The 57,671-nt window shown below is 37.8% G+C and carries 60 protein-coding genes (2 of these 60 only partly in view); all 60 read left to right on the forward strand.

Features of this window, described 5'->3' with window-relative positions; all coding sequences use genetic code 11:
• Positions 1–737: the 3' portion of a type I DNA topoisomerase gene (gene topA / locus L6W14_RS04775; RefSeq protein ID WP_131521905.1), read on the forward strand. 1,342 nt of this gene lie to the left of the window's left edge; 737 of the gene's 2,079 nt are visible here — the last part of the coding sequence; its start codon lies off the left edge, out of view; it ends in the stop codon at positions 735–737.
• A 19-nt stretch (positions 738–756) separates the two neighbouring features.
• A complete protein-coding gene (trmFO, locus tag L6W14_RS04780; RefSeq protein WP_016994086.1) occupies positions 757–2,070 on the forward strand; it encodes an FADH(2)-oxidizing methylenetetrahydrofolate--tRNA-(uracil(54)-C(5))-methyltransferase TrmFO in 1,314 nt (437 codons plus the stop codon).
• A 287-nt stretch (positions 2,071–2,357) separates the two neighbouring features.
• Positions 2,358–3,257: a tyrosine recombinase XerC gene (gene xerC / locus L6W14_RS04785; protein WP_004229272.1), complete on the forward strand. Its 900-nt coding sequence runs from the start codon at positions 2,358–2,360 to the stop codon at positions 3,255–3,257.
• Positions 3,258–3,278: 21 nt separating this feature from the next.
• A complete protein-coding gene (gene hslV, locus L6W14_RS04790; protein WP_004229270.1) occupies positions 3,279–3,824 on the forward strand; it encodes an ATP-dependent protease subunit HslV in 546 nt (181 codons plus the stop codon).
• Positions 3,824–5,224, forward strand: coding sequence for an ATP-dependent protease ATPase subunit HslU (gene hslU, locus L6W14_RS04795; RefSeq protein WP_004229268.1), 1,401 nt, complete (start codon positions 3,824–3,826; stop codon positions 5,222–5,224). Before hslV ends, hslU begins: the two co-directional genes overlap by 1 nt.
• A gap of 90 nt (positions 5,225–5,314) precedes the next feature.
• A complete protein-coding gene (gene codY, locus L6W14_RS04800) occupies positions 5,315–6,094 on the forward strand; it encodes a GTP-sensing pleiotropic transcriptional regulator CodY (protein ID WP_004229266.1) in 780 nt (259 codons plus the stop codon).
• Positions 6,095–7,004: 910 nt separating this feature from the next.
• Positions 7,005–7,397 (forward strand): flagellar basal body rod protein FlgB, encoded by a 393-nt coding sequence (flgB, locus tag L6W14_RS04805; protein WP_237899661.1) that lies wholly within the window; start codon positions 7,005–7,007, stop codon positions 7,395–7,397.
• Between the two features lie 3 nt (positions 7,398–7,400).
• Positions 7,401–7,862, forward strand: coding sequence for a flagellar basal body rod protein FlgC (flgC, locus tag L6W14_RS04810; RefSeq protein ID WP_054550512.1), 462 nt, complete (start codon positions 7,401–7,403; stop codon positions 7,860–7,862).
• Between the two features lie 26 nt (positions 7,863–7,888).
• Positions 7,889–8,194, forward strand: coding sequence for a flagellar hook-basal body complex protein FliE (gene fliE, locus L6W14_RS04815; RefSeq protein WP_004269303.1), 306 nt, complete (start codon positions 7,889–7,891; stop codon positions 8,192–8,194).
• A 120-nt stretch (positions 8,195–8,314) separates the two neighbouring features.
• Positions 8,315–9,910: a flagellar basal-body MS-ring/collar protein FliF gene (gene fliF, locus L6W14_RS04820; protein ID WP_131521904.1), complete on the forward strand. Its 1,596-nt coding sequence runs from the start codon at positions 8,315–8,317 to the stop codon at positions 9,908–9,910.
• Between the two features lie 15 nt (positions 9,911–9,925).
• The gene (gene fliG / locus L6W14_RS04825) at positions 9,926–10,939 is read left to right on the forward strand and encodes a flagellar motor switch protein FliG (protein WP_008180783.1); all 1,014 of its coding nucleotides are present in this window, start codon (positions 9,926–9,928) and stop codon (positions 10,937–10,939) included.
• A complete protein-coding gene (fliH, locus tag L6W14_RS04830; protein WP_131521903.1) occupies positions 10,932–11,720 on the forward strand; it encodes a flagellar assembly protein FliH in 789 nt (262 codons plus the stop codon). The genes fliG and fliH overlap by 8 nt, the downstream gene beginning before the upstream one ends.
• Before the next feature lie 5 nt (positions 11,721–11,725).
• Positions 11,726–13,051 carry a flagellar protein export ATPase FliI gene (gene fliI / locus L6W14_RS04835; RefSeq protein ID WP_066037836.1) on the forward strand — a complete coding sequence of 442 codons (1,326 nt, stop codon included), beginning with the start codon at positions 11,726–11,728 and terminating at the stop codon, positions 13,049–13,051.
• Positions 13,052–13,501: a flagellar export protein FliJ gene (gene fliJ, locus L6W14_RS04840; RefSeq protein WP_131521902.1), complete on the forward strand. Its 450-nt coding sequence runs from the start codon at positions 13,052–13,054 to the stop codon at positions 13,499–13,501.
• A 4-nt stretch (positions 13,502–13,505) separates the two neighbouring features.
• Positions 13,506–14,114 carry a MotE family protein gene (locus tag L6W14_RS04845; protein ID WP_237899663.1) on the forward strand — a complete coding sequence of 203 codons (609 nt, stop codon included), beginning with the start codon at positions 13,506–13,508 and terminating at the stop codon, positions 14,112–14,114.
• A gap of 25 nt (positions 14,115–14,139) precedes the next feature.
• Positions 14,140–15,417: a flagellar hook-length control protein FliK gene (locus L6W14_RS04850; RefSeq protein ID WP_237899666.1), complete on the forward strand. Its 1,278-nt coding sequence runs from the start codon at positions 14,140–14,142 to the stop codon at positions 15,415–15,417.
• Between the two features lie 2 nt (positions 15,418–15,419).
• The gene (gene flgD / locus L6W14_RS04855) at positions 15,420–16,112 is read left to right on the forward strand and encodes a flagellar hook assembly protein FlgD (RefSeq protein WP_131521900.1); all 693 of its coding nucleotides are present in this window, start codon (positions 15,420–15,422) and stop codon (positions 16,110–16,112) included.
• A 15-nt stretch (positions 16,113–16,127) separates the two neighbouring features.
• Complete coding sequence (locus L6W14_RS04860; RefSeq protein ID WP_131521899.1) at positions 16,128–16,496, forward strand: TIGR02530 family flagellar biosynthesis protein; 369 nt, start codon at positions 16,128–16,130, stop codon at positions 16,494–16,496.
• A gap of 86 nt (positions 16,497–16,582) precedes the next feature.
• Positions 16,583–17,524: a flagellar basal body rod protein FlgG gene (gene flgG / locus L6W14_RS04865; protein WP_131521898.1), complete on the forward strand. Its 942-nt coding sequence runs from the start codon at positions 16,583–16,585 to the stop codon at positions 17,522–17,524.
• Positions 17,525–17,617: 93 nt separating this feature from the next.
• Entirely contained in the window at positions 17,618–17,839 is a 222-nt protein-coding gene (locus tag L6W14_RS04870) for a flagellar FlbD family protein (protein WP_016994570.1), read from the forward strand.
• The gene (fliL, locus tag L6W14_RS04875; RefSeq protein ID WP_237899668.1) at positions 17,829–18,257 is read left to right on the forward strand and encodes a flagellar basal body-associated protein FliL; all 429 of its coding nucleotides are present in this window, start codon (positions 17,829–17,831) and stop codon (positions 18,255–18,257) included. The genes L6W14_RS04870 and fliL overlap by 11 nt, the downstream gene beginning before the upstream one ends.
• A 31-nt stretch (positions 18,258–18,288) precedes the next feature.
• The gene (fliM, locus tag L6W14_RS04880) at positions 18,289–19,284 is read left to right on the forward strand and encodes a flagellar motor switch protein FliM (RefSeq protein ID WP_004269290.1); all 996 of its coding nucleotides are present in this window, start codon (positions 18,289–18,291) and stop codon (positions 19,282–19,284) included.
• The gene (gene fliY, locus L6W14_RS04885) at positions 19,277–20,500 is read left to right on the forward strand and encodes a flagellar motor switch phosphatase FliY (RefSeq protein WP_131521896.1); all 1,224 of its coding nucleotides are present in this window, start codon (positions 19,277–19,279) and stop codon (positions 20,498–20,500) included. Before fliM ends, fliY begins: the two co-directional genes overlap by 8 nt.
• Before the next feature lie 21 nt (positions 20,501–20,521).
• Positions 20,522–20,884 (forward strand): response regulator, encoded by a 363-nt coding sequence (locus L6W14_RS04890; RefSeq protein WP_004269288.1) that lies wholly within the window; start codon positions 20,522–20,524, stop codon positions 20,882–20,884.
• Positions 20,885–20,894: 10 nt separating this feature from the next.
• Positions 20,895–21,572 (forward strand): flagellar biosynthetic protein FliO, encoded by a 678-nt coding sequence (locus L6W14_RS04895; protein WP_004269287.1) that lies wholly within the window; start codon positions 20,895–20,897, stop codon positions 21,570–21,572.
• Complete coding sequence (fliP, locus tag L6W14_RS04900; protein ID WP_048391597.1) at positions 21,569–22,234, forward strand: flagellar type III secretion system pore protein FliP; 666 nt, start codon at positions 21,569–21,571, stop codon at positions 22,232–22,234. Before L6W14_RS04895 ends, fliP begins: the two co-directional genes overlap by 4 nt.
• A gap of 13 nt (positions 22,235–22,247) precedes the next feature.
• Positions 22,248–22,517, forward strand: a complete 270-nt coding sequence (gene fliQ, locus L6W14_RS04905; RefSeq protein WP_004269285.1) for a flagellar biosynthesis protein FliQ — start codon at positions 22,248–22,250, stop codon at positions 22,515–22,517.
• Positions 22,518–22,521: 4 nt separating this feature from the next.
• Positions 22,522–23,295: a flagellar biosynthetic protein FliR gene (gene fliR, locus L6W14_RS04910; protein WP_004269284.1), complete on the forward strand. Its 774-nt coding sequence runs from the start codon at positions 22,522–22,524 to the stop codon at positions 23,293–23,295.
• Between the two features lies 1 nt (position 23,296).
• Positions 23,297–24,385, forward strand: a complete 1,089-nt coding sequence (gene flhB / locus L6W14_RS04915) for a flagellar biosynthesis protein FlhB (RefSeq protein WP_048391594.1) — start codon at positions 23,297–23,299, stop codon at positions 24,383–24,385.
• A gap of 23 nt (positions 24,386–24,408) precedes the next feature.
• Positions 24,409–26,439, forward strand: a complete 2,031-nt coding sequence (flhA, locus tag L6W14_RS04920; RefSeq protein ID WP_131521895.1) for a flagellar biosynthesis protein FlhA — start codon at positions 24,409–24,411, stop codon at positions 26,437–26,439.
• A complete protein-coding gene (gene flhF / locus L6W14_RS04925; protein ID WP_131521894.1) occupies positions 26,439–27,638 on the forward strand; it encodes a flagellar biosynthesis GTPase FlhF in 1,200 nt (399 codons plus the stop codon). The genes flhA and flhF overlap by 1 nt, the downstream gene beginning before the upstream one ends.
• Complete coding sequence (locus L6W14_RS04930) at positions 27,635–28,510, forward strand: MinD/ParA family protein (protein WP_131521893.1); 876 nt, start codon at positions 27,635–27,637, stop codon at positions 28,508–28,510. The genes flhF and L6W14_RS04930 overlap by 4 nt, the downstream gene beginning before the upstream one ends.
• A complete protein-coding gene (locus L6W14_RS04935) occupies positions 28,511–29,665 on the forward strand; it encodes a protein-glutamate methylesterase/protein-glutamine glutaminase (RefSeq protein WP_256451367.1) in 1,155 nt (384 codons plus the stop codon).
• A gap of 15 nt (positions 29,666–29,680) precedes the next feature.
• Positions 29,681–31,756 (forward strand): chemotaxis protein CheA, encoded by a 2,076-nt coding sequence (locus L6W14_RS04940; RefSeq protein WP_131521891.1) that lies wholly within the window; start codon positions 29,681–29,683, stop codon positions 31,754–31,756.
• Positions 31,757–31,783: 27 nt separating this feature from the next.
• Positions 31,784–32,230: a chemotaxis protein CheW gene (locus tag L6W14_RS04945; RefSeq protein WP_004269272.1), complete on the forward strand. Its 447-nt coding sequence runs from the start codon at positions 31,784–31,786 to the stop codon at positions 32,228–32,230.
• A 9-nt stretch (positions 32,231–32,239) separates the two neighbouring features.
• Entirely contained in the window at positions 32,240–32,872 is a 633-nt protein-coding gene (locus L6W14_RS04950; protein ID WP_131521890.1) for a chemotaxis protein CheC, read from the forward strand.
• 1 nt (position 32,873) lies between these two features.
• Positions 32,874–33,377 carry a chemotaxis protein CheD gene (locus tag L6W14_RS04955; RefSeq protein WP_004269269.1) on the forward strand — a complete coding sequence of 168 codons (504 nt, stop codon included), beginning with the start codon at positions 32,874–32,876 and terminating at the stop codon, positions 33,375–33,377.
• The gene (locus L6W14_RS04960; RefSeq protein WP_131521889.1) at positions 33,377–33,748 is read left to right on the forward strand and encodes a hypothetical protein; all 372 of its coding nucleotides are present in this window, start codon (positions 33,377–33,379) and stop codon (positions 33,746–33,748) included. Before L6W14_RS04955 ends, L6W14_RS04960 begins: the two co-directional genes overlap by 1 nt.
• 986 nt (positions 33,749–34,734) lie before the next feature.
• The gene (locus L6W14_RS04970; protein WP_036080567.1) at positions 34,735–35,505 is read left to right on the forward strand and encodes a FliA/WhiG family RNA polymerase sigma factor; all 771 of its coding nucleotides are present in this window, start codon (positions 34,735–34,737) and stop codon (positions 35,503–35,505) included.
• A gap of 23 nt (positions 35,506–35,528) precedes the next feature.
• Complete coding sequence (locus L6W14_RS04975; RefSeq protein ID WP_131521888.1) at positions 35,529–35,831, forward strand: RNA polymerase subunit sigma; 303 nt, start codon at positions 35,529–35,531, stop codon at positions 35,829–35,831.
• Between the two features lie 9 nt (positions 35,832–35,840).
• Positions 35,841–36,419 carry a hypothetical protein gene (locus L6W14_RS04980; protein WP_131521887.1) on the forward strand — a complete coding sequence of 193 codons (579 nt, stop codon included), beginning with the start codon at positions 35,841–35,843 and terminating at the stop codon, positions 36,417–36,419.
• A gap of 156 nt (positions 36,420–36,575) precedes the next feature.
• Complete coding sequence (gene rpsB / locus L6W14_RS04985) at positions 36,576–37,295, forward strand: 30S ribosomal protein S2 (RefSeq protein WP_004269262.1); 720 nt, start codon at positions 36,576–36,578, stop codon at positions 37,293–37,295.
• Positions 37,296–37,396: 101 nt separating this feature from the next.
• Positions 37,397–38,284, forward strand: a complete 888-nt coding sequence (tsf, locus tag L6W14_RS04990; RefSeq protein ID WP_131521886.1) for a translation elongation factor Ts — start codon at positions 37,397–37,399, stop codon at positions 38,282–38,284.
• A gap of 218 nt (positions 38,285–38,502) precedes the next feature.
• On the forward strand, positions 38,503–39,228 hold the full coding sequence (gene pyrH / locus L6W14_RS04995) for a UMP kinase (protein ID WP_004269260.1): 726 nt from the start codon (positions 38,503–38,505) through the stop codon (positions 39,226–39,228).
• Positions 39,228–39,785 carry a ribosome recycling factor gene (frr, locus tag L6W14_RS05000; RefSeq protein ID WP_004269259.1) on the forward strand — a complete coding sequence of 186 codons (558 nt, stop codon included), beginning with the start codon at positions 39,228–39,230 and terminating at the stop codon, positions 39,783–39,785. The genes pyrH and frr overlap by 1 nt, the downstream gene beginning before the upstream one ends.
• Before the next feature lie 309 nt (positions 39,786–40,094).
• Positions 40,095–40,889, forward strand: coding sequence for an undecaprenyl pyrophosphate synthase (locus L6W14_RS05005; protein WP_004269258.1), 795 nt, complete (start codon positions 40,095–40,097; stop codon positions 40,887–40,889).
• The gene (locus L6W14_RS05010; RefSeq protein WP_237899670.1) at positions 40,886–41,686 is read left to right on the forward strand and encodes a phosphatidate cytidylyltransferase; all 801 of its coding nucleotides are present in this window, start codon (positions 40,886–40,888) and stop codon (positions 41,684–41,686) included. The genes L6W14_RS05005 and L6W14_RS05010 overlap by 4 nt, the downstream gene beginning before the upstream one ends.
• A gap of 61 nt (positions 41,687–41,747) precedes the next feature.
• A complete protein-coding gene (dxr, locus tag L6W14_RS05015; protein WP_237899672.1) occupies positions 41,748–42,893 on the forward strand; it encodes a 1-deoxy-D-xylulose-5-phosphate reductoisomerase in 1,146 nt (381 codons plus the stop codon).
• A gap of 46 nt (positions 42,894–42,939) precedes the next feature.
• A complete protein-coding gene (rseP, locus tag L6W14_RS05020) occupies positions 42,940–44,202 on the forward strand; it encodes an RIP metalloprotease RseP (RefSeq protein WP_054550529.1) in 1,263 nt (420 codons plus the stop codon).
• A gap of 131 nt (positions 44,203–44,333) precedes the next feature.
• Entirely contained in the window at positions 44,334–46,040 is a 1,707-nt protein-coding gene (locus L6W14_RS05025) for a proline--tRNA ligase (protein WP_131521883.1), read from the forward strand.
• A gap of 268 nt (positions 46,041–46,308) precedes the next feature.
• On the forward strand, positions 46,309–50,640 hold the full coding sequence (locus L6W14_RS05030) for a PolC-type DNA polymerase III (RefSeq protein WP_131521882.1): 4,332 nt from the start codon (positions 46,309–46,311) through the stop codon (positions 50,638–50,640).
• Between the two features lie 335 nt (positions 50,641–50,975).
• Complete coding sequence (gene rimP / locus L6W14_RS05035; RefSeq protein WP_004269252.1) at positions 50,976–51,452, forward strand: ribosome maturation factor RimP; 477 nt, start codon at positions 50,976–50,978, stop codon at positions 51,450–51,452.
• Positions 51,453–51,476: 24 nt separating this feature from the next.
• Positions 51,477–52,616 carry a transcription termination factor NusA gene (nusA, locus tag L6W14_RS05040; protein WP_131521881.1) on the forward strand — a complete coding sequence of 380 codons (1,140 nt, stop codon included), beginning with the start codon at positions 51,477–51,479 and terminating at the stop codon, positions 52,614–52,616.
• 136 nt (positions 52,617–52,752) lie between these two features.
• Positions 52,753–53,031 carry an RNase P modulator RnpM gene (gene rnpM, locus L6W14_RS05045; RefSeq protein ID WP_131521880.1) on the forward strand — a complete coding sequence of 93 codons (279 nt, stop codon included), beginning with the start codon at positions 52,753–52,755 and terminating at the stop codon, positions 53,029–53,031.
• The gene (locus tag L6W14_RS05050) at positions 53,028–53,336 is read left to right on the forward strand and encodes a YlxQ family RNA-binding protein (RefSeq protein ID WP_004225011.1); all 309 of its coding nucleotides are present in this window, start codon (positions 53,028–53,030) and stop codon (positions 53,334–53,336) included. Before rnpM ends, L6W14_RS05050 begins: the two co-directional genes overlap by 4 nt.
• A 14-nt stretch (positions 53,337–53,350) precedes the next feature.
• Positions 53,351–55,633 (forward strand): translation initiation factor IF-2, encoded by a 2,283-nt coding sequence (gene infB, locus L6W14_RS05055; RefSeq protein WP_131521879.1) that lies wholly within the window; start codon positions 53,351–53,353, stop codon positions 55,631–55,633.
• Entirely contained in the window at positions 55,633–55,911 is a 279-nt protein-coding gene (locus L6W14_RS05060; protein ID WP_008178987.1) for a DUF503 domain-containing protein, read from the forward strand. The genes infB and L6W14_RS05060 overlap by 1 nt, the downstream gene beginning before the upstream one ends.
• 77 nt (positions 55,912–55,988) lie before the next feature.
• The gene (rbfA, locus tag L6W14_RS05065; RefSeq protein ID WP_004225003.1) at positions 55,989–56,330 is read left to right on the forward strand and encodes a 30S ribosome-binding factor RbfA; all 342 of its coding nucleotides are present in this window, start codon (positions 55,989–55,991) and stop codon (positions 56,328–56,330) included.
• Positions 56,331–56,445: 115 nt separating this feature from the next.
• A complete protein-coding gene (gene truB / locus L6W14_RS05070) occupies positions 56,446–57,357 on the forward strand; it encodes a tRNA pseudouridine(55) synthase TruB (protein WP_237899674.1) in 912 nt (303 codons plus the stop codon).
• A gap of 12 nt (positions 57,358–57,369) precedes the next feature.
• Positions 57,370–57,671 carry the 5' portion of a riboflavin biosynthesis protein RibF gene (ribF, locus tag L6W14_RS05075; RefSeq protein WP_004224996.1) on the forward strand. It continues 646 nt past the right edge of the window, so the window shows 302 of its 948 coding nt (coding positions 1–302); its start codon is at positions 57,370–57,372; its stop codon lies off the right edge, out of view.

Consider the following 57,671-nt stretch of genomic DNA (forward strand, 5'->3'; position numbering starts at 1 on the left):
TTGAGCCTAAACAACATTTTACACAGCCACCACCACGTTATTCTGAGGCGCGACTTGTTAAAACAATGGAAGAACTAGGAATTGGGCGCCCGTCCACATATGCACCGACCCTCGATACAATTCAGCGCCGTGGCTATGTTGTATTAGATGCTAAACGCTTTATGCCAACAGAGCTAGGAGAGATCGTACACCAACTCGTACTAGAATTTTTCCCAGATATCATAAATATCGAATTCACAGCACAAATGGAACAAGATTTAGATGATATTGAAGAAGGCAATCGACAATGGAAAAAAGTCGTGGAGGAATTTTACAAAGACTTTGAAGTCCATGTAAAACATGCGGATGAAGCTATGGAAAAGGTTGTCATTAAAGATGAGCCTGCAGGGGAAGACTGTGAGCTTTGTGGATCTCCAATGGTCTATAAGCTTGGACGATATGGCAAATTTATGGCTTGTTCTAATTTCCCTGATTGTAGAAATACAAAAGCGATTATGAAGCCTATTGGTGTGAAATGCCCTTCCTGTGAAACGGGCGAGATAGTGGAGCGAAAAAGTAAAACAAAGCGTCTATTCTATGGTTGCAATCAGTATCCTGAATGTGAATTTGTCTCATGGGACAAGCCGATTAATAGACCATGTCCAAAATGTAGTGCATTATTAGTAGAGAAAAAGATAAAAAAAGGTGTGCAAATTCAATGTACGAAGTGTGACTATGAAGAAGCACCAACTCAATGATAGGAAGATGGTAAGAAACATGACTGAACAAGTAGTAAATGTAATTGGAGCAGGGCTGGCAGGTAGTGAGGCAGCTTGGCAAATTGCTAAGCGTGGTATAAAAGTTAAACTTTATGAAATGCGTCCAGTAAAGCAGACACCAGCGCACCATACGGATAAATTTGCAGAACTTGTTTGTTCTAACTCATTGCGAGCAAACGGGTTAACAAATGCTGTAGGCGTTATAAAAGAAGAAATGCGTATGTTAGATTCTGTTATCTTAAAGGCAGCAGACCAATGTTCAGTACCTGCTGGAGGTGCCTTAGCAGTAGATCGTCACGAATTTGCAGGGTATGTAACTGAAACTGTGAAAAACCATCCACTTGTGGAGGTTATTCATGAAGAAGTCACAGAAATTCCAGAAGGTATTACAGTTATTGCAACAGGACCATTAACTTCAAAAGCTTTAGCTGAAAAAATTCAAGGTTTAACGGGTTTAGATTATTTATACTTTTACGATGCAGCAGCTCCTATTATCGAAAAAGATAGTATTGATATGAATAAAGTTTATTTAAAATCTCGTTATGATAAAGGGGAAGCGGCTTATTTAAACTGTCCTATGACAAAGGAAGAATTCGATCGTTTCCGCCAAGCATTAATCGAAGCTGAAGTTGTACCATTGAAGGAATTTGAAAAAGAAATTTACTTTGAAGGTTGTATGCCAATTGAAGTCATGGCAGCCCGTGGAGAGAAAACTATGTTATTTGGTCCGATGAAGCCAGTAGGTCTTGAGGATCCAAAAACAGGAAAACGTCCATATGCAGTTGTTCAACTTCGTCAAGACGATGCAGCAGGCACGCTTTACAACATTGTAGGCTTCCAAACGCATTTAAAATGGGGGCCACAAAAGGAAGTGCTACAGCTCATTCCTGGGTTAGAGAATGTAGAAATTGTTCGCTATGGCGTCATGCACAGAAACACCTTCATTAATTCACCGAAAGTTTTAGAAAAAACATATCAACTTCGTGAGCAAAAGAATATTTTCTTTGCAGGTCAGATGACTGGTGTAGAAGGCTATGTTGAATCAGCAGGTAGTGGATTAATTGCAGGAATAAATGCAGCTCGTTTAGCCTTAGGACAAGAGCCGATTATTTTCCCATTCGAAACGGCATTAGGAAGCATGGCGCGTTATATAACAGAAGCACAGTCGAAAAACTTCCAGCCTATGAATGTAAACTTCGGCATCTTCCCTGACTTACCACCTGGTCGTCGTTCGAAGCCAGAGCGTGCGGAAATGCATGCAACACGCGCAATAAGCACAATTCGAAATTTTGTGAATTCACAAACAATTTAATTGCCAAAAGCCTCTAAAAGTTGTTATACTCTTAGAGGCTTTTTCTTTTTGTAGACAAAATGCTTAATTAGACGTATTTTATTATTTTGTATGAAGTTTTTCTCAAAATATAACTATTTACACTTGCTATATTATGAAGATAGGTTTAGTGTCAATATGTATGTTTATTAATGATCAGGAAAACGATACAAACTTGTAAGAGATGACAAAGGATTGTATATCCGTTATATTACAAGTGTCAGTCATTTAAGAAAATTATTAATAAATTATTGGTGGTGAATCTTTCTGTGTTAGTTTCGTCCCAAGATGCACTCGAACAGTTCATGCTTTACATCCAAGTTGAAAAGAACTTCTCTGTTCATACAGTGCGAGAATATGAATCAGACCTGCTAGATTTTTTAACCTTTTTACAAACGGAGGGAATCGATGATTTAGCAAGTGTTGAATATATACATGCACGTCTTTATGTAACAAAGTTGTACGATGAGAAAAGGGCAAGGGCTTCTATTTCAAGGAAAATTTCCTCAATACGCTCCTTTTTTCGCTTTCTAAATAGACAGTACGGATTAGATGACGGAGCCTTTCGTTCGCTTTATCATCCGAAAAAAGAATCACGTTTACCTAATTTTTTCTACGAAGAGGAATTGAAACAGTTATTTGATGCGAATACTGGTGATGATTTGAAATCATTAAGAAATATAGCTATATTAGAGCTGTTATATGCAACAGGTATTCGTGTGAGTGAACTGACTTCAATTCAAGTAGAGGATGTAGATTTTCATTATTCGATTATACGAGTAATGGGCAAAGGTCGAAAAGAACGAATCATTCCATTTGGTCAATTTGCGAGTTTAGCAATGCAGGACTACATAGAGCAAGCTCGTCCACGATTGATGAAAAAAACGAATCATCTGCAGTTGTTTGTCAATATGCGTGGTGGGGAACTTACTCCTAGAGGGGTACGTCATATTTTAAACGAAATGATTGACAAGGCCTCACTCCATACAAAAATTTACCCACACATGCTTCGCCATACTTTTGCTACTCATTTATTGAATAATGGCGCAGATTTACGGACGGTGCAGGAGTTATTAGGTCACTCACATTTATCTTCTACACAAGTTTACACACATGTAACAAAAGAGCATCTTCGTCAAACATATATGAATGCTCATCCAAGGGCATAATAGAGCTAAGGAGGAAGGCAGATGGGACAAATTCATGCAACAACGATATTTGCGGTTCATCATAACGGAGGCTGTGCTATGGCTGGTGATGGCCAAGTAACATTGGGAAATGCAGTTGTGATGAAGGGTACAGCAAGGAAGGTCAGACGTCTGTTTAATGGGCAGGTCCTCGCTGGTTTTGCAGGTTCAGTTGCGGATGCCTTTACACTTTTTGAAATGTTTGAAGGCAAATTAAATGAATATAATGGTAATTTGCAACGTGCAGCCGTTGAGGTAGCGAAGCAATGGCGTGGTGATAAAATGCTGCGTCAGCTCGAAGCGATGCTACTAGTAATGGATAAAACGACTTTATTACTCGTTTCGGGTACAGGAGAAGTGATTGAACCTGATGATGGTATTTTGGCCATTGGCTCTGGGGGCAATTATGCATTGTCTGCGGGTAGAGCATTAAAAAAATATGCAGGTGAAACAATGACTGCTCGTGAAATTGCTGAAGCGGCACTAGAAACAGCTGCTGAGATCTGTGTATTTACAAATCATAATATTATCGTGGAGGCGCTGAACTAATGACACAAAAAAATTTAACGCCAAGACAAATTACTGAGCATTTAGATCGTTACATTGTTGGGCAGAATGAAGCTAAGCGAGCAGTAGCTATTGCGTTACGAAACCGCTATCGTCGTTCGTTGTTAAATGAAGATATGAAGGCTGAAGTTATTCCAAAAAATATTTTGATGATTGGGCCTACTGGTGTCGGTAAAACAGAAATAGCCAGAAGGATTGCAAAGCTTACCAATGCACCTTTTGTAAAAGTTGAAGCGACAAAGTTTACCGAAGTAGGCTATGTGGGTAGAGATGTTGAATCAATGGTTCGTGACTTGGTAGAAGCTTCTCACCGTCTAGTTAAAGAAGAAATGATGGAGTCTGTCAAGGAACAAGCAGAAGAATTAGCAAATGAAGCAATCGTGAAACTTTTGGTGCCTTCTTTACGTAAAAAACAGGCGATGCAAAATCCGTTTGAAATGCTATTTGGTGGGAAAGAACAACCGACAAATGATGATTCATCAGCAGATGATGGAGAAGTTCGCTCGAAGCGTGCTCAAATTGCCATTGATTTACGCAATGGTAAGTTAGAAAATGAGTGGGTTACTGTAGAGGTAACAGAACAAAATCCATCCATTTTTGATGCGTTACAAGGAACTGGGATGGATATGTCTGCGAATAGTGGTATGCAGGATATGCTCTCTAGTTTAATGCCTAAAAAACAGAAAAAACGCCGTGTGCAAGTAAAAGACGCGCGTCGTATTTTAACAATAGAAGAAGCAAATAAGCTGATAGATGCTGATGAAGTAGCACAGGAAGCCATTAATAGAGCTGAGCAAACGGGTATCATTTTTATTGACGAAATCGATAAAATTGCTAGTAAAGAAGGAAATACTTCGGCGAATGTCTCCCGTGAAGGAGTTCAACGTGACATTTTACCAATTGTAGAAGGTTCTACGGTTACAACAAAGTATGGTGCAGTGAAAACGGATTATATGCTGTTTGTTGCTGCTGGGGCATTTCATATGTCAAAACCATCAGACCTAATTCCCGAGTTACAAGGCCGTTTCCCAATTCGAGTAGAGCTAGAAAAATTAACAAAACAGGATTTTGTCCGTATTTTACAAGAACCAGATCAATCATTAATTTTGCAATATAAAGCACTTTTAGAGACAGAAGGCGTAGAAATTCATTTCACGACAGATGCTATTGAACGAATTGCTGAGATAGCAACTGAAGTGAATCAGGAAACAGACAATATCGGAGCTCGTCGTTTACACACGATATTAGAACGTTTACTGGAAGAACTATCGTTTGAGGCATCTGAAATTGCGCCTGCCAGTATCCCAATCAATGCGGCGTATGTGGATCAAAAACTTGCGGGAATAGTAAAAAACAAAGATTTGTCACAGTTTATACTGTAAGATAAAGCTGATTAGTATCATTCAATAGTAAAAAAAACCTTTAGAATATTTAGTAAATACTCTTCGGATTATTTATAGGAGGAACATATAATGAATTTATTAGAAAAAACACGTAAAATTAACTCGATGCTTCAAGCTTCTGCTGGTAAGCCAGTAAACTTTAAGGAAATGGCCGATACATTAGGCGATATTATCGATAGTAATGTCTATATTTTAAGTCGTAAAGGTAAATTATTAGGTATTTCAATTCACCAACAAATTGAAAATGAACGTATGAAAAAAATGTTCGAAGAGAGACAGTTCCCAGAAGAATACACACATAGCTTATTTACGATCTCTGAAACATCATCAAATTTAGATATTAATAATGAACATACTGCTTTCCCGGTAGAAAATAAAGATTTATTCCAAAATGCTTTAACAACAATTGTACCAATCGTTGGTGGTGGTGAGCGTTTAGGAACATTAATCCTTGCTCGTTTATCTTCACAATTTGAAGATGATGATCTAATTTTAGCTGAGTATGGTGCAACAGTGGTTGGTATGGAAATTTTACGTGAAAAGTCGGAAGAAATTGAAGAAGAAGCTCGTAGCAAAGCTGTCGTGCAAATGGCTATTAATTCACTTTCGTACAGTGAGTTAGAGGCAATTGAACACATTTTCGAAGAACTTGATGGTAATGAAGGCTTACTAGTTGCTTCTAAAATTGCTGATCGAGTGGGTATTACACGCTCAGTGATCGTAAACGCATTACGTAAACTTGAATCAGCAGGTGTCATTGAATCTCGCTCTTTAGGCATGAAAGGTACTTATATTAAAGTACTAAACGATAAATTCTTAAATGCTTTAGCAGAAATTAAAATGAAATAAATACTTCTTTTAAGAAGCTAATGAAAGCGTCTATGGTAAACATAGACGCTTTTTATGTTGTTGAAAAAGACCTTTTCGAAAGGTGAGAGGCCTTTAGTTTTCGTTATCGTCCCTTCCAGAGGAGCGTACAATGAATCCGTTAGTCGAACATGAGGAAAAGTTTTCTGACTAGTGATTTAATTTTTGCTTAATGTAGAACGGTGGATTAGAAGGCTAATTGATTCCCTCGTGTGAAAGAGTGGTAGTTCTGTACTTTAAACACCTCCTTAAGAAGTTTAAACTGAGTGAGAAAAAAGTATAGTGGCAAGCCGGTAGGGTGGAATGAAAGCTGATTTCATCTTTCGTATAATGTATTGTTTTTCAAAATAATGGTGGTGTCTATGGTAAATATAGACGCTTTTTTGTGTATTTTCGAAATTTTAGGGCACTTATTTTGTAGAGAATTAATATAAAAACATGGATATCGTTGCTTTTATCCTAAAAATGTTCGATAATTTGTCACTACAATTAGCATATAAAAAATGCTGATATGTTACTTTTGAAGAATGGTGAATAAACTTATAGTCACTGTATAAAAAATATCCCCTTAGTGGTCAATCTAGTAAAAAGGGACCTTTATTTAAAAGGGTTAAAAAAGGCGATTAACCTCATAAAAAGGCATTTTTCACAATAAAATCGTAAACACTGTCGAAATGGTGTAAAATAACTAGATGATTAATAATCTTTACTGAAGCCTAGAGACACAAAGGATGGGGAAGTTTTGTCATGGTTAAGAGGGAGAAAAAATAGGGCGTATAGACTATTAAAAAGTGACAAAAGACAATAGACACTAGGTATCATCTTAATTACAATTGTATTATTGGATAAATTAACAAGTACATAGATTTTAAATAAAATGAGGTGAACAGTTTTGAATTTATTTGGAGGAACTATTAGTAGCCTGGAAAATGGACTTTCCTATGCCACTTTAAATCATAAAACAATCGCAAATAATATCGCGAATGTCGATACACCTAATTATAAGGCGAAAAATGTTAGTTTTAAGGATATGTTGGAAGAGCAGAAGAGCATAACTATTTCTGCATACCGCACTGATAATAGACATTATGATTTCACGTTTCGACAATCTACACCAGGTGTCAATATTGTTGAGAACTTGCGATATAGAAACAATGGGAATGCTGTAGATATGGATGCTGAGCAAGCGAAATTAGCAGAGAATCAAATTTATTATAATGCGCTAATCGATCGTGTTAATGGGAAATTAAACACATTGAATACCGTTATTAAAGGAGGTAAGTAATAGATGTCTATTTTTCATGGGATGAATACCACTGCCTCCGCATTAACAGCGCAGCGTTTACGTATGGACGTTATTTCTTCTAATATGGCTAACATGGATACAACTCGCGCTCGTCAAGTGAATGGGGAATGGGAACCATATCGACGTAAGTCCGTGACGCTGTCAGCACAAGAAGGACAATTTTCTAATTTTTTGAATATAGCACTAGGTAAAAATGCAAAAAGTGGTGTTGGTAATGGTGTGAAAATTACTCGAATCTCAGAAGATCAAGAAACACCTTTCAAACTTGTATATGACCCAACTCATCCAGATGCAAATGCAGATGGTTATGTAAACATGCCTAACGTCGATCCATTAAAAGAAATGGTTGATTTAATGTCGGCTACTCGTTCTTATGAGGCTAATATAACTGTATTTAATGCGAATAAATCCATGCTTACAAAGGCTTTAGAGATTGGTAAATAAATTTAAGTAGAAAGGAAGATACATACATGGCCATTTCGTCCATTTCGCTAATGACACCTACTCAGGTTGTAAATAACACGAATAAACTGAATGCTACACCTTATGAAGCGCAACAAAGCTTCGCGAACTCGTTAAAAGAAGCAATTGCAAAAGTAAATGATCAACAAATAACTTCTGATAAATTTACTCAGAAGCTAATTAAAGGTGAAGATGTGGAGTTGCATGAAGTGATGATTGCTTCGCAAAAGGCAAGCATTACCCTAAACGCAACAATTGAAGTTCGCAATAAGGTGATTGAAGCTTACCAAGAAATAATGCGCATGAGTGTTTAATTATATTGTAAAGATAAGAAACCTCTTTTCAATATATATTAACAACCACAATTCAGAGTGGCTCATTATGTTCGCAAATTATTGATGGCTAGGTTATTCACTATAACCGGAGGATTCATAATGAATGAACGATTGACAAAAATAAAAAACGACACCAGTCAATTTTGGACAAGTCGAAGTAAAAAGCAAAAAATAGTTATGATTGGCTCCGTGGTAGTTGTAATCGCAATAGCAGCAATTGTGACATTTTTTGCTTCCAAAACTACATATGTTCCACTTTATAAAGATTTATCAACACGGGAAATTGGACAGGTAAAGGAAGCGCTAGATTCCCAAGGTGTGACTTATCAAATTGCTCCAGGTGGAACATCTATTTTAGTGCCAGAAGAACAAGTTGACTCCTTATTAGTGCAATTAGCTTCAGAGGGATATCCACAAACAGGTTCAATCGATTACTCATTTGCTAATAGTTCAGGTTTTGGTATGACTGATAATGAATTTAACCTATTAAAAAAAGCAGCTACTGAAACTGAAATTGCTAAACTTTTCAAAAATCTGGAAGGTGTAAAAGATGCAAAAGTGATGATTACTGTTCCTGAGGAAGGTGTATTCGTAACTGATGTTCAGGGAGAGGCAACAGCATCTATCGTTTTAAATACTGATCCTGGCTATAAATTTACGGAACAGCAAATAACTACAATGTACAATTTAGTGTCAAAAAGTATTCCGAATTTAAAGACTGAAAATATCGTGATCTCTAACCAATTTTCAGAGTACTTTGATCTGAATGCAGCAACAGCTGATGGTACTTCCACAACAACAGCTGAAGGCCAGTTACAAATGAAGAAATTGGTAGAACGAGATCTACAACGTCAAGTGCAAAATATGCTTGGAACGTTGATGGGACAAGATAAAGTAATGGTTTCTGTCACAACGGATATTGATTTCAAGAAAGAAAATCGTGAAGAAAATCTTGTGACACCAGTTGACGAAGAAAATATGGAAGGTATTGCCATAAGTGCTCAGCGAATTACAGAGCAATATTCTGGTACAGGCGCAGCTGCCGCTGCTGGAACACCTGAAGCTGAAACAACTACTGATAACTTCACAACTTATAATGAAGGTACAGCAGGAAATGGTGATTACGAGCGTACGGAAGAAACGATTAATAATGATGTGAACCGTATACGTAAGGATATTCAAGAAGCTCCTTATAAAATTCAGGATATTGGGATTCAAGTAATTGTTGAACCACCGACAGCAACTGATGCAGCGTCATTACCAGACGGTGTTCGAGAAGATATTGAGAAAATTTTAAGTACAATTGTACGTACAACAATTTCCAAAGACGTAGCAGCAGAACTTACTCAAGAGCAGATCGATGAAAAAGTGGCGGTATCTGTACAACCATTATACGGTAAGGCAACAGAGGTAGCTGATGAAAAACCAATCATTCCATGGTGGGTTTGGGTTATCGGAGGTATCTTGTTAGCTGTTATCTTATTACTAGCATTCTTCATTATCCGTTCACGTAAACGTGCGAAGGAAGAAGAAGAGTTAAGTATCCTAGAAGAACAAGAAGAATTAATGGTTGATGATATTAATGAAGAAATTGAAACGGAAGCTACAATGCGTCGTAAGCAGCTAGAAAAAATGGCCAAAGATAAGCCAGACGATTTTGCAAAGTTACTGCGTAGTTGGATTGCTGAAGACTAACTAGGAGGTTCGGCTGTGTCCAAGAAAGATAAAGAATTAACCGGAAAACAAAAGGCCGCTCTCTTGTTAATTTCATTAGGGCCTGAAGTTTCAGCTTCTGTCTATAAGCATTTAACAGAGGAAGAAATTGAACGTTTAACATTAGAGATTTCAAGTGTTAAAAAAGTAGAATCAAATGTAAAAGAAGAAATTATTGAAGAATTTCACAATATTGCACTTGCGCAGGACTATATCACACAAGGTGGTATTGGCTATGCAAAAACAGTATTAGAAAAAGCACTTGGCGTAGAACAAGCACAAACAATCATCAATCGACTAACATCTTCTTTACAAGTACGCCCGTTTGATTTTGCTAGAAGAGCTGATCCAGCGCAAATTTTTAACTTTATCCAAAATGAACATCCTCAAACAATTGCCCTAATCCTCTCTTATTTAGAGGCAGGGCAAGCAGGGGTTATTTTATCTTCTTTACCACAGGAAGTACAAGCTGACATTGCTAAACGTATAGCGGTCATGGAATCGACTTCACCAGAAGTGATTAGCGAAATTGAATCTGTGTTAGAGCGTAAATTATCATCAACCGTTACGCAGGATTATACAGAAACCGGCGGTATTGATGCAGTCGTTGAAGTTTTAAATGGAGTAGATCGACAAACAGAAAAAACAATACTCGATGCACTGGAAATACAAGACCCAGAACTTGCAGAGGAAATCAAAAAACGTATGTTTGTGTTCGAGGATATTGTTACACTCGACAATCGTTCCATTCAGCGTGTTATTCGTGATTGCGAAAACGAAGACTTACTGCTTTCAATGAAGGTATCAAGTGAAGAGGTAAAAGATATTATATTCCGTAATATGTCACAACGTATGGCTGAAACATTTAAAGAAGAAATGGAAATTATGGGACCTGTACGTTTACGTGACGTAGAGGAGGCACAATCTCGAATTGTTGCTGTTATTCGTCGTCTAGAGGATGCTGGAGAGATTATTATTGCTCGTGGTGGAGGAGATGACGTCATTGTCTAGAATCATCCGTTCTATTTACACTAAATCTGATAGCGATAATGTCAAAGAAATTCAAATCCGCGATATGTTTGAAGCGATGGAAGAATACCAAGAAGAAGAGCCTCCTCAGCATCAATTAACGTTGGATGAAGTCGTGGCAGAGCGAGATCGTTTACTTACTGAAGCAAGAACTGCTTTGCAAGCTGAACGAGAGATGTTTGAACAGGAAAAGCATAGGCACTTTCAAGAGATTGAACATTTAAAGCTAAGTTGGGAGGAAGAGAGACCCAATCGTGTTCAAGAAGCTTATGATGAGGGATTTGGACAAGGCTATGAAGATGGCGTGAATAAGGCCACCGAAGCAATGGCTCAGTCACTTCAAACAGCGAACGAAATAATGATGTTAGCGAAAGAAAATGCTCAAAAATATATTGAGGATCAAGAAGCGGTAATTTTAGAGTTAGGTTTAACTGCGGCAGAAAGAATTATTGGTACTTCTTTAGAACAGGATAACGAACTATTTGTATCGATTGTGCGTAGAGGGCTGAAAGAAGCAAGAGAAATGAAGGAAATTAAAATTTATGTTTCGCCAGCTTATTATGCTTTAATTACGACCAACCGAGATGAATTAGCAGAAATGTTCCCAATAGACGTACCATTTATGATTTTTGTTAATGAAGATTTAGATAATGAGACAGATTGCTATATTGAAACAAATCATGGGCGAATTATGGTTAGCATCGATGAGCAATTAAATGCACTGAGATTAAAGTTACATGAAATATTAGAGAGTAAGGAATGATCTTGATGAAAGCGGCTCAATTAATTGAACAAATTCCGCATATCCCAACTTTTAAAAAGTTCGGTAGGGTTACTAGAGTTGTTGGCTTAATGATTGAGTCGCAAGGTCCAGATAGTTCTATAGGTGATGTCTGTAAAATTCATGTGGAAACTGTAAATCATGGACACCAGATTATTTTAGCAGAGGTCGTTGGCTTTAAAGATGAAATAGTCGTCTTGATGCCTTTTACCTCTTTACGTGAAATATCTATTGGCTGCCTTGTCGAAGGAACGGGAGCCCCACTGGAAGTAAAAGTGGGTCCTGAGTTAATCGGCAAAGTATTAGATTCTATGGGAAATCCAATTGATGGCACTCTATTACCTAAAGGTCTCATGACAGTCCCTACAGAGCAAGATCCACCAAACCCACTAACTCGTCCACCAATTAATGAAAGGCTTGAAGTGGGAGTCAAGGCAATTGACGGTATGCTAACAGTTGGAAATGGACAACGTGTTGGTATTTTCGCGGGTTCAGGGGTAGGTAAAAGTACTTTACTTGGTATGATCGCAAGAAATACACAAGCAGATTTGAATGTCATTGCGCTAATAGGTGAGCGTGGTCGTGAGGTTCGGGAATTCATCGAACGTGATTTGGGTGCTGAGGGCTTAAGTCGATCGATTGTTGTTGCAGCTACCTCTGATCAACCGGCATTAATGCGGATTAAAGGGGCATTTACAGCTACAGCAATCGCCGAATATTTTAGAAATCGAGGCTTAAATGTCATGCTGATGATGGATTCCGTGACACGTGTGGCTATGGCACAACGTGAAATTGGACTTGCCACAGGAGAACCACCAGCACAAAAAGGTTATACGCCTTCTGTTTTTGCGATATTGCCTAAATTACTAGAACGTACAGGCACTAATGAAAAGGGTTCTATAACAGCATTCTATACTGTTTTAGTAGATGGTGACGATATGAATGAGCCCATTGCGGATACTGTGCGAGGGATATTAGATGGTCATATTGTATTGGATCGAAATCTTGCCAACAAAGGGCAATATCCAGCCATAAACGTCTTGAAAAGTGTGAGTCGTTTGATGAATCATGTTGCAGAGCCAACTCATAAGAAAGCTGCTGAACGATTAAGAGAACTCTATTATACTTACGACAAATCAGAGGATTTGATCAATATTGGTGCTTATAAAAGAGGAACCTCTAAAGAAATTGATGAAGCAATTCATTATGAACCGCTCATTACTGCTTATCTTAAACAGGGTTACTTAGATAAAGTGACACTTGAAGAAAGTGTCAATGAGTTAATAACATTATCGAACGGTGGTGCGAAATAGATGGTCAGTTATGTGTATCGTTTTGAAAAAGTATTAACAATTCGCGAACAAGAAAAAAACGAAACCGAAATGGCTTATAAGGAATCTGTCCGTTCTTTTGAAGAAATAGCAACGAAATTATATGAATTGCTAAAAAAGAAAGAAGATTTAATTGCATTCCAGCAGGAGCGTTTAATGGTTGGTTCATCCATAAATGAAATCCATCATTATAGTCGTTTTATTGATAGTCTCGAAAAAACAATTGCAGATGTACAACAGAAAGTGATACAAGCTCGTGCAAAGATGAATTGGCACGAAGAAAAACTATTAGAAAAAAACTTGGAAGTACGTAAATTTGAAAAAATGAGAGAAAAGGATTTTAAGCATTTCCAACAAGAGCAAGATCGTATAGAAAGCCTTTTTTTAGATGAAATTTCATTACAAACGTATAACAAGAAAGAAATCAGGTGATTTCATGGCAAAGAAAGACAATCGATTAGCAACAGAGTTAGTAGAAGAGCAACCAAAGAAAAAATCTGGGGGCTTTCTTAAGTTTTTTACTTGGATTGTACTGCCGATTATGTTTGTAGTAGCGGTTTTGCTTGTTGTGGCAACTTTAATGAATACAAATGTCTTTGATTTAGGAAAAAAGGCAATTGGTAGTATACCTTTTATCCCCTCAGAAGAACAACAAGCAAAGGATGCTGTCGTTAATAACGACTCTAAAATAGTGAGTTTACAGGCAGAGGTACAAGAAAAAGAAGCAGAGATTACCCAGCTTCAAAAAAAATTAGATTCAACAATAACTGAAAAAGAGAAGCTGCTGACAGAAAAGGAACAGCTTCAATTTGAAATTGAAAAATTAAATCGTGAACAAGATGATGTGAAGCGTGATTTTAACGATATTTTATCAACATTTGATAAGATGTCGCCGAAAGCTGCGGCACCTGTCTTAATCAATATGAGTGATACAGAAGCACTGAGGATTTTAACGAATTTAAAGCCAGATAAATTAGCAGCTATTTTAGAGAAAATGGATGCAAAAGATGCAGCAAAATATACGGAGCTTATGGCTAAACAGTAGGATAATTGAAAGGAGGTGAAAAATAGTGGATGTAGCAATGATGCAAATGATTAATAAAACAGTACCTACTAAAACTGCAGCAACAAAGTCAACAACAGTTGGAAACGCTGAAGGAAAAATAGACAGTACACCGAAGAAAGAAAATTTATCAAATTTTGGTTCTGTTTTTGGGCAAGTATTAACTTCTTCAACCCAAACAACTCAAACAACCCAGTCAACACAGACGTTCTCAACAAATGAACTCGAGGATTTACAAGCGTTATTAAATGCTGACTCAATGGAGGAAGTACTAGATTTACTAGGGATTACTCACGATGATGGCTTATTAATGCTTCAGCTTGGTGAAGACGGAAAAGCAGTGGCGATGGATGAAATGCTTAATTTAGACAATATATTAAACGCATTAGGCATTAATGAAGAGCAGCTGCAAAAAATAGTTCAACAGCTACTAGGAGAAGAAAAGGAAGCAAGTGATGTTTGGGAGCTCTTAACATTAGTAGATGCTCAAGCGCCGGTACTACAGGCGAATATAAGCACGGCTTTACAAGGTGAAGGTCATGTGACACCAAAAGAGGCATCACAACTTCTCCAAGTGTTGAAATTAGCGCAATTAGTAGGGCAAAAGACAGACTTAACAGCATCCCAAGAAGATCTGTTAACGACTGTGAAGAGCCTATTAACGTCATTACAAACGCAGGTAGGAACTTTGCAGGTAACAACAAAAACAACTGTTACATTGCCATTACAAGGCTTCCAGCAAGTAGTTCATCAAGTCCAAGTGATCAAACAAAGTGAAACAACTACAAATGACATGGTTACGCCACAAACTGTACAAACGAAACCAGACACATTCCATGTAACGTTACCAACGGCGAAGCCTGCTCAATCAGAAGCTTTACTAAAAGAAATGCAAGCTATTATCAATCGAGCACAGATTTCGAATGCTCAAGGTATTACACGTTTAACCATAAAATTGTATCCAGAAAATCTAGGGACGGTTCGTATTGAACTTGTACAAAATGATGGTGTCCTTACAGCCCGTTTGCTGGCTTCTACAGCTCATGGACGTGAATTACTTGATAGTCAAGCACACCAGCTAAAACAGGCATTTACTCAGCAAAATATACAAGTAGATCGCCTTGATATTGCACAATCTCTGCAAGATGCCGATCGTCAACAACGTGATCAAAGCTTCTTCAATAATTTCTTTAAACAACAGCAGGAAGAAGAACAGGATCAAAAAAGTGATGATGAAGATGAAGGAATGTCCTTTAGTGACTATTTAATAAGTGAGGAGGTGTAAAAATGGCAGATACAACTACGAAAGTGACAAATCCGGCTATAACTGATGATCTTTATTACTCAAATTATCAGAAGCCAGTGAAGCAAACAGGCAATAGTGAGCTTGGCAAAGATGCCTTTCTACAATTGTTAATTACACAATTACAGCATCAGGATCCAACGAATCCAATGGATGATCGAGAATTTATTTCTCAAATGGCGCAGTTCTCTTCTTTAGAGCAAATGCAAAATATGACAAAGGCAATGGAATCTTTACTAGCATCTCAGCAACAAACACAGATGATGAGTTATACAACTTTTATAGGCAAAGAAGTCAAATGGCATGAGATTACAGAGGGGAAAGATGAAAAAGGAAATCCTGTGGTTAATGAAGGAACAGGCGTAATTGAATCTCTTAAATTTGTAGATGGTAATGTTGTGTTCAAATTAGCTGATGGGAAAGAGATTGCTCCTGGTAATATATCTGGTATTTTAGGTGGAGCTAGCGACTCTAGTTCAAATGGCAATAATAATGTACCAGAATCTCCATTAGTGAAGGCTAGCCAATTGATTGGTAAAAATGTAACGTATAAAGACGGTGATCAAGAACTAAAAGGACGAATCGTCTCTGTTTCCAATAAAGATGGGGTCATTAATTACGTACTAGATAATGATAAAAGACTAACAGATAGAGATTTTACAGTGATTAGCGAATAAAGGTGGAGAAAAGTGATGGATAAATTTTCAATTCATCGTGTACCCTTGCATCCATCTATTCGTACCACACAACCTAAGCCAGTCAATACACAACAATCATTTAAAGCTCATTTACAGGAAGCTTCTAAACAAGAGCTAAAGGTGAGTAAGCATGCGAATGAACGTATTATTGAGCGTAAAATTAATATCACTGAACAAGAATGGCAGGTTGTATCGGATAAGGTATTTGAAGCACACTCAAAAGGTGTCAAACAACCATTAGTCTTGATGGATCAAGCAGCTTTAATTGTCAGTGCTAAAAACGCTACTGTCATTACAGCAATGGATCGCACGGAAGCAAAACAGCAGTTATTTACAAATATTGATGGCACGATTGTGCTTTAAAGGCTGGACCTTCTTACGTAAGGAAGCCTTGGTGATGCTGAGTGATAGAAGCTCACCTATATAAAACGAAGGGAGAACGAAAACATATGTTACGTTCTATGTATTCAGGTATTTCAGGTCTTAAAAACTTCCAAACAAAGCTAGATGTGATTGGTAATAATATTGCCAACGTGAACACTTATGGCTTTAAAAAAGGGCGAGTAATTTTCAAAGATTTAATGTCGCAAACACAGGCAGGTGCCTCTGGTCCGAGTTTGACAGCAGGTGGTACGAATCCTCAACAGGTAGGATTAGGTTCAAGCTTAGCAACAATTGATACTATTCATGGATCTGGATCACGCCAAACTACTGGTCGTGTTTTGGATATTGCTGTTGAGGGTGAAGGCTTCTTTATGGTTGCGAAATACAATCCAGATGGTGACGGAGAATCAGTTGCGGGAGAAAACTTTGACAGTGTAGCTTACACACGCGCTGGAAACTTCTATATGGATGAGCAAGGTTTCTTAGTAGATGCATCAGGGAACTATGTAGTTGGTATCCAAGGTTGGGAAGGAACAGCTGAAGACGATGTGGATTTACCACTTGTTGAAGATGCTGGCACGGCACTAGAATACGATTCGGAAGATTGGGACGAATTACAAACTGAAGTAACAGGGACCCGAATCCGAATCCCGACAGATGCACAATCAATGTCTATAAGTACGGATGGTAAAGTTACATTCGTAGATAGTGAAGGGCTTAAATTTGCTGGTCAAATTGTAATGGCTAAATTTCCGAATGCTGAAGGTTTAACAAAAGAAGGGAATAACTACTTCCAAGAAAGTGCAAACTCTGGAGCAGTTCAAATAGGTGTAGGTAATACATTTGGTATCGGTAAAGCTGTTTCAGGTGCTCTTGAAATGTCGAACGTAGACCTTTCAGAGGAATTTACTGAGATGATTGTGGCACAACGTGGTTTCCAAGCAAATACGCGTATCATCACAACATCTGATGAAATATTACAAGAGCTAGTAAACTTAAAACGATAATAATATAGTCCTTTCAAAACGGACGTTTTAACAAACATATTTTCATATGAGGGAGGGTCGGGCCGGCTCTCATGCTAGACCCGGCCCTAATTCATGATTGAACTAACACGTCTAAATGGCAAAGCATTTACATTAAATGCTTTATACATAGAAACAGTCGAATCATTTCCAGATACGACTATTACATTAACAACTGGAACAAAATTAATTGTTTTAGAGAGTGAAGAAGAGGTGCGACAAAAGGTAACTGCCTTTTATAACAATATACAAATACTATCCAACCCGCATCTACGAGGTGAAGAAGATGAAGAATAATAAAATGCTAACAATGATTATTATTTTACTAGTAGCAGTCATTTTGATTGGGGTTATTTTGTTTGTATTGCTTACGCAATTTAATAAACCCACAGGAGCTGTTGAGCCGTCCATTGATGAGATTGTAGAGGCAACAGTGGAGATACCAGAGATCACGACAAATCTTGCAGATAAAAGAGTTGTTCGCTTGTCATTGAAAATTCAAACGACAAGCAAGGAAGCGGGTGCAGAGTTAACAAAGCGCGTTTTCCAAGTGCAAAATATCGCCATTCAAGAGCTTTCTGAAATGGAGCAAAAGGACTTAGAAGGTAAGCAAGGGAAACAAATTTTCCAAAAATCATTAAAAACAAGATTAAATGAGTTGATGCAAGAGGGAGAAGTCCAGGAAGTATATTTTACCTCCTTCATTACTCAATAAAACAGAAACTGCTTGAATTGGAGGTGGGCAAATGGCAGGAGATGTGTTATCTCAATCTGAGATAGATGCGCTGCTTTCCGCTATATCGACAGGGGAAATGTCAGCGGATGACATAAAAAAAGAGGACGAGGGACGTAAGGTTAAAGTTTATGATTTTAAACGAGCACTTCGCTTCTCAAAAGATCAAATCCGAAGTTTGACCCGAATACATGAAAATTTCGCACGACTATTGACAACCTTTTTCTCTGCACAGCTTAGAAGCTATGTACAAATTACGGTTGCATCAGTAGACCAAATACCATTTGAAGAGTTTGTTCGTTCCATTCCAAATATGACACTCATTAATGTATTTGAAGTGCCACCATTAGATGGTAATATATTGATGGAAATTAATCCTAATATTGCCTATTCGATGTTAGATCGCCTAATGGGCGGTAGTGGGGCAAGTCATAGTAATGTAGATAACCTAACGGAAATAGAAACAAAAATTATGACAAACCTTTTTGAACGCTCATTCGACAATTTACGCGAAGCATGGGAAAATGTTGCGGAAATTGATCCAATATTAGTGGAACTTGAAGTAAATCCACAATTTTTACAAATGATTTCACCTAATGAAACGGTTGTCGTAATTTCGTTAAATACGATAATTGGTGAGACAAGCGGTATGATTAATATTTGTATTCCACATGTTGTATTGGAGCCAATTGTTCCAAATCTTTCGGTTCGCTATTGGATGCAAACCAATACGAAAGAGATGTCACCAGAGCAAACAAAAATGCTTGAAACACGTGTGAAACAAGCCCAATTACCACTTTCAGTTGAATTAGGATTAACGGACATCACTATTGAAGATTTCCTAACAATGCAAGTTGGAGATGTCATACAGTTAGATCAAAAAATTGAAGCGCCATTATTACTAAAAGTAGGTACATTGCCAAAGTTCACTGTTCAACCAGGTAAAAAAGGCAAAAAATTAGCAATCCAGATTATCGACCCTTTGAAAGGAGGAGACGAAGATGAGTGATGAAATGCTCTCCCAAGAAGAAATTGAAGCGCTATTAAGGGGCGAGACGTTGGGAGATAAAAACAACGACACTGATGCTTCAACAAATGAAGAAATAAATGAGATACGAGTGGAGGATTACCTTGATTCGTTTGCACAAGATGCATTAGGAGAGGTAGGCAATATATCCTTTGGTAGCTCTGCCACAGCTCTTTCAGCGTTATTGGGTCAAAAAGTAGATATTACAACTCCAAGTATTTCAATGATTAATCGTAATAAATTAGAAGAGGAATTTCCTCATCCATATGTAGCTGTACAAGTTGAATATACAATTGGTTTGACAGGTATGAATTTACTTGTTATTAAACAATCTGATGCAGCAATTATCGCAGATTTAATGTTAGGTGGCGATGGATTAAATCCTAAGCCAGACTTAGGTGAAATTCAGCTAAGTGCTGTTCAAGAGGCTATGAATCAAATGATGGGCTCAGCTGCTACATCTATGTCGACGGTCTTCAACAAAAAAGTAGATATTTCTCCACCGACAATTGATTTAATGAACATCTCGCAAGATGAAGGTCGAGAAAATATCCCAGAAGACGATTTGCTGGTGAAAGTTTCATTTAGATTAAGAATTGGTAATTTAATTGATTCGAATTTAATGCAATTATTACCGCTTAAATTTAGTCAAAATATTGTAAAATCATTATTAGGTGAAACAGGAGTGTTTGAGGAACCGGTGGCAGCAACTATTGCACCTGAGGCTCCACCAGTTACACCACCGCCTGTTCAACAGCAAATACCTGTAGCACCACCATCTGAACAACCAGTTTATCAACAGCAGTCAGCACCGATGCAGCAACCGATTTATCAGGAGCCACAACAATTTGCACAACCAGCAAGACCTGCACAACCTGTAAATGTGCAACAAGCGCAGTTTGCTAGCTTCGATACAAATGTAATCTCTCAATCCGAAGCTAGAAATTTAAATATGCTACTTGATATTCCATTGCAAGTTACTGTAGAGTTAGGACGTACGAAACGTTCTGTTAAAGAGATTTTAGAACTATCAAGTGGTTCAATTATTGAACTGGATAAATTAGCGGGAGAACCGGTTGATATTTTAGTCAATAATCGTTTAATTGCTAAAGGGGAAGTCGTTGTTATTGACGAAAACTTTGGTGTCCGTATTACAGATGTTTTAAGTCAAGCAGAGCGTTTAAATAATTTAAGATAGTTTCAATTGGAGGAGTTAACCATGTCTAAAAGAATTTTGATTGTAGACGACGCTGCATTTATGCGCATGATGATCAAGGATATTTTATCAAAAAATGGATTTGAAGTTGTTGGAGAGGCAGCAGATGGTTTACAAGCTGTCGAAAAGTACAATGAACTAAAACCAGATTTAGTAACAATGGATATCACAATGCCAGAGATGGACGGTATTGCAGCCCTTAAAGCTATTAAGGGAACAGATCCAAGTGCAACTGTAATTATGTGTTCAGCAATGGGGCAACAAGCAATGGTAATCGATGCGATTCAAGCTGGTGCTAAAGACTTTATCGTAAAACCTTTCCAAGCAGATCGTGTAATTGAAGCGATTCAAAAAGCGCTAGGATGATTGCATGAAAATGTTAAAATCATTTCGTTTAACGATGATTTTCGCATTTCTTGTATCCTTCCTGTTTTTGTACCCGACACCGACTTCTGTCTATGCAGACGCTGATACAAATAGTGTCACGGATTGTATTAAAGACCCAGAAGCTTGTAATGGAGATACGACTGATCCAGCTGCTAAACAAGAAACAACTGTAACAGCAGCTGGAGATATATCTGCATGGGAATACATAAAAATGGTTTTGGCGCTTATTTTTGTTGTAGCTTTATTTTATGGATTGATGAAGTTTTTAAATAAACGAAATTTAAACTTCCAACGTAATCAAATGGTACAAAATTTAGGCGGTTTATCGTTAGGTGCGCAAAAGTCAGTTCAGCTTTTACAGGTAGGTAAAACATTGTATTTAGTTGGGGTCGGAGAAGACGTTCAGCTTTTACGAGAAATTACAGACCCTGAAGAAGTTGAAGCTCTTTTAGCCCTATATAACGAAAGGCAAGAATTTGCAGCAACATCACCGTATATTGCAGAAGTATTTTCTAAGTTTAAGAGAAAAGATAGCGCGAAGGTGCAAAATGAGCAGCAAAAGCAAGATTCATTTGGCAATCTATTCGAAAAAAAGCTATCAGAAATAAAACAGGAGCGTAGTGATGAGATAGAGAGATGGAAGCAGAAGGAGAAGGATGGTAAATGAATGATTTAATCAATATTTTTTCCAACAGCGATCCAACGAATGTCTCTACATCTGTAAAGCTCTTACTTTTACTAACAGTTTTATCACTTGCACCAAGTATTTTAATTTTAATGACATCCTTTGCTCGTATAGTCATAGTCTTATCCTTTGTGCGTACAGCATTGGCAACACAGCAAATGCCACCAAATCAAGTGATCATTGGGCTGGCACTATTTTTAACATTTTTTATCATGGCACCAACCTTTCAAGAGGTCAATAAAGAGGCATTACAACCATTGTTTGCTGAAGAAATTGGTATAGAAGAAGCCTATGACCGTGCTAGTGTGCCATTTAAAGAGTTTATGAGTAAGCATACTAGGCAAAAAGATCTTGATTTGTTTTTAACATATAATCAAGCAGAAAAACCAGCATCAGTGGAGGAAATCCCACTGACTATGCTTGTACCTGCCTTTGCTTTAAGTGAAATTAAAACAGCATTTCAAATTGGTTTTATGATTTTTATTCCATTCCTAGTGATCGATATGATTGTCGCGAGTACATTAATGTCGATGGGGATGATGATGTTACCGCCAGTAATGATTTCATTGCCATTTAAAATTTTATTATTTGTACTGGTTGATGGCTGGTATCTCGTTATGAAATCGTTACTACAAAGTTTTTAGGGGATGATACAGTATGACAGGTGAGTTGGTTATTTCCATTGCAGAGCGTGCTATAATGATTATCCTTCTAACAAGCGGTCCGCTACTATTAGTTGCTTTAATCTCGGGTTTAGCGGTAAGTATCTTTCAAGCCACAACTTCGATACAAGAGCAAACGTTAGCATTTGTACCAAAAATTATTGCTGTCTTAGTGGCCATCGTATTCTTTGGCCCTTGGATGCTATCTCAAGTTACAAGCTATGCGAGAGACATATTCGAGAATTTAACGCGATATATAGGGTGAGTACATGAATGAATTAATTCCGCATTTAACGGTTTTCTTATTAGTACTTGTACGTGTCTCAGCCTTTTTTGCTACGGTTCCTTTTTTTTCCTATAGAACCATTCCACCTCAAGTCAAAATTACTCTCGCACTGGTTTTAGCTTGGATGATGTACTATACAATTGATGTTGAGCCATTTGCATTCAATGATGATTACATATTATTAGTGATGAAAGAAGCACTAGTTGGACTATTACTCGGTCTAATGGGCTATATCATCATGTCCGCAATTCAAATTGCAGGAAGCTTTATCGATTTTCAAATGGGTTTTGCCATTGCCAATATAATTGACCCGCAAACAGGTGCTCAAAGTCCATTAATCGGTCAGTTTTTTAATATGCTAGCACTGCTTTTATTGTTAGCGATTGATGGCCATCATATGATTCTTAATGGAATCTACTACAGCTATCAATTTTTCCCGATGGATCAATTCCCAAGTTTTATGAACGAAAACTTTCCTCAATTTATTATCACAACTTTCACAGCAGTTTTTGCCATAGCATTCCAGATGGCTGCTCCTGTTGTAGCGACCTTATTCTTGGTCGATTTAGCTTTAGGGATCACTGCAAAAACAGTACCGCAATTAAATATATTTGTTGTCGGTTTTCCTATTAAAATTGGTGTTAGTTTTTTAGTGTTATTTACAATGATGGCCGTTATGATTCAAGTTATTCAAAAGCTTATTACGATAATGATTTATGGGATGCGTGATTTAATGGCCATTTTAGGTGGTGGATAATATGAGACTACTACTGAATTTAGAGCTACAATTTTTTGCGGGTGAAAAAACAGAAAAGGCAACCCCTAAGAAACGACAGGATGCTCGGAAAAAAGGGCAAGTTGTCAAGAGTCAAGATATTTCAAGTGCCATTGTAATGTTAATGGTATTTATCTTTTTGTTTTTCTTTGCTGGCTCTTTGCGTGACGAGCTATTAGCTTTTTTCAGGCAAACCTTTATTCATAACATACGCATCGAATCACTGACTATTGATAGTGTGATGCACCTATTTACAGAAACTTTGATTCAAATGGCTTTTATCATTGTGCCCATTATGGCAATTGCATTTGTCGGAGCACTTGCAGGTAACTTTTTGCAATTTGGTTTTCTTTTTACGTTAGAGCCAATGAAATTTGATTTGAAAAAGATGGACCCTATTAAAGGGTTAAAAAAGATATTTTCTGTCAAAGCCATTGTGGAGTTAATAAAATCTGTTTTAAAGATTGGTTTTATCGGAAGTGTTACAACTATTATTATTTGGTCAAACTTACCAGAAGTTTTGGCGTTATCGTTTAAAAGTCCATGGATGACTCTCATTACGGTAGGGAAGCTTGTTGGTATTATGGGTATAGCAGCTTCTTTAGTATTACTTTGTGTATCCGTTTTAGACTGGATGTATCAAAAACATGAGTATGAAAAAAATCTTAAAATGTCTAAGCAAGATATTAAAGATGAATATAAAAATAGTGAGGGTGACCCTCTAATCAAATCAAAAATCAAACAACGCCAACGTGAGATGGCGATGAGACGTATGATGTCAGAGGTTCCGAGTGCGGATGTAGTTATTACCAACCCTACTCACTATGCAATTGCCCTCAAATATAATGAGGACAGTATGGATGCTCCTCGTGTTATTGCCAAGGGGACAGACTTTATTGCTCAAAAAATTAAACTGATCGCCAAAGAACATGATGTAATAATGGTTGAAAATCGACCTTTAGCACGAGCTATGTATGACCAGGTAGAAATAGGCGATCAGGTACCAGAAGAATTTTTCAAAGCAGTAGCAGAGATACTCGCTTATGTTTACCGAATTAAGCGAAAAATTTAAGGCTTTTTGTAGGAGGGACACAAATGAAAGTTCGCGATATTGGGGTTTTAGGTGCGGTTATTTTAATCGTTGCGATGCTCATCATCCCTCTTCCTCCGTGGATGTTAAGTTTTTTAATTGTCATTAATATTACATTAGGATTAATTGTACTGCTCACAGCAATGAGTATGAAAGAAGCATTGGATTTTTCCATTTTTCCTTCGGTGATTTTACTACTGACTTTGTTCCGATTAGGACTAAGTGTTTCCACAACTCGTGCCATCTTAGCAAATGGAGATGCAGGTTCGGTCGTTGAAACTTTTGGTGATTTCGTAGTTGGAGGAAATATACTTGTTGGTTTAGTCGTCTTCTTAATTTTAGTGTTAATTCAGTTTATTGTAATTACAAAAGGTGCAGAACGAGTAGCAGAAGTAGCGGCACGTTTCACACTTGATGCGATGCCAGGTAAACAAATGAGTATTGATGCTGACTTAAATGCGGGGATTATTTCCGAAAAAGAAGCGCGCGAGCGACGTGAAAAAGTTGCAGGAGAAGCTGACTTTTACGGTGCAATGGATGGTGCCACGAAATTTGTAAAAGGGGATGCCATCGCTTCAATGGTAATGGTTATTATCAATCTATTATTTGGTATCATCATTGGCGTTGTACAAATGGGGCTTCCATTTGCAGAAGCGGCAACTCATTTTTCGAAACTAACAGTTGGGGACGGTATTGTATCCCAAATTCCTGCCTTGCTTATTTCGACTGCTACAGGGATTGTCGTAACACGAGCCTCTTCTAAAGGGAGTCTTGGTCAAGACATTACAGGCCAATTATTTGCTCAAGCTAAGCTGCTTTATGTAGCAGGAGGTACCATTGTATTACTAGGGCTATTTACGCCAATACCAAACTGGGTAACGCTGCCAATAGGCCTTTCGTTAATTGCGGGAGCTTATATGATGGAACGTAAGAAGCCAGAGGATGAAGAAGAATTACAGGAGATTGAAGAAGAAGTGGCTACTGACGGCATGAAGAGTCCTGAGAATGTTGTGAATTTATTAAATGTGGACCCAATTGAATTCGAATTTGGTTATGGATTAATTCCCTTAGTAGATGCCGCTCAAGGTGGGGATTTATTAGACCGTGTTATCATGATTCGTCGACAGCTTGCCTTGGAGTTAGGTATCGTGATTCCAGTAGTCCGTATTCGAGACAATATTCAGCTTCAACCAAATGAATATCGAATTAAAATAAAGGGGAATGAAATGGCACGAGGAGAACTTTTACTAGATCATTATTTAGCGATGAGTCCTGGCGACGATGATTCTATTGAAGGTATTGATACTGTCGAGCCATCATTTGGATTACCAGCTAAGTGGATTACAGAGCAAGTAAAAGAGGACGCGGAAATGTACGGTTACACAGTTGTGGACCCACCGAGTGTGGTGTCAACACATTTAACAGAAATAATTAGAGCAAATGCTCATGAGTTATTAGGCCGTCAAGAGACAAAGCAGTTAATCGATCATTTACGCGAATCCCATCCAATTTTAGTAGAAGAATTAACACCTGCACCTTTATCTACTGGAGAAATTCAAAAGGTACTGGGTAAGCTTCTTCGAGAGAATGTATCAGTGCGTAACTTGCCAATTATTTTTGAGACGCTTGCAGACTATGCAAAATTAACGAGTGATACAGATATCTTAGCTGAATATGTACGTCAAGCATTGGCTCGTCAAATTACAGCACAGTATGTTGGGGATAGTTCAGTATTAAAGGTGATTACGGTTTCTGGTAAAGTAGAAAAAATGATCGCTGATAGTATCCAACAAACGGATCACGGAAATTATTTAGCGATGGATCCACAAGATTCTCAAACAGTATTAGAAACTATTGCAGCGGAAGTAGAGCGTGTTTCGTTTATGGAGCAATCAGCTATTATATTATGCTCTCCAGCAGTTCGAATGTATTTACGTCAACTAACGGAGCGTTATTTCCCACAAATTCCGGTTCTATCCTATAATGAATTGGATGCTTCGGTTGAAATTCAAAGTGTTGGGGTGGTGAATGTTTAATGAAAATGAAAAAGTATTATGCATCATCCATACCAGAGGCGATGAAGCAAGTGCGAGCAGAATTAGGTGAGGACGCAGTCATATTAAATTCAAAAGTCGTCATCACAAAGAAATTTTTTGGCATGATAAAAAAGAAAAGTTTTGAAGTGGTTGCGGGTATTGATGCAATGGAGCCACAACAAGTGGCTTCAGTACCAACACCACCAGCTGGACTGCCAGTAGTAAAAAAAGAAAATGCAAGGTTACAAGAGATTACAAATGCTATTCAAGCAAAAATACATCAGGAGCCACCCCTTGGTGTAGCAGCAGTACATGAGGACGCTAGCATGTCAGAAGAATTGAGAAAAGAAATTGCTGATTTAAAATCATTAATGCAATCGATGCATAAAAAGACTACCCAAGCTCAATATCCCGATGAACTCTTACCCTTCATTGAATACTTAAGACAGCAAGAGCTAAGTGAAGAGCTCATCACAACGATAGGTGATGAGCTTTTTATGCATTTTAAAGAAGCATCCGAAATAAATTTCTCGCAATGTAAATTGATAGCAAAAAATTTACTACGTAAGAAGCTAGAAGTACTTCCCATCGGAGGATTATCCTACGAAAGAAAATATATAAACATTTTAGGACCAACAGGGGTTGGAAAGACTACAACCATTGCCAAAATGGCAGCTAGAGCTGTGTTAGAAAAAAAGAAAAAGATTGGCTTTATTACGACAGATACTTATCGGATTGCGGCAATAGAGCAGCTCAAAACATATGCTGGTCTCTTACAAGCTCCTGTTGAAATTGCTTACAATGCAACAGATTTTGAACAAGCAATCCAGAGATTATCACATTTAGATTTGGTTTTTATTGATACAGCTGGTCGAAATTATAAAGAAGTCAAGTATGTTGATGATCTCCAACGTCTCATAAAATTCGATGATCATGCAGAATCTTATTTAGTGCTTGCAATGACAACGAAAGAAAGGGATATGGAGAATATTGTAGATCAATTTAAGCAATTACCAATTGAAAAATTCATTTTTACAAAAATTGATGAAACAAATTCTATTGGCACAATGATCAATTTAATGATTAAATATAATAAAGGACTTGCTTACTATACGAATGGTCAAGAAGTACCAGAAGATATTGAAGAAGCTGATTTAGAAGCAGTACTTAATTTGTTTTTTCAAGGTGAAGAAAAATGAGAGACCAAGCTGAAGCATTACGCTTAAAAATGATGAAACAGCAAGGCGAACTAGGTAGAGCGATTGCAGTTGTAAGTGGCAAAGGTGGAGTAGGTAAAAGTAACTTCACAATGAACTTTGCCATGACTTTGGCCCAAAAGGGAAAAAGAGTTGTCATTGTAGATATGGATATTGGGATGGGGAATATCCATATCTTAATTGGGAAAAATGCTTCTTATAGTTTAAAAGATTACTTAGAAGGAAATAAGCTACTAGATGAGGTAATATTTGAAGGGCCTTATGATTTAAGGTATATTTCAGGTGGGTCAGGTATGACGAGCGTGCTTGATTGGTCTCATAGTATGTTTGAACGACTTATTCAAGCATTTGAAGAACTTCAAAAAAACTATGATTATATTTTATTTGATATGGGCGCTGGTGCTACTAATTGGTCGTTAGATTTACTCACATCCATTGATGAAATTATCGTCATTTCAACAGCGGAACCTACTTCTATTACAGATGCGTATTCCATGATGAAATATATTCATGTTCGAGATCCAGATAAGCAGTTTTATATTCTCTGTAACCGCGCTTTCAGTAAAGAAGAAGGAATAGAAACGAATGAACGTTTGCAGTTAACAATGAAACGTTTTTTAGACAAAGAAACGATCATTCTTGGTTCATTACCTGAAGACCCTGTTGTGCGTAAGGCAGTGCGCGAGCAAGTGCCATTCTCACTTGCTTATCCAGACGCATTAATATCAAAGACAATGCAACTTATAGTCGTTCGTTTTATGGAGCAACGTGCGGAGGAAATACATGCACATGATCAAACAACGAAAAAATTTTTAACGAAACTTAGAAGTATTTTCTCGAAAGGGCGTGATTAATTGGACTTTTTGCATAAAAGCAAGCTTTTAGTTGTGGATGATTCTGCTTTTATGAGAAAGCTAATTAGTGACTTTTTTGTTGGCAACTCGAAGGTGGAAGTAGTTGGAACAGCTCGAAATGGAAAAGATGCGATCAAAAAGATACAATCGTTGAAGCCAAACGTTGTAACAATGGATATTGAGATGCCTGAAATGAACGGGCTCGATGCTTTAAAAGAAATTATGATACAATGTCCAGTTCCTGTAGTAATGCTCTCAAGTACCACTCAACGTGGGACAGAAAATGCAATTGCAGCAATTGAGAGCGGGGCAGTCGATTTTGTTGCCAAGCCTAGCGGGACCATCTCCCTTGATTTACATAAAATTCAAAATGAACTTGTGCACAAAGTGGAACAAGCTGCAACGGTGCCAGTTTCCAAATTGAAAAAACCTTCTGGAAGTAAACGACAACACGAACAAGTGACAAGAGTGAGTACCGTAATAAAGGAACCACAACAGCATGGACGAACAAATACGTCTACTAATGTTGTTTCTACTAAGGTAGCCGTAACTAAACCAATGGTAGAATGGAGTAAAATAGGAAAGAAGATTGTGTTAATTGGCACATCAACAGGAGGACCTCGCGCGCTTCAGGAGGTTGTTACTAAAATTCCTAAGTCTATTCAAGCTCCAATATTAATTGTTCAGCATATGCCTGCTGGATTTACTAAATCGCTTGCTAATCGACTTGATCAGCTAAGTGAAATTTCTGTTAAAGAAGCTGAACAGGGCGATATTTTGCAAAATGGAGTGGCTTATATTGCACCAGGTGGATATCATTTAAAACTTAGAAAAGTAGGGACAACTTTTGGCATTGTTCTTGATAATCAAGAAGCACCAAGATCTGGCCACCGACCTTCTGTAGATGTCATGTTCGAAGATGTTAGTCAATATAAAGATTTTGATAAAGTAGCAGTGATTATGACAGGTATGGGCCATGATGGCTCTAATGGTCTAAAAGCATTAAAACATACTGGCAATGTCATTGCTATTGCAGAATCAGCAGAAACTTGCATTGTATATGGTATGCCAAAAGCAGCAGTAGAAACGCAACTTGTTGATGAAGTTGCAGATGTAGATGATATTGCACAAACAATAATGAAATATTTGCCTTAAAAGGGGTGTCCTCTTATGGAAGTCAATCAATATTTAGAGATGTTTATTGAAGAAAGTAAAGAACATTTACAAGCGTGTAGTGAACATTTATTAGAATTAGAAAAAAATCCAGATGATTTGGCAATTGTTGGGGAAATATTCCGCTCTGCACACACATTAAAAGGTATGTCTGCCACAATGGGCTTCGAAGATTTAGCAGATTTAACCCATAAAATGGAGAATGTTTTAGATGCCATCCGTAATGAGAAGATTCATGTAACACCTGAAATTTTAGATGTTGTATTTGAATCTGTTGATCATTTAGAAGAAATGGTGATGGATATTGCGAATGGTGGAGATGGTAAGCGTGATGTTTCCTCAACTGTCGCACAACTAAAGCGTATAGAACTAGGCGAGGAAGCAGCAATACCAGAGGTGGTAGCAACGGTTGCTGCACCGGTTGTTGAAAGTGTATTAGAATATGATTCGTTTGAACAAACAGTCATTACACAATCGGCTGAACAAGGCTTTAATGCTTTTGAAATTTTAGTAACATTACGTGACGATTGCCTTCTTAAGGCAGCACGTGTATTTATGGTGTTTGAGATTTTGGAAAAAGATGGGGATGTCATTAAATCAAGTCCATCTGTTGAAAAGTTAGAAGATGAACAGTTTGATCAACAATTTTATGTAGCTTTTGTCACAAAAACAACAGCTGAGGATATGCAGAAAAAGCTAATGAAAGTTTCTGAAGTTGATGAGGTTATAGTGACTACAATTGACCAACGGAAATTTAGTGAAAAAGTATTTGAAGCGCAACAAGAAGTAGCAGCAACTGCAACAGCAGTGGCTGAGGTAGCTGCTATACCAACAAGTACGCCTGCTGCTAAAGCCGAGCCTATTGCAAAACCTGCTAAAGAAGCTACACCTTCCAAGGCTGACAAAAATCATGCACCTGTAGGTAATAAAACAATTCGTGTAAATATTGAACGTCTAGATATTTTAATGAACTTGTTTGAAGAGCTTGTCATTGATCGTGGTCGACTGCAATCTATCTCTACTGAAGTAAATCATGGCGAACTAAATGAAACAGTAGAGCGTATGAGTCGTGTGATGGGTGATTTGCAAACTATTATTTTAACAATGCGAATGGTACCTGTAGAAACAGTGTTCAATCGTTTCCCGAAAATGATTCGTCAGCTATCACGTGATTTAAATAAGAAAATCAACCTTGAAATTATTGGTGCTGAAACCGAACTAGATCGCACAGTAATTGATGAAATTGGAGATCCGCTTGTTCACTTGATTCGTAATTCTGTGGATCATGGCATTGAGAATCCAACTGCTCGTCGTGCAAAAGGCAAGCCTGAAGAAGGAACGGTCGTATTGCGTGCCTATCATAGCGGAAACTACGTCTTTATTGAAATTGAAGACGATGGCGCGGGCATAAATAGAGAAAAAGTGTTAGCGAAAGCTATTTCAAAAGGTATTGTTACACAAGAACAATCCTATTCAATGTCTGATAAACAAATTAATGAGCTTATTCTAGCTTCAGGCTTCTCAACTGCAGATGTTATTTCAGATGTATCTGGTCGTGGAGTAGGTTTAGATGTTGTAAAAACAACGATTGAATCACTAGGTGGCAATATTTCAATTGAATCAACACAGGATGTTGGATCCATCTTCTCGATTCAATTACCACTGACATTATCAATTATTTCAGTTATGCTTGTGGAGATTGAAAAGGAAATTTATGCTATTCCACTATCTTCTATTATCGAAACATCTATTATCCGTTCATCAGAGATTATGAATGCGCATAATCAAAAAGTAATCGACTTCCGTGGCAAAGTTGTGCCGTTGGTATTCTTAGAGGAAATCTTTGAGGTACCTCGTCAAGAGCATCAAGATGAAGAATTCCACTCAGTGGTGATTGTCCGTAAGGGTGAAAAACTTGCTGGTTTAGTGGTGGATTCATTCATTGGCCAACAAGAGATTGTCTTGAAGTCTTTAGGAAATTACTTAACAAATATCTTTGCCATTTCAGGAGCAACAATCTTAGGCAATGGTAAAGTAGCCTTAATTGTAGATTGCAACGCACTAATTAAATAAGGTGAATGAATAAGAGAGGTGTAAAGTATGACAAATGCAGTGGAGCAAGAAAGTATTAAAGTAATAGTTTTTCAGTTAGCAGATAAAGAATATGCAATTCCTGTGTCCCATGTTCAAGGAATTGAGAAATTAATGCATATTACACGTGTACCGAAAACAGCGAAATATGTAAAAGGTGTAATTAATCTACGAGGTGTTGTCACACCAATTGTGGATTTACGTGAACGTTTTGAATTACCTATTTCTGAACATGAGGAAACAACACGCATTATTATTATTTCATTAGAAGATATGGAAGTAGGCTTTGTAGTGGATTCTGCTAACGACGTTATTGATATTCCTGCAAGTGCTATTGAACCCCAACCAGAAGTCGTTGGCTCACTTGAAGAAGAATTTATTTCAGGCGTTGCTAAAGTAGAGAAGCGATTATTAATCTTATTACATTTAGAAAAAGTATTAAATCCACTAAAGTAGGGATCGATAATGACATTTAATCAAAAAATTACATCACTACATTTAGATGTATTAAAGGAGATTGGAAACATCGGTGCTGCGCATGCCGCGACAGCACTTTCCAATTTACTTGGGAAAAAAATTGATATGCGTGTGCCAAAGGTAGAGATGGTGTCCTTTAACGATATGATGGAGTTGGCTGGCGGATCAGAAAACGTAGTTGTTGGCATTTTCCTTCGTATTGAAGGTGATGCAGAGGGAAGTATGTTCTTTATTTTACCGATCGAACAAGCAAACCGCTTTATACGCCGACTTATTTTTGATGATTCTTTTGACTTTAAAAAACGACCTGTTTCAGAGTTAGGTTTATCAGCCATGCAAGAGATGGGTAATATTTTATCGGGCTCCTATTTATCTGCCTTATCGGATTTTACTAATTTGAAAATTTATCCAACTGTGCCAGGTCTAAGTGTTGATATGTTTGGAGCTATAATAAGCATTGGATTAATAGAATTATCTCATGTCAGTGATAATGTTATTGTTATAAATACATCCATTTTTGAAGAAGGTGTGGAAGACCATGAAACGGTGAGGGGCCATTTCTTCCTACTACCAGACCCTGACTCGTTTGATGCAATTTTTAAAGCATTAGGGGTTTCGTGATATGTTAACCAATAGTAGTGGACAAGTGATTAAAGTGGGAATTGCACAAATGGATGTAGTAAAGCTGCCTAACACGATTCGAACTTCTGGTCTTGGTTCATGTGTTGGTGTTATTTTGTATGATGAGTCAAAAAAAATTGCTGGTTTAATCCATGTGATGTTACCAGATTCAAGTTTAGGAAGAGCTGAGTCAATCAATGTCGCGAAATTTGCAGATTCAGGGATTGCTGCAATGATTGATTTACTAAAGTTAGAAGGCGTTCAAAAATTTAAACTCAAGGCAAAAATTGCAGGGGGTGCGCAGATGTTCCAATTTACTTCAGACAAAGATACAATGCGTATTGGTCCCCGCAATGTAGAAGCTGTCAAAAATGAATTAAAGAGGCAGGGCATCCCTTTAGTAGCCGAGGATACTGGTGGAAATAGTGGTAGAACGATTGAATTTAATCCTGCAACGTCGATATTACATATCCGAACAGTTAACCAGGGAGTGAGTGAAATCTAATGTTTGGTTCTATATTTTACAACCTATGGGGAGCATTAATTGCCTTTTCTATTTATTTTTTTAGTACATTTCAAAAACCATTTACGCCTCTGCGAATCCTGATAGGCTCTTTTATTGTAGCAATCATCGCATTTTTTGTAATGTTTATTGTACGTTTTCTAATTGCTTACATCTTGTTTACACCAGAGGAAGATGAGGAAGCGGTTGAAGGCGATATAGAAGAAAAGGAACTTGAATCAATAGAAGGCGTAAAACAAGAAGTGCCAATAGCTAATTCTACGGTTGAATTTCAAGATGAAAATTCAGAGGAAATTGCACAAGTAGTAAGAACGATGATGAGTCGAGAAGAAGATCAACAAGTAAATGCGTAACAGTAAGAGTCGTGAATAACGACTCTTTTTTATTTTGCTTTGGAGTATGTAGCATATGAAAAAACTTAAGTGAAATTAATTATTTTTATATAGCCATAACTTTAGGCTAGGAGATGTTTCACACTCTGAGGCAGAAGAAATGGCGAGCATCTTACGTGATGCAGGTATTACGATCGTGACGAGTGTCCCCCCTACGTAGAAAGTTTCCCCCTGCTGGTTTATAACACAGAAAAGGAGTAACTGTTGTAATTGGGTGTGACAATATCTTTGATGTTTGGTCCCCATTTGGTAACGGGAATTTATTAGAACGAGCTGGTCGTTTGGCAAAAAGCTCAGGTTGGGGGGATGAACGCTCATTAGCCCAAATCCTTCAATTTATTACAGGAGGAAAAACTCCACTCAATCAAGCAGGTGAGCAAACATAGCCAAAAGTGAGAGATAGTGCAAATATGGTGTGTGGAGGCTTCTTGCTCTGCTGTAGCAATTGCTCGAAGATCTCTACGTAAGGCAACTATATTCAATGGAAACCTTGTCTTTAGTTCGTTGTAAAGCATAATTTATTGATAAAGAGTGGTTTCTATATATTGGGTAGTATTGCTCTTTTGTTCAATTTGTTCTTTGCGTTACACTAGTGCTAAAACTATATCAAAAGAATTCAGTAGCTACCTACAAATAGCTTAATCATATCCAACTGTATCCAAGTGTCGTTACACAATCAGGATACAGTTTTTCTATGTCTTTCAAAAACAAAGGAATATATTAGAGACTAAGAGAAACAAATGAAATTATAGTCGATTCTTGTTATAATATAGGAAAGATGGCAACTGCTTATCGGGCTTAACTATTCAGGGCTCACGTCTAGATTAGCTTAAATGTGGATTTTTATAAAAAATAACTGAGAAATCCTGTTGAATGATAAATTTTAAGAGCGCAAGTAGTCGTTAGTAAACAGGCGTGAAAAAGCGTTTTTTAGAGAGGTGGATTTCATGACACAACCAATTCTGAACGATGAGCAAAAACTATGGAATCGCTGGATACATGAGCGTGACCCCGATGCGGGTGATTTACTTATAAAAAAATACATTTCTTTAGTATCTTATCATGTCCAACGTATTGGTGCAGGTCTGCCAAAAAGCGTCTCACGAGACGATTTAACGAGCTTAGGGATGGTAGGACTTTTTGATGCATTAAATAAATTTGACATTAACAGAGATTTAAAATTTGATACATATGCTTCGTTTAGAGTAAGAGGAGCCATCATTGATGGTTTACGAAAAGAAGACTGGTTACCACGGTCAGCGCGTGAAAAAGCTAAAAAATTAGATGCACAAATTGAACAACTAGAACAAAAATATATGCGTCATGTAACACCTGAGGAGCTTGCGGAGCATATGGAAGTATCTGTTGAAGATGTCTATCAAACTGTGCAAGAGCATTTTTTTTCAAATGTTCTTTCTATTAATGAACAACAAGACCAAGAAGAAACAGATGGCAAGTCATTTGTCATACGAGACGATACAACAAAAACACCTGAGCAAGCTATCATTAAATCAGAGTTGTTAGATGATCTTGCGGAAAATATTCAGAAACTCAATGAAAAAGAACAACTTGTCCTAAGTTTATTTTACACGGAGGAGTTAACTTTGACAGAAATTGGTGAAATGCTTGAACTATCAACCTCTCGTATTTCACAAATTCATTCAAAAGCGCTATTAAAGCTACGAAAGCTATTATCTAGTGAAATGATTAATGCGTAAATATCCTTGAGGGAGAGATTCCAATGAGTTTAAAAGGTGTCGAGTTACAGATTGCTATTCCAAAAACATTTGAAGCAGGAAAAATGGCGGATCAGGCACAGCAACAAGTATTGGCTCAGCAAGCACATGCAAATGAAGCATTAAAAAAAGAAGTAGAGCGCAAACAAAAAATTGTCAACACATCAGAAGGTATGGATGAAATTAGTGAGGATGAAGATGCGGGTGGTGAGTATTTAACAGGGATTCATAAAAAGAAAAAAAAGCATCAACAAGAAAAACAGGCACAACATCCGTTTAAAGGGAATTTCGTGGATTTTAGTGGATAGGAGTTTACAATGACAACCATTCTAATAGCGGTGCTATTCTTTTTACAGCTAATTTCATTTTATTTTCTTATCATTTTAAATACAAAGTTAGCAAAGTTTAAAGATTTGGAAAAGAAGCAAGAACGATTAATGAGGGAAATGGACGACACCATTAGTGTATATTTAGCTGAAATGAAAGATGAAAATGACCGTCTTATTAAAGAGCTACAAAATGTCTCGCAGTCAGAAATAGCTGCTAGTAGCTTGCAGCAAACGGAACAATATGTGACTCCTCAGGAGCAGCCATCTTTGCCAGTAGTACACGAGGTGAAAAGTGATAGTTCTCTATCCTTAGAAAAGGATGCTCGTATCTATGTACCTAAAAATATTGTCGCAAACGCTTATTCACGTCAGCAACATACTGGCTCGAAAATGGTGAAAACAGCTCCACCTTTAAAAGTGGAGGAGCAAAAAGAAGCTGAAAAATTACTGACAGTGGAACAACAAGCTCTAGAATTAGCAAAGCAGGGAAAATCACCAGAGGAAATAGCGAAACAACTGCAAAAGGGTAAAACAGAAATCGAGCTTTTACTGAAATTCCATCACTAAATTGTTGCGAATTGTTCAAAGCTATGATATAGTTGCAAATGGTGTTATTACTACACACGCATTTTGATGCAGTAAGTGGTGCTCTAAGCTTAGGGTAGCTTGTTGTAGATGATAAATGCGGAGGATAAAAACCAAACATATTAGGAGGAAATTCACATGTCAGTAATTTCTATGAAACAATTACTTGAAGCTGGTGTACATTTCGGTCACCAAACTCGTCGTTGGAACCCAAAAATGAAGAAATATATCTTCGTTGAACGTAACGGGATCTACATCATCGACTTACAAAAAACTGTTAAAAAATTAGAGGAAGCTTATGACTTCATGCGTCAAGTTGGTCAAGACGGTGGTAAAGTTCTTTTCGTTGGTACGAAAAAACAAGCACAAGAAGCGATCAAAGATGAAGCTGAACGTTCAGGCAACTACTACATCAACCAACGTTGGTTAGGTGGTACTCTTACAAACTTCGGTACAATTCAAAAACGTGTTGCACGTATGAAACAAATCGAAAAAATGGAAGAAGAAGGAACTTTCGAAGTTCTTCCTAAAAAAGAAGTAATCCAACTTAAAAAAGAACACGAACGTCTAATCAAATTCTTAGGCGGTATCCGTGATATGCACGATCTTCCAGACGTAATGTTCGTGGTTGACCCACGTAAAGAACGTATTGCGGTTGCAGAAGCTCGTAAATTAAACATCCCTCTAGTAGGTATTGTTGATACTAACTGTGATCCAGATGAAATCGACTACGTAATCCCTGCTAATGATGATGCTATTCGCGCTGTTAAACTTTTAACTGCTAAAATGGCTGACGCTTTAATCGAGTCAAAACAAGGTGAAGAAGAAGCTCCAGCTGTAGAAGCTGCTGCTGAGTAATTCACGTTTACAAAAAGGTGATAAGTGGCTCAAAACCCTTATCACCTTTTTTAGAACCTATCATTAAATTATGTTCAACCAATTTGAGGAGGAAACACTAAATGGCAAACATTACTGCACAATTAGTAAAAGAATTACGCGAAAAAACTGGCGCTGGTATGATGGATTGTAAAAAAGCGTTAGTACAAACTGATGGCGACTTAGAAGCAGCTATCGACTTCCTACGTGAAAAAGGTCTTTCTTCAGCTGCTAAAAAAGCTGACCGTATCGCTGCAGAAGGTACAACTTATATTTTAGAACAAGGTAACGAAGCAATCATCCTTGAAGTAAATGCTGAAACTGACTTTGTTGCGAAAAACGACAAATTCCAAGTATTAGTTGCATCTTTAGCTGAGCAATTACTTGCTGCTAAACCTGCATCAGTTGAAGCTGCTTTAGAGCTTGCAAATGCTGAAGGCGTAAAAATTGTAGATCAAATTTCTTCTGCTATTGCAACAATTGGAGAAAAAATTACACTTCGTCGTTTCGAAATTAAAACAAAATCTGATGCAGATGCATTCGGTTCATACTTACACATGGGCGGCCGTATCGGTGTATTAGTAACTTTAGAAGGCTCTACTGATGCAGCAGCTGCTAAAGATGTTGCTATGCACATTGCAGCAATTAACCCAACTTATGTTTCTCGCGATGAAGTTTCTGCTGAAGAAGTTGAACGTGAGCGTAAAGTATTAACTGAACAAGCTCTTAACGAAGGTAAACCAGAAAACATCGTTGCAAAAATGGTTGAAGGCCGTCTTGGTAAATATTTCGAAGATGTTTGCTTACTTGACCAAACTTTCGTTAAAAACTCAGATCAAAAAGTACGTGATTTTGTAGCTTCAACTGGTGGTTCTGTAAACGGCTTTGTACGTTACGCTGTTGGTGAAGGTATCGAAAAACGTGAAGATAACTTTGCAGAAGAAGTAATGAGCCAAGTTAAAGGTAACTAATTTAGCTTGCATTTGATTCTAATCAAATAATATCTAGATTATCTAGACAAAAAAATGGGGAACACAACATAGCGTGTTCCCTATTTTTCCGAAATGAATGAAAAAAATTGAAGATAATTTTCTATTCTGCCTTATTCACAACTAGCAATTATTGTTAGATATACTATAATGGAAAAGGGAATAGGGATGTTTTAAATAAAGTCTTACGGAGGTTTACAATGAGTGTACCGCAATATAAACGAGTAGTTATTAAACTAAGTGGTGAAGCGTTAGCTGGAGAAGCGGGCTTCGGTTTATCACCAAAAATAATCAAGTCTGTTGCAGAAGAAGTAAAAGAAGTAGTAGATCTTGATGTAGAAGTTGCTGTTGTTGTAGGTGGCGGTAATATATGGCGTGGAAAAATAGGTAGTGAAATGGGAATGGATCGTGCTGCTGCGGACTATATGGGCATGCTGGCAACCGTAATGAACTCCCTAGCTTTACAAGATGCACTTGAAAAATTAGGCATTGAAACACGTGTTCAATCTTCTATTGTGATGACTCAAGTAGCGGAGCCATACATTCGTCGTAAAGCAGTTAGACATCTTGAGAAAAAGCGTGTTGTTATCTTTGCAGCAGGGACAGGTAATCCGTTCTTCTCTACTGATACGACTGCCGCATTACGAGCAGCAGAAATTGATGCTGATGCAATTTTAATGGCTAAAAACAATGTCGATGGCGTTTATTCAGCGGATCCTAAAGTGGATGAGACAGCCATTAAATATGATACACTCACATACTTAGACGTTATCCAACAAGGCTTACAAGTAATGGATTCAACGGCTTCAACTTTATGTATGGATAACGATATCCCGCTAATTGTTTTCTCAATTACGGAGCCGGGTAACATTAAACGAGCTGTACAAGGCGAAAAAATCGGAACAGTTGTTAGGAGGAATGTATAATGGCTAAACAAGTATTAGAACAAGCTAAAGAAAAAATGAACAAAACAATCGCAGCTTTCTCACGCGAACTAGCATCTATTCGTGCAGGTCGTGCGAACGCATCTCTATTAGATCGTATTTCGGTTGATTACTATGGAGCAGCAACACCAATTAACCAACTTGCGGGTGTTTCTATACCTGAAGCTCGTTTATTAGTAATTACGCCTTACGATAAATCAATTTTAGGTGATATTGAAAAAGCAATTATGAAATCAGATATTGGTATTACACCAACAAATGATGGTTCTGTCATTCGTCTTATGATTCCTGCTTTAACAGAAGAGCGTCGTAAGGATCTAGTAAAACAAGTGAAAAAAGAAGCGGAAGATGCAAAAATTGCTGTACGTAATGTTCGTCGTGATGCAAATGATGATTTGAAAAAACTTGAAAAAGCTGGCGAAATCACAGAAGACGATCTACGTGGCTATGGGGAAGATATTCAAAAGTTAACAGATGAATTCATTGTGAAAGTAGATCAAGTAGCGAAAGATAAAGAAAAAGAAATTTTAGAGGTGTAAAGAAACCTTTTACACGTCTATGATGGAACTTTTTGATGAGATGAAGGCGTCCTATACTTAACAGGACGTCTTTTCTCTTTATTATTCATAGCCAAATTGCTTACTCAAATAGAGAGCATGTATGAATGTGAAAAGGTCATTAATGATACAATCATCATTATTTAACAAACTCATTCTTTAATATGTGTATAGTTCTAAAATAAGCTAGTACATACATAGTCAATTTAGAGGGAAAAAAAAGACAAAAGGCGCTTTTGTTTGTTATGATAGGTTAGTATACGTCCGATTAGTTGTAGTGGGGGAGTTAGCATGTTTAAAAAGCTATTAGGTAAACAAATAAATATGGATACACTATCATTGGAGGAGCGTGTGGCCCTAGCTAAAAGCGAGCCGATTCCTGCCCATGTAGCGATTATTATGGACGGAAATGGACGTTGGGCGAAGAAAAGAGCTATGCCACGTGTAGCTGGTCATCATGAAGGAATGAAGACGGTGCGTAAGGTGACAAGATTTGCGTCAGACTTGGGTATTAAAGTCTTAACTGTCTATGCATTTTCCACTGAAAATTGGAAGAGACCAAAACCTGAGGTAGATTTTCTTATGCGGTTACCTGTTGAGTTTTTAGGTTCCTTTTTACCAGAAATGATGGAGCGTAATGTACGTGTCGAAATGATTGGAGACCCATCTTTATTACCTGCCCATACACAAAAAGCGTTGTATGAGGCAATGGAAGAAACGAAGCATAATACAGGGCTTATTTTAAATTTTGCACTGAATTATGGTAGTCGTTCTGAAATGGTCAATGCCATGAAAATGATGCTTCAAAAAGTGCAGGACGGTCAATTAACGATGCAAGACATAACAGAAGATTGCTTAACATCTCATTTAATGACGGCACATTTACCTGAGCCAGATCTTTTAATTCGTACAAGTGGTGAAGTGCGATTAAGTAACTTTATGCTATGGCAGCTCGCCTATACAGAATTTTGGTTTACAGATACATTGTGGCCAGATTTTAGTGAGGAAAACTTACTCGAAGCGGTGGAAAACTATCAGAAACGTAATCGCCGTTACGGTGGGTTGAAGGGAGAAGAAACAACTTGAAACAACGAATTATTACCGCAATAATTGCAGCAGCACTTTTCATTCCATTCGTTATTTATGGAAAAGTACCATTTGCCATACTTGTGCTAGCAATGGCTATTGTCGGTTTTTATGAAATACTTAAGATGAAAGGTATTTCCATTTTTTCTGTACCTGGCTTCTTAGGACTGATCACTTTAATTTTACTGGTTATCCCGAAGGACTGGAGTGAAAGGGTTGTAGAATTAATAGGCTATTCGTCTAATCTAATGGTAGTCTATGGTCTAATGATGCTACTTCTTATTTACGTGGTTTTAGTAAAAAATAAAATAACTTTTGATGAAGTTGGCTTTATTTTATTAGGCGCTTTTTATGTGGGATTAGGATTCCATTATCTAATTGAAACTAGAAATATTGGATTAGAGTATGTTGTCTATTGCTTATTAGTTGTTTGGACAACGGATTCTGGTGCATATTTTGTAGGGAGAAAATTAGGGAAAAATAAGTTATGGCCAGAAATTTCACCTAAGAAAACGATCGAAGGCTTTATAGGTGGAATAGTCATTGCTGTTATTTTTGCAGTCGGTATGCAACTCCTTTACCCATTCGCAAATGGTTATATATCACTTGTTTTTGTAACGATTTTTGCCTCTATCATTGGTCAAATGGGCGATTTGGTAGAGTCTGCTATTAAACGTCACTTTGATGTAAAAGATTCAGGCAATATTTTACCAGGGCACGGAGGAATTTTAGATCGCTTTGATAGTCTATTATTTGTCGTGCCTCTACTTCATTTTTTACATTTATTTAGTAATTAATTGTATAGGAAAAGAATCTTGCTAAATCATTTGCTTAGATAGAAAAAGGGGACAATTTGTTGTGAAAAAAATTAGTTTATTAGGTGCAACGGGTTCAATTGGTTGGCAAACCTACGATATCTTAAAAGAACAACGTGATGCTTTTCAATTAGTAGCTTTTTCATCAGGAAAGAACCTAGAGAAAACGCGAGAAATGATTGAAACATTAAAGCCAGAATTAGTTTCTGTGCAATTAGAAGAAGACGCACTAACCCTAGCTAAAGAGTTTCCAAGTATCCAATTTACGTTTGGAGCAAAAGGACTTGTAGAGGTCGCAACACATCCAGATTCGACTGTACTTGTCAATGCTGTGCTTGGAAGTGTAGGCCTTGAATCAACATTAGCAGCCATTCGTATGGGCAAAACGATTGCTATTGCTAATAAAGAAACGCTTGTAACTGCTGGTCATTTAGTGATGGCAGAGGCCAAAAAATACAAAGTAGCCATCTTGCCTGTAGATAGTGAGCACTCTGCCATCTTCCAATCGATGAATGGTGAGAATCCGAAAAATATCGAACGTTTGATTATTACCGCTTCTGGTGGTAGCTTCCGTGATAAAACACGAGAACAATTAAAAGACGTGACGGTCGCAGATGCACTGAACCATCCAAACTGGTCTATGGGTGCAAAGATTACGATAGATTCTGCTACAATGATGAATAAGGGATTAGAAGTCATCGAAGCACATGTTTTATTTGATATGCCTTATGATAAAATAGATGTACTTTTGCATAGAGAAAGTATTATTCACTCTCTAGTTGAGTATCATGATACTAGTGTTATTGCTCAGCTAGGTACACCCGATATGCGTGTGCCAATCCAATATGCTTTAAGCTACCCAGACCGTATACCATTACAAAATGGTCAGCGACTAAATTTAGCGCAAATTGGTCAACTACATTTTCAAGAGATGGACTTTGAGCGATACCCTGCTTTGCGTTTAGCGTATGAGGCTGGTCGTATGGGTGGTACGATTCTGACAGCAATGAATGCAGCAAACGAAGCGGCAGTTGCAGCCTTTTTACGAGGGAAAATCACATTCCTTGAAATTGATGAGACGATTGAACGTGTGATGCAGGCACATCAAAACATTGCAGTACCAGATTTACAAACCATATTACATGTGGATAGTGAGACAAGAAAAATAGTGTTAGACATGGTAAAATAACGAAAGCACTGTATCGTTAACTAATCGCTATTAAAGGTGGGGTATTATGCAAACAGCCATTGCATTTATATTAATATTTGGTATGCTCGTCTTCTTCCATGAACTTGGACATTTCTTATTCGCCAAACGTGCAGGTATCTTAGTACGTGAATTTGCGATCGGAATGGGTCCCAAAATTTATGGAAAAACGCATGGTGAAACAATGTATACTATTCGATTATTACCAATCGGGGGATACGTACGTATGGCCGGCGAGGATATGGATGGCACGGAATTACAGCCAGGCTACCGAATAGGGCTTATTGTGAATGAAGATAATGTTGTTAAAAAAATTATTTTCAATCAAAATAATAAGCAGTTACCAGATTTATTATTTTTAGAAGTTGAACGCGCCGATTTAGAGAAGGAGTTATTTGTAGAGGGTTATGATGAAGAAGAACGTCTAGTTCGTTATCAAGTAGCTAGAGACTGTGTGCTTGTGGAAAATGGTCGTGAACTTGTCATTGCGCCACACGATCGTCAATTTAATGCAAAGACAGTTGGTCAACGAGCAATGACTATCTTTGCAGGCCCTTTGTTTAACTTTATTCTCGCGTTTGTGATTTATTTAGTGATTGGATTGATCCATGGTGTACCAACATACGAGCCAATTATCACAGAAGTAGTAGAGAATGATCCAGCTGCACAAGCAGGGATGCTGGCAGGAGATAGAGTAACAGCTATTAACGGACAAGCAGTTGAAAAATGGCAAGATTTAGCTGCAATCGTTCAAGATCATCCAAACGAAGATATTGCTGTGACAGTTGAACGAAATGGACAATCAGTGAACTTAAATATGACTGTTAAGGAAATCCAGCAGGATGGCGAGAAATATGGTCAAATAGGTGTACGCTATGAAAGTCCCAGAGAATTTAACCCATTAAAGGCAGTTGTTTATGGAGCTCAAGAAACCTATAATATGACAGTGAAAATATTTGAACTATTAGGTATGCTAATAACTGGTAAGTTTACAATAGACGCACTTTCAGGTCCTGTAGGTATTTATAAAGCAACAGAGCAAGTTGCCCAATATGGTATTATGAACCTAATGAATTGGGCAGCAATGCTAAGTATTAACTTAGGAATTATGAACCTACTTCCATTACCAGCACTTGACGGAGGCCGTTTATTATTCTTTGGCTTTGAAGCTTTACGTGGTAAACCAATTGACCGTCAAAAAGAAGGTATTGTACATTTTGTAGGAATCGTCCTACTCATGATTCTAATGGTGGTTGTTACATGGAACGATATACAAAGATTTTTCTTTTAATTCATTGACAGTTAAATGAAATTTGATTTCCTAGCTTTGAGCGCAATTTCGATGAAACATTGCGCTCAAAGCTAAATTTGTTTATGCTATTGAGAGTATAAACTTATCTATTGAAAAAGGTGGAACACTGAATGAAGCAAAGTAAAACATTTATCCCAACGTTACGTGAAGTACCTGCTGATGCTGAGGTAAAGTCACATAAGCAATTACTACGTGCAGGGTTTATTCGTCAAAATACAAGTGGGGTATACTCGTATTTACCGCTTGCAAAACGTGTGCTAACAAAAATTGAAACAATTATCCGAGAAGAAATGGAAGCTATCAACTCCATTGAGCTACTAATGCCATCTCTACAATCTGCTGAGCTATGGCAGGAATCAGGTCGCTGGGAAAAATACGGACCTGAATTAATGCGCTTAAAAGACCGACATGACCGTGATTTTGCATTAGGGCCAACACATGAAGAAGTCATTACAACTTTAGTCCGTGATGAAATTAAATCATATAAAAAATTACCGCTAACATTGTATCAAATTCAAACCAAATTCCGTGATGAAAAACGTCCTCGCTTTGGCTTACTACGAGGAAGAGAATTTATCATGAAAGATGCTTATTCTTTCCATGCGTCACGTGAAAGTTTAGATGAAACATATGAAGATATGTATCGTGCTTATTCTAATATTTTCTCCCGTCTCGGCCTAAACTACCGTGCTGTTATTGCAGATGCAGGTTCGATTGGCGGTAAAGGAACACATGAATTTATGGTCCTTTCTGAAATTGGGGAAGATACAATTGCGTACTCAGATACTTCTGATTATGCAGCAAATATCGAAATGGCTGAAGTTATTGTTGACTATCAACCATCTGATGAAGCTTTAAAAGATGTAGAAAAAGTAGCAACTCCAGAGCAAAAAACAATTGAAGATGTTTCAGCATTCTTAAAAGTAGAACCTGCTAATGTCATCAAATCTCTAGTTTTTGATGTAGATGGAGAGCTTGTAGTAGTGCTTGCACGTGGGGATCATGAAATTAATGATATCAAATTGAAAAATGCACTTGATGCAGGATCTGTGGAACTTGCAAGTGAAGCAGCGATTCAAGAATTATTAGGTTGTGGTGTTGGCTCAATTGGTCCAGTGAAATTACCGGTAGACGTAAAAGTTGTAGCAGACCATGCTATTAAATCTATCCGAAATGGTATTGCAGGTGCCAACGAAGATGGATTCCATTTAGTCAATGTTAACCCTGAGCGTGATTTTGCAGTTAATGACTATTTAGATATTCGTTTTATTCAAGAGGGAGATCCTTCTCCTGATGGACAAGGTAACATTAAGTTTGCAGAAGGTATCGAGGTTGGTCATATTTTCAAATTAGGTACTACATATTCTGCTAAAATGAATGGTACTTTCTTAGATGAGCAAGGTAAGGCTCAACCATTTATCATGGGGTGCTATGGTATTGGTGTTTCTCGTATTCTAGCTGCTGTAGCGGAGCACTTCCAAGATGACAATGGCTTTACATGGCCAACACAATTAGCGCCATATGATATTCATGTTGTGCCAGTAAACACAAAAGATGAGGCACAAGTGACATTAGCGGAGGAGCTTTATGGCTTATTAAAATCATACCGTTATGATGTGTTACTTGATGATCGTCCTGAACGAGCGGGTGTAAAATTCGCTGATGCTGATTTAATTGGCTTACCTGTTCGAGTAACTGTTGGTAAAAAAGCAACAGAAGGTATTGTAGAAGTGAAATTCCGTCAAACGGGTGAAACATTTGAATGGAAAAAAGAAGAAGTAATTGATCGTCTGAATGAATTTTTCCGTAAAAATTAATGACGAGCTAAAAATTGGTGATAATTAGAATTTGATGCTTTTAATAGAGGCTTTCGTATAATTTTGATAAGATAGATATAAATAATTCGCGACACTTCTGCGGGACAGTGAGCCAAGCAAGCAACAACAGATGGTAAAATATCTGTTAAACTTGAAGAGCGCCCGCAGTGTGGGAGCGAATTTTTTTCTTGAATTCATCACGCGTTTGAGACGAATTAGAACATGAGGCTAAAGAAATTGCCTCTTTCTGAAAGTAGGTGTCATTAGATTGGAACAGCAACAAGAGGCAAGAATGAGACTTCGAATGCTCTTGCAACAACTAGAGTTAACAGATGATGTATATATGTCATTTTTTGAGGAAGGTGAACTATCACGCCTGACAGTTCATAAAAAGGATAGACTTTGGCATTTCACAATTAAGTTAAAGGATATATTACCGTTTCCGTTATATCAGCTTTTCCGTACGCATTTGACAGAGAAATTTTCAGCAATCGCGCAAGTTAATACAACATTCGAAACATTGGAAAAAAATGTAACGGAGGAACTGGTGCAAGCGTACTGGCTAAATGTTGTGGAACAAATTGATGAGATGGCTCCAACGCTTAAAAATTGTCTCATCACCCAAATACCAACGTGGAACGGCCAAAAGATGACTTTATCCTGTATGCAGGAAATGGAATTTATGATGCTCAAAACAAAGTATGCTGACAAACTAGCAGAAAGCTATGGTCAATTTGGTTTCCCTCGTATGGCAATCGACTTTGTGCTACAAGAAGAAACAGAAGAAATGATAGCAGCACAGGAAGCATTTATGGAGCAGAAACGTCTGGAAGAAGTGGCTCTGGCACAGCAAGCGATGCAAGATTTCCAAAAGCGTGAGCAAGAGAAGAAAGACAATCCGGCACTGGCCAACCTTGGTGACCGTCCATTCCAACTTGGGATGCATATTAAAGATGATGAAATCATGGAAATTAAGCGGATTGTTGAAGAAGAGCGCCGTGTTATTATTGAAGGATTTGTCTTTGATACGGAAATAAAAGAATTAAAAAGTGGCCGTTCCTTATTACAAATCAAAATTACCGACTATACAGATTCCATCATTGTTAAAATGTTTTCTCGTGACAATGATGATGCTGAATTAATGCAACATCTGAAAAAGGGCATGTGGGTGAAAGTTCGAGGCTCTGTGCAAACCGATACGTTTATTCGTGATTTAATCGTCATGGCGAATGATATTAATGAAATCAAAAAAGAAACACGACAGGATTTAGCACCAGAGGGTGAAAAGCGTGTTGAATTACATTTGCATACACCAATGAGCCAAATGGACGCTGTTACACCTGTTGATCGGCTTGTTGCTCAAGCTGCAAAGTGGGGGCATCCAGCGATAGCTATTACAGATCATGCGGTGGTGCAATCTTTCCCTGAAGCATATGCAGCGGGCAAAAAACATGGCATTAAGATTATATATGGTCTGGAAGCAAATTTAGTTGATGATGGTGTACCAATTGCCTATGCTCCAGAGCATCGTTTATTAGCAGACACAACGTATGTTGTTTTTGACGTAGAAACGACAGGGCTATCAACTGCCTATGATACGATTATTGAATTGGCTGCAGTTAAAATTAAAGATGGACAAGTGATTGATAAATATGAAAGCTTTGCAAATCCACATCATCCACTTTCGGCCACTACCATTGAATTAACAGGTATTACAGATGATATGGTGCGAAATGCACCAGAGGTAGAGCAGGTCATTAAAGAATTTCATGCCTTTATCGGCGATGCAATCGTTGTCGCTCATAACGCATCATTTGATATAGGCTTCCTATATACAGGCTATAAAAAATTTGGTCTTGAAGAGACAATCCATCCTGTCATTGATACATTAGAGCTAGCAAGATTGCTTTATCCTACAATGAAAAACCATCGCTTGAATACACTGTGTAAAAAATTCAATATTGAATTAACACAGCATCACCGAGCAATTTATGATACAGAAGCGACAGGATATCTATTGTTGCAGCTATTAAAGGATGCTGATGAGCTAGCTATTAAATACCATGATGACTTCAATAAGCATATTGGTGGTGGGGATGCCTATAAAAAAGGTAGACCTATGCATTGTACAATTTTAGCAGTTGATAATGCAGGCTTAAAAAACTTATTTAAAATCGTCTCACACTCTCATACAAAAACATTCTATCGTGTTCCTCGGGTGACACGTGCTGTGCTTGAACAATATCGTGAGGGTTTATTAGTTGGATCAGGTTGCAGTAATGGTGAAGTATTCGAAACAATGATGAATAAGTCTCCAGAGGAAGCAGAGAAAGTCGCTCGTTTTTATGATTATATTGAGGTGCAACCGAAGGCTGTATATGCACCATTAATCGAACGCAATGTTGTACGTGATGAATGGACATTAGAAGATATTATTCGTAAACTTGTTAAACTCGGGAAGAAGCTAGATAAACCTGTTGTTGCAACTGGAAATGTTCATTATTTAGATCCGACAGATGGGATGTTTAGGCAAATACTTATTGGTTCACAAGGTGGAGCAAATATTTTAAATCGTTCTAAGCTACCAGAGGTACATTTTAGAACAACTGATGAAATGCTGAAAGAATTTGATTTTTTAGGACCCGATCTTGCAAAAGAAGTGGTTGTGACGAATGCTCAAAAAGTAGCAGCAAGTATTGGAGACGTTAAACCGATTAAGGATGACCTATATACACCAAAAATTGAGGGCTCTGATGATGAAGTAACCAATTTAACTTATGAAATGGCCCATCGTATTTATGGTGAGGAATTACCGGAAATTGTGAAAGCTCGAATTGAGAAAGAGTTAAAATCGATTTTGGGACACGGTTTTGGTGTAATTTATTTAATTTCTGCCAAGCTAGTGAAAAAATCATTAGCTGATGGCTATTTAGTAGGGTCACGTGGTTCGGTAGGTTCCTCATTAGTAGCCACTTTTATGGAAATCACAGAGGTTAACCCATTACCTCCTCACTATATTTGTCCTAGTTGTAAACATTCCGAGTTTTTCGATGATGGATCTGTCAGCTCAGGCTTCGATTTACCAAATAAAGACTGTACGGAATGTGGAACACCTTATAAAAAAGATGGACAAGACATACCATTTGAAACCTTCCTTGGATTCAAAGGTGATAAGGTACCAGATATCGATTTAAATTTTTCGGGCGAATATCAGCCTCAAGCGCACAACTATACAAAGGTGCTATTTGGTGAGGATTATGTATTCCGTGCGGGAACAATTGGTACAGTTGCGGAGAAAACAGCATATGGCTATGTGAAGGGCTATGCAAATGATCATAATTTACATTTTCGTGGAGCAGAAGTTGATCGTTTAGTTCAAGGCTGTACAGGAGTAAAACGTACAACTGGGCAACACCCTGGAGGAATTATTGTTGTTCCAGATTATATGGATATTTATGATTTCTCTCCAGTGCAATTCCCTGCAGATGCGCAGGATGCAGAATGGCGTACAACCCATTTTGATTTCCACTCTATTCATGACAATATTTTAAAGCTAGATATACTTGGACACGATGATCCAACGGTGATCAGGATGTTACAGGATTTATCAGGAATCGATCCTAAAACAATTCCGACCGATGATCCTGTCGTCATGAAAATTTTTAGTTCTCCTGAATCTTTAGGTGTTACAGAAAAGCAAATTGGCTGTAAGACAGGGACACTAGGTATACCAGAATTCGGTACGCGTTTTGTACGTCAAATGCTAGAAGATACAAAGCCTTCGACATTTTCGGAGCTTGTACAAATTTCTGGACTTTCCCATGGAACAGACGTATGGCTAGGGAATGCACAAGAATTAATTCAAAACGGTACATGTGTGCTAAAAGAAGTAATTGGTTGTCGTGATGACATTATGGTGTATTTAATTTATCAAGGTCTAGAGCCGTCACTAGCCTTCAAAATTATGGAATCTGTTCGTAAAGGGAAAGGTTTATCAGAAGAATTTGAAGCGGAGATGCTCGCTAATAAAGTACCAGGTTGGTATATTGAATCTTGTAAAAAGATAAAATACATGTTCCCGAAAGCCCATGCCGCAGCATACGTGCTAATGGCAGTACGAATTGCTTGGTTCAAGGTACATTTTCCAATCCTTTATTATGCAGCGTATTTCACAGTTCGAGCAGATGATTTTGATTTAATTGCAATGGTACAAGGATCGCAAATGATTCGAGCAAGGATTGATGAAATCAATATGAAAGGCTTAGATGCATCTACTAAAGAGAAAAACTTATTAACGGTGCTAGAGCTTGCACTGGAAATGTGTGAGCGAGGTATGAGTTTCCAAAAGGTTGACCTATATCGTTCCCAAGCTAGTGAGTTTGTCATTGATGGCAATTCACTAATTCCTCCGTTTGATGCAATTCCGGGTCTTGGAACCAACGTGGCGAAAACGATTGTAGCTGCTCGTGAAGAGGGAGAGTTTTTATCCAAGGAAGATTTACAGCAACGTGGTCGTGTTTCCAAAACACTTATTGAATACATGGACCAGCTTGGTTGTTTAGAAGGCATGCCTGATGCTAATCAGCTATCGCTATTCTAGTTTTGCAATTGTTTTGCATGGAAAGGTCATAATGTCAATTCAAATTCCTGACACAATATGGTTATCTATAATGAAGGAAATTTGCATTGTGTCGAGAACTGTGCTATTCTTATGGTAATAATTTGTTGATATTTTTCCAGCAAAAGAGTGGGGCATACCCGCTCTTTTCTGTTGTTTAACCGTAGCAAAACAAATTTTGACTAACAGCAGGTAAGACCGTAAAATTTCACCAAAGCAACTGGTGGAATTTCTGTTTTATTATGGTTCATTACTGCGTTAACTTGATAGTGATGAACAATTCATACGCTAGAATTTGATAAATACAGGAGGAAATAATGAGCAAAGTACCATCTTTAATTGAAGAGCTCGCTAAACCAATTGTGGATGAGTTAAATCTTGAGCTAGTGGATATTGAGTTCGTAAAAGAAGGACGTAACTGGTTTTTACGTGTCTATGTTGATACACCTGAAGGTGGAATTGACATCGATCAATGTGCTCAAGTGAGTGAACGACTAAGCTTGTTATTGGATGAAAAAGATCCAATTACACAAAACTATTATTTAGAAGTTTCTTCGCCTGGAGCGGAACGTCCATTAAAAAAAGATACAGATTTTGTCAAAGCAGTTGGCAAGTTTATTTATGTAAAAACCTATGAGCCCATCAAGGACATGAAGGAATTCCAAGGCTACTTAACGTCATACGATGAACATACATTAGTGATGGAAGTGCGTATTAAAACACGTAAAATAACAGTAACAATTGAACAAGAAAAAATCGCATTGGCACGACTTGCCATTGATTTTTCAGCATAAAGCATATTTAGGAGTGAAAACAAAATGAGTAGTGATTTGTTAGATGCGCTGAATGCGCTAGAAGAACAAAAAGGAATTTCAAGAGATGTGTTAATCGAAGCCATTGAAGCGGCATTAGTTACAGCTTACAAACGCAACTTTAACCAAGCACAAAATGTTCGAGTAGACTTAAATTTAGATAAGGGCTCAATTCGTGTATTTTCACGTAAAGATGTTGTGGAAGAGGTAGAAGATGATCGTTTGCAAATTTCTTTAGAAGATGCAAAAGTCATTAATCCAGCCTATCAGCTAGAGGATATCGTGGAGCAGGAAGTAACACCACGTAACTTTGGACGCATTGCTGCACAAACAGCAAAGCAGGTAGTTACACAACGCGTACGTGAAGCGGAACGAGGTTTAATTTATGAGCAATACGTAGATCGTGAAGATGATATCGTAACTGGCGTTGTTGAACGTTTAGATGCTCGTAATATCTATGTAGGTTTAGGCAAAGTAGAAGCGGCATTGCCTGTTAATGAACAAATCCAAGGTGAATCTTATCATCCGCATGATCGTATTAAAGTGTATATTACAAAAGTGGAACGTACAACACGTGGACCTCAAGTGATTGTGTCTCGTACACATCCTGGTTTATTACGTCGATTATTTGAGATGGAAGTACCTGAAATTTATGAGGGTATTGTAGAGATTAAATCAATTGCACGTGAAGCTGGAGATCGCTCTAAAATTTCTGTTTTCGCACATAATGAGGAAGTGGATCCAGTTGGTTCATGTGTTGGAGCAAAGGGAGCTCGTGTACAAACGATTGTCAATGAACTAAATGGCGAAAAAATTGATATCGTAGAATGGTCTGAAGACCCAGTTGTATTTGTAGCTAATGCATTAAGCCCATCAAAAGTATTAGATGTACAAGTGAATGAAGAAGAAAAGTCGACAACAGTCGTGGTACCAGACTATCAATTATCTCTAGCTATCGGTAAACGTGGGCAAAATGCTCGCCTAGCAGCGAAGCTTACTGGCTGGAAAATTGATATTAAGAGTGAGACTGATGCTCGTGAATTAGGTATTTATCCTTCGGCTACAAGCACTTTCATCCCTGCTGATGATGAAGAAAGTGATTTTGATGATGTAGCAGTTGACTTATATCAAGACGACGAAGAATAAGTAAGAAAGCCCGTGTGACAAGTTAGCTGACAGTATTCAGTGGGCCCCCTACGCCGACTGAATACTGTCAGAGCGTCAAGTAGAGCATGACTTGTCCACCTCTTACGACAAGCTTCAGAGAGGAATGGTGATTCTTATGGCTGTAAACAAAAAAGTACCTCTTCGTAAATGTGTAGCAACTGGAGAAATGCTACCAAAGAAAGAGATGATACGTGTTGTTCGTTCGAAAGAGGGCGAAGTAAGTGTAGATATCTCCGGGAAAAAGCCTGGGCGCGGTGCCTATGTCTCTAAATCAGAGCAGGCAGTTGACCTCGCGCGTAAGAAAAATGTATTAGGGCACCAACTTGATGTGAAAATTCCTGAAGAAATATACGAGGAACTTATTTTGCTGATTCGTAGGGAGTCAATTTTATGATAAATCAAGCAATATTTAATTTGCTTGGAATCGCAGCAAGAGCACGTAAGGTGATTTCAGGAGAAGAGTTAGTAGTAAAGGAAGTCCGCAATGGCAATGCTAAACTAGTACTGCTTGCAAACGATGCTTCTAAAAACTCTAGTAAAAAAATTCAAGATAAGTGCACGTACTACAACGTTGAGTATCATGTAATTGGAGATCGATATGATCTAGGACATGCTACAGGTAAGGAGGCCCGTGTGGCTTTAGCTATTACCGATAAAGGTTTTGCAAGTAAATTGTCTAGTCTACTCAACGAAAACTAATCGGGGGTGAGCAGATGACCAAAATCAGAGTTCATGAATATGCGAAGCAAGTGAATAAAACGAGTAAAGAGGTTATTGAAGCACTAAGTAAATTAAATGTGAGTGTAACAAACCATATGTCTATGTTGGAAAAAGACGCTGTGGCAAAGTTAAATCAAACATTTAAAGCAACACCTGAGAAAAATGTAGCAAAACAATCAACTCAAAACATGGCACAAAAATCTCAATCAAATGGCCAGCAAAAACCACAGCATTCGGTGAAAAAGCAAGAAGGACAAAGGCAGCAATCTGCTACTTCTAAGCCAAAAGCAAACAATCAGCAACATGCACAGCAAAACTCAAATTCGTCTAACGAAAAATCTAAGAATACAAAAGGTAATCAAAATAGAAATATGACACAAAATAATAATAATAACAATAATAATCGTAGAGGTGGCGGTGGTTACAACCAACGTCCAAAACCAGGGATTCATGGAGGCAAACGTCGCCATCCAAAAACGCATCAACCATCAATTCCAGTGAAACAAAAGGAACTTCCAGAAAAAATTACTTTTGTTGAATCATTATCAGTTGCAGAATTAGCAAAAAAATTACACCGTGAGCCATCTGAAATCATTAAAAAATTATTCATGCTTGGCGTAATGGCAACAATTAACCAAGAATTAGATAAGGATGCAATTGAATTAATTTGCGCAGACTACGGTGTAGAAGTGGAAGAAGAAATTCGTGTAGATATTACGGATTTAGAAACACACTTCGAGCAAACAGAAGAAGTAAACGAGGCAGATTTATCAGAACGTCCGCCAGTTGTAACAATTATGGGTCACGTTGACCATGGTAAAACAACTTTATTAGACTCTATTCGCCATACAAAAGTAACAGCAGGAGAAGCTGGTGGTATTACACAACATATTGGTGCATACCAAGTGACAGAAGGCGACAAGAAAATTACATTCCTTGATACACCAGGACATGCGGCTTTCACAACAATGCGTGCGCGTGGTGCAAAAGTAACGGATTTAACAATTTTAGTTGTAGCTGCTGATGATGGTGTTATGCCACAAACAGTAGAAGCGATCAATCATGCCAAGGCTGCTGAAGTACCAATAATTGTGGCTGTGAATAAAATGGATAAACCATCGGCAAATCCAGATCGTGTGATGCAAGAATTAACAGAACATGGTTTAGTTCCTGAAGCATGGGGTGGAGATACAATTTTCGTTCCAATTTCAGCGTTAAAAGGTGAAGGCATTGATACATTGTTAGAGATGATTTTACTTGTAGCTGAAGTAGGCGAGCTTAAAGCAAATCCAGAACGTTTAGCACTTGGAACAGTAATCGAAGCTCAGCTTGATAAAGGTCGTGGCTCTGTTGCTACGCTTTTAGTACAAGATGGAACATTAAAAGTAGGTGACCCAATCGTTGTAGGTCATACGTATGGTCGTGTACGTGCGATGGTAAATGACAAAGGTCGTCGAGTAAAAGAAGCTGGCCCATCAACTCCAGTTGAAATTACAGGTTTAAATGATGTACCTCAAGCAGGTGACCGTTTCGTTGTCTTTGAAGACGAGAAAACCGCACGTCAAGTTGGAGAAACAAGAGCAATGTCAGCGATTCAAGCACAACGTTCAGAAAAACAACGTGTAACGCTTGATAACTTATTTGAACAAATGAGCCAAGGCGAAATGAAAGAGCTCAACTTAATTGTGAAAGCTGACGTTCAAGGTACTGTTGAAGCTATGGCAGCCTCCCTAATGAAAATTGATGTGGAAGGCGTAAATGTGAAAATTATTCATACAGGTGCTGGAGCTATTACCGAATCTGATATTTCTCTTGCAGCAGCTTCTAATGCTATCGTTATTGGATTTAATGTACGTCCGGATGTTAACGCAAAACGTGCAGCAGAAGAAGAGGGTGTAGATATTCGCTTACACCGCATTATCTATAAAGTAATTGAAGAAATTGAACAAGCAATGAAAGGTATGCTTGATCCTGAATTTGAAGAAAAAATTATTGGTCAAGCAGAAGTTCGTCAAACAATTAAAGTATCAAAAGTTGGTACAATTGCTGGTTCATATGTAACAGAAGGAAAGGTAACACGTGATTCAGGTGTACGTGTGATCCGTGATAACGTCGTTATTTTTGAAGGTGAGCTAGATACGCTTAAACGCTTCAAAGATGAAGTAAAAGAAGTGGCAAAAGGATACGAATGTGGTATTACGATTACAAACTTCAACGATATTAAAGAAGGCGACATTATTGAAGCCTATATTATGGAAGAGGTTAAACGCGCCTAATGATCGTGTATGCAGAGGTTGAATTTATCATTCAAACTGCCCATTCGTTAAAGGAAAAGCGTGCTGTCTTACAGCGTATGATTACCCGCACAAAGCAGAAATTTAACGTTTCTATTGCGGAAATTGACCATCAAAATGTATGGCAGCGTACGAAATTAGCACTTGTTGCTGTTTCTTCGTCCAAAGAAGCAGCTGAACGAGAAATTAATCACGCGCTCCACTATTTAGAGTCAAATCCGTCATGGGAACAGCTTAATGTGTGGCGAGATTATTTATAAGTAACAGTAGATAGTTGAGCGTATGATTTAGCCATAAAATATCAACTATCTGTACATCGAAATAGAGGTGACAAATTATGTCTCTACGTTCAAACCGTGTTGCCGAGCAAATGAAAAAGGAGCTTGGTGATATTCTTGGCCGTAAAATAAAAGATCCGCGTGTTGGTTTTGTGACTGTTACAGGTGTTGAAGTAACGGGTGATTTACAGCAAGCGACAATTTATATTACATCTTTAGGCAACGAACGTGAACGAGAGGAAACGCTTAAAGCTTTAGTAAAAGCTTCGGGCTTTATTCGCTCTGAAATCGGATCACGCATTCGTTTACGACGTACACCAGAATTAATCTTTGAATTTGATTCATCGATTGAATATGGGAACCGTATTGATTCATTGTTAAGAGATTTACACAAAGAATAAGCTAAAAAAGTCTGCCACATGCATGTTTATGCAGGCAGACTTTTTAGCTTCATGGAAAAAGTTATATTGCCAATGAATAAATAAATGATAGAGTAAGCAGTTTGGGAGGAGCTATATGAACGGTATTTTACCGCTTTGGAAAGAAAGAGGCATGACAAGCCATGATTGTGTCTTTAAATTACGCAAAATTTTGCGGACAAAAAAAGTTGGGCATACAGGTACACTGGATCCAGGTGTTGAGGGCGTACTACCAATTTGTATTGGCCAAGCAACTCGAATAGCAGAATATTTAACTGACGCAGGGAAAACCTATGAAGCAATCATTTCAATCGGTCGTACCACGACAACCGAGGATGCAGAAGGTGAAACCGTTGAAGAAGATCTTACGATAAAAAAATTTTCTCGTGAGCAGTTGTTAGAGGTTTTAGCTTCATTGACGGGAGTTATTGAACAAACACCACCCATGTTTTCAGCAGTAAAAGTAAATGGGAAGCGCCTCTATGAATATGCGCGAAAAGGCGAAAGTGTTGAAAGACCAACTCGCCAAGTAACAATTTATGATTTAGAGCTACTTGATGAGCTAGCACATTATGAGGGACAAGAAATCACATTTCCAGTACGTATCGCTTGTAGTAAAGGGACATATATTCGAACACTAGCTGTGCAAATTGGTGAGGCGCTTGGCTATCCAGCGCATATGAAGGAGCTTGTACGTACTGCTTCTGGTACTTTTACACAGGATAACTGTTTTACGTTAGCACAGGTTGCTGAGCTAATGGAGACTGAGCAAGTAGCTTCCTGCATTTTACCTGTCGAGTATGCATTAGCAGACTATCCATATATTGAGATCACGAATGCCAATGAAAAAGAAATTTTCAATGGACAAGTGCTTCCAGCAGATGCATTATTAAATAGTCATGATAAAATTGTGTATGGAATCAATGGAAAGGCAGTTGCGGTTTATCAAGCTCACCCAACAAAGGATGGTTTGATGAAGCCACATAAGATGTTTCCGACGATAGAGTAGGAGGATTTTTCAATGGAGGTCATTCATTTAAAATACCCACATCAATTACAGCAACGAGAAAGCATGCAGCCGTATTCATTAGCTCTTGGCTTTTTCGATGGTGTACATAGAGGGCATCAAGCAGTTATCAAGGCAGCTAAGGAAGAGGGCAACAAGCGACAAATTCCAACTGCAGTGATGACATTCGATCCACATCCTTCATTAGTCCTTGGTGGACGTAACGAAAAGGTTTTTTATATTACACTCTTACAACAGAAATTACAGCTGTTTGAAGAACAGGGTGTGGATACGGTATTCGTTGTCCACTTCACTTC

The organism is Lysinibacillus sp. ACHW1.5 (assembly GCF_022014815.1).
In the GTDB taxonomy this organism is placed as follows: domain Bacteria; phylum Bacillota; class Bacilli; order Bacillales_A; family Planococcaceae; genus Lysinibacillus; species Lysinibacillus capsici.

What these genes read in the sequence shown, in the direction of transcription:
- trmFO (WP_016994086.1), top strand. Translation starts at nt 757, where the DNA reads ATGACTGAACAAGTAGTAAATGTAATTGGAGCAGGGCTGGCAGGTAGT.
- hslV (WP_004229270.1), top strand. Translation starts at nt 3,279, where the DNA reads ATGGGACAAATTCATGCAACAACGATATTTGCGGTTCATCATAACGGA.
- hslU (WP_004229268.1), top strand. Translation starts at nt 3,824, where the DNA reads ATGACACAAAAAAATTTAACGCCAAGACAAATTACTGAGCATTTAGAT.
- codY (WP_004229266.1), top strand. Translation starts at nt 5,315, where the DNA reads ATGAATTTATTAGAAAAAACACGTAAAATTAACTCGATGCTTCAAGCT.
- flgC (WP_054550512.1), top strand. Translation starts at nt 7,401, where the DNA reads ATGTCTATTTTTCATGGGATGAATACCACTGCCTCCGCATTAACAGCG.
- fliE (WP_004269303.1), top strand. Translation starts at nt 7,889, where the DNA reads ATGGCCATTTCGTCCATTTCGCTAATGACACCTACTCAGGTTGTAAAT.
- fliF (WP_131521904.1), top strand. Translation starts at nt 8,315, where the DNA reads ATGAATGAACGATTGACAAAAATAAAAAACGACACCAGTCAATTTTGG.
- fliI (WP_066037836.1), top strand. Translation starts at nt 11,726, where the DNA reads ATGAAAGCGGCTCAATTAATTGAACAAATTCCGCATATCCCAACTTTT.
- fliJ (WP_131521902.1), top strand. Translation starts at nt 13,052, where the DNA reads ATGGTCAGTTATGTGTATCGTTTTGAAAAAGTATTAACAATTCGCGAA.
- L6W14_RS04845 (WP_237899663.1), top strand. Translation starts at nt 13,506, where the DNA reads ATGGCAAAGAAAGACAATCGATTAGCAACAGAGTTAGTAGAAGAGCAA.
- flgD (WP_131521900.1), top strand. Translation starts at nt 15,420, where the DNA reads ATGGCAGATACAACTACGAAAGTGACAAATCCGGCTATAACTGATGAT.
- L6W14_RS04860 (WP_131521899.1), top strand. Translation starts at nt 16,128, where the DNA reads ATGGATAAATTTTCAATTCATCGTGTACCCTTGCATCCATCTATTCGT.
- flgG (WP_131521898.1), top strand. Translation starts at nt 16,583, where the DNA reads ATGTTACGTTCTATGTATTCAGGTATTTCAGGTCTTAAAAACTTCCAA.
- L6W14_RS04870 (WP_016994570.1), top strand. Translation starts at nt 17,618, where the DNA reads ATGATTGAACTAACACGTCTAAATGGCAAAGCATTTACATTAAATGCT.
- fliL (WP_237899668.1), top strand. Translation starts at nt 17,829, where the DNA reads ATGAAGAATAATAAAATGCTAACAATGATTATTATTTTACTAGTAGCA.
- fliM (WP_004269290.1), top strand. Translation starts at nt 18,289, where the DNA reads ATGGCAGGAGATGTGTTATCTCAATCTGAGATAGATGCGCTGCTTTCC.
- fliY (WP_131521896.1), top strand. Translation starts at nt 19,277, where the DNA reads ATGAGTGATGAAATGCTCTCCCAAGAAGAAATTGAAGCGCTATTAAGG.
- L6W14_RS04890 (WP_004269288.1), top strand. Translation starts at nt 20,522, where the DNA reads ATGTCTAAAAGAATTTTGATTGTAGACGACGCTGCATTTATGCGCATG.
- L6W14_RS04895 (WP_004269287.1), top strand. Translation starts at nt 20,895, where the DNA reads ATGTTAAAATCATTTCGTTTAACGATGATTTTCGCATTTCTTGTATCC.
- fliP (WP_048391597.1), top strand. Translation starts at nt 21,569, where the DNA reads ATGAATGATTTAATCAATATTTTTTCCAACAGCGATCCAACGAATGTC.
- fliQ (WP_004269285.1), top strand. Translation starts at nt 22,248, where the DNA reads ATGACAGGTGAGTTGGTTATTTCCATTGCAGAGCGTGCTATAATGATT.
- fliR (WP_004269284.1), top strand. Translation starts at nt 22,522, where the DNA reads ATGAATGAATTAATTCCGCATTTAACGGTTTTCTTATTAGTACTTGTA.
- flhB (WP_048391594.1), top strand. Translation starts at nt 23,297, where the DNA reads ATGAGACTACTACTGAATTTAGAGCTACAATTTTTTGCGGGTGAAAAA.
- flhA (WP_131521895.1), top strand. Translation starts at nt 24,409, where the DNA reads ATGAAAGTTCGCGATATTGGGGTTTTAGGTGCGGTTATTTTAATCGTT.
- flhF (WP_131521894.1), top strand. Translation starts at nt 26,439, where the DNA reads ATGAAAATGAAAAAGTATTATGCATCATCCATACCAGAGGCGATGAAG.
- L6W14_RS04930 (WP_131521893.1), top strand. Translation starts at nt 27,635, where the DNA reads ATGAGAGACCAAGCTGAAGCATTACGCTTAAAAATGATGAAACAGCAA.
- L6W14_RS04940 (WP_131521891.1), top strand. Translation starts at nt 29,681, where the DNA reads ATGGAAGTCAATCAATATTTAGAGATGTTTATTGAAGAAAGTAAAGAA.
- L6W14_RS04945 (WP_004269272.1), top strand. Translation starts at nt 31,784, where the DNA reads ATGACAAATGCAGTGGAGCAAGAAAGTATTAAAGTAATAGTTTTTCAG.
- L6W14_RS04950 (WP_131521890.1), top strand. Translation starts at nt 32,240, where the DNA reads ATGACATTTAATCAAAAAATTACATCACTACATTTAGATGTATTAAAG.
- L6W14_RS04955 (WP_004269269.1), top strand. Translation starts at nt 32,874, where the DNA reads ATGTTAACCAATAGTAGTGGACAAGTGATTAAAGTGGGAATTGCACAA.
- L6W14_RS04960 (WP_131521889.1), top strand. Translation starts at nt 33,377, where the DNA reads ATGTTTGGTTCTATATTTTACAACCTATGGGGAGCATTAATTGCCTTT.
- L6W14_RS04970 (WP_036080567.1), top strand. Translation starts at nt 34,735, where the DNA reads ATGACACAACCAATTCTGAACGATGAGCAAAAACTATGGAATCGCTGG.
- L6W14_RS04975 (WP_131521888.1), top strand. Translation starts at nt 35,529, where the DNA reads ATGAGTTTAAAAGGTGTCGAGTTACAGATTGCTATTCCAAAAACATTT.
- L6W14_RS04980 (WP_131521887.1), top strand. Translation starts at nt 35,841, where the DNA reads ATGACAACCATTCTAATAGCGGTGCTATTCTTTTTACAGCTAATTTCA.
- rpsB (WP_004269262.1), top strand. Translation starts at nt 36,576, where the DNA reads ATGTCAGTAATTTCTATGAAACAATTACTTGAAGCTGGTGTACATTTC.
- tsf (WP_131521886.1), top strand. Translation starts at nt 37,397, where the DNA reads ATGGCAAACATTACTGCACAATTAGTAAAAGAATTACGCGAAAAAACT.
- pyrH (WP_004269260.1), top strand. Translation starts at nt 38,503, where the DNA reads ATGAGTGTACCGCAATATAAACGAGTAGTTATTAAACTAAGTGGTGAA.
- frr (WP_004269259.1), top strand. Translation starts at nt 39,228, where the DNA reads ATGGCTAAACAAGTATTAGAACAAGCTAAAGAAAAAATGAACAAAACA.
- L6W14_RS05005 (WP_004269258.1), top strand. Translation starts at nt 40,095, where the DNA reads ATGTTTAAAAAGCTATTAGGTAAACAAATAAATATGGATACACTATCA.
- rseP (WP_054550529.1), top strand. Translation starts at nt 42,940, where the DNA reads ATGCAAACAGCCATTGCATTTATATTAATATTTGGTATGCTCGTCTTC.
- L6W14_RS05025 (WP_131521883.1), top strand. Translation starts at nt 44,334, where the DNA reads ATGAAGCAAAGTAAAACATTTATCCCAACGTTACGTGAAGTACCTGCT.
- rimP (WP_004269252.1), top strand. Translation starts at nt 50,976, where the DNA reads ATGAGCAAAGTACCATCTTTAATTGAAGAGCTCGCTAAACCAATTGTG.
- nusA (WP_131521881.1), top strand. Translation starts at nt 51,477, where the DNA reads ATGAGTAGTGATTTGTTAGATGCGCTGAATGCGCTAGAAGAACAAAAA.
- rnpM (WP_131521880.1), top strand. Translation starts at nt 52,753, where the DNA reads ATGGCTGTAAACAAAAAAGTACCTCTTCGTAAATGTGTAGCAACTGGA.
- L6W14_RS05050 (WP_004225011.1), top strand. Translation starts at nt 53,028, where the DNA reads ATGATAAATCAAGCAATATTTAATTTGCTTGGAATCGCAGCAAGAGCA.
- infB (WP_131521879.1), top strand. Translation starts at nt 53,351, where the DNA reads ATGACCAAAATCAGAGTTCATGAATATGCGAAGCAAGTGAATAAAACG.
- L6W14_RS05060 (WP_008178987.1), top strand. Translation starts at nt 55,633, where the DNA reads ATGATCGTGTATGCAGAGGTTGAATTTATCATTCAAACTGCCCATTCG.
- rbfA (WP_004225003.1), top strand. Translation starts at nt 55,989, where the DNA reads ATGTCTCTACGTTCAAACCGTGTTGCCGAGCAAATGAAAAAGGAGCTT.
- truB (WP_237899674.1), top strand. Translation starts at nt 56,446, where the DNA reads ATGAACGGTATTTTACCGCTTTGGAAAGAAAGAGGCATGACAAGCCAT.